General features: G+C 36.6%; 59 protein-coding genes. 18 read left to right on the plus strand and 41 right to left on the minus strand.

The genetic code is table 11. The features are described 5' to 3' along the window. Nucleotides 1-52: 52 nt before the first annotated feature. Nucleotides 53-2,062: a DUF3857 domain-containing protein gene (locus EK417_RS16645; protein WP_438830169.1), complete on the minus strand. Its 2,010-nt coding sequence runs from the start codon at nt 2,060-2,062 to the stop codon at nt 53-55. 157 nt (nt 2,063-2,219) lie between these two features. On the opposite strand from EK417_RS16645, the gene EK417_RS21445 reads away from it, so the two are divergent. Next, a complete protein-coding gene (locus EK417_RS21445; protein ID WP_228407997.1) occupies nt 2,220-2,834 on the plus strand; it encodes a DUF4377 domain-containing protein in 615 nt (204 codons plus the stop codon). A gap of 128 nt (nt 2,835-2,962) precedes the next feature. On the opposite strand, the gene EK417_RS16660 is transcribed toward EK417_RS21445, so the two are convergent. The 3 genes from EK417_RS16660 to EK417_RS16670 form a co-directional block, all read right to left on the minus strand. Beyond that, complete coding sequence (locus EK417_RS16660) at nt 2,963-3,901, minus strand: SPFH domain-containing protein (protein ID WP_136522801.1); 939 nt, start codon at nt 3,899-3,901, stop codon at nt 2,963-2,965. A gap of 316 nt (nt 3,902-4,217) precedes the next feature. Further along, nucleotides 4,218-5,045, minus strand: coding sequence for a carboxypeptidase-like regulatory domain-containing protein (locus tag EK417_RS16665; protein WP_136522802.1), 828 nt, complete (start codon nt 5,043-5,045; stop codon nt 4,218-4,220). Nucleotides 5,046-5,106: 61 nt separating this feature from the next. Then, a complete protein-coding gene (locus EK417_RS16670) occupies nt 5,107-6,462 on the minus strand; it encodes a deoxyguanosinetriphosphate triphosphohydrolase (protein WP_076597931.1) in 1,356 nt (451 codons plus the stop codon). Between the two features lie 204 nt (nt 6,463-6,666). Between EK417_RS16670 and EK417_RS16675 the strand changes: the two genes are divergently transcribed. Continuing rightward, nucleotides 6,667-7,296, plus strand: a complete 630-nt coding sequence (locus EK417_RS16675) for a class I SAM-dependent methyltransferase (protein ID WP_136522803.1) — start codon at nt 6,667-6,669, stop codon at nt 7,294-7,296. Nucleotides 7,297-7,459: 163 nt separating this feature from the next. On the opposite strand, the gene EK417_RS16680 is transcribed toward EK417_RS16675, so the two are convergent. Next, nucleotides 7,460-8,182: a LytR/AlgR family response regulator transcription factor gene (locus EK417_RS16680; protein ID WP_136522804.1), complete on the minus strand. Its 723-nt coding sequence runs from the start codon at nt 8,180-8,182 to the stop codon at nt 7,460-7,462. Then, the gene (locus EK417_RS16685; protein WP_136522805.1) at nt 8,182-9,258 is read right to left on the minus strand and encodes a sensor histidine kinase; all 1,077 of its coding nucleotides are present in this window, start codon (nt 9,256-9,258) and stop codon (nt 8,182-8,184) included. The genes EK417_RS16680 and EK417_RS16685 overlap by 1 nt, the downstream gene beginning before the upstream one ends. Nucleotides 9,259-9,449: 191 nt before the next feature. Between EK417_RS16685 and EK417_RS16690 the strand changes: the two genes are divergently transcribed. Next, the gene (locus tag EK417_RS16690) at nt 9,450-9,878 is read left to right on the plus strand and encodes a hypothetical protein (protein ID WP_136522806.1); all 429 of its coding nucleotides are present in this window, start codon (nt 9,450-9,452) and stop codon (nt 9,876-9,878) included. 310 nt (nt 9,879-10,188) lie between these two features. Here the strand turns inward: EK417_RS16690 and EK417_RS16700 are convergent, their stop codons facing one another. Further along, nucleotides 10,189-10,524, minus strand: coding sequence for a DMT family transporter (locus tag EK417_RS16700; RefSeq protein WP_047433528.1), 336 nt, complete (start codon nt 10,522-10,524; stop codon nt 10,189-10,191). 1,124 nt (nt 10,525-11,648) lie between these two features. Here EK417_RS16700 and EK417_RS16705 point away from each other — a divergent pair. The 3 genes from EK417_RS16705 (at nt 11,649) to EK417_RS21190 (ending at nt 13,841) form a co-directional block, all read left to right on the plus strand. Beyond that, nucleotides 11,649-12,368 (plus strand): AAA family ATPase, encoded by a 720-nt coding sequence (locus EK417_RS16705; RefSeq protein ID WP_136522807.1) that lies wholly within the window; start codon nt 11,649-11,651, stop codon nt 12,366-12,368. After that, on the plus strand, nt 12,365-13,111 hold the full coding sequence (locus tag EK417_RS16710; protein WP_136522808.1) for a YggS family pyridoxal phosphate-dependent enzyme: 747 nt from the start codon (nt 12,365-12,367) through the stop codon (nt 13,109-13,111). Before EK417_RS16705 ends, EK417_RS16710 begins: the two co-directional genes overlap by 4 nt. Before the next feature lie 556 nt (nt 13,112-13,667). Further along, nucleotides 13,668-13,841 carry a hypothetical protein gene (locus EK417_RS21190; RefSeq protein WP_168802023.1) on the plus strand — a complete coding sequence of 58 codons (174 nt, stop codon included), beginning with the start codon at nt 13,668-13,670 and terminating at the stop codon, nt 13,839-13,841. A 105-nt stretch (nt 13,842-13,946) separates the two neighbouring features. Here the strand turns inward: EK417_RS21190 and EK417_RS16720 are convergent, their stop codons facing one another. Together EK417_RS16720 and EK417_RS16725 are read right to left on the minus strand one after the other, a co-directional pair. After that, entirely contained in the window at nt 13,947-14,474 is a 528-nt protein-coding gene (locus EK417_RS16720; protein WP_136522809.1) for an IS630 family transposase, read from the minus strand. Then, nucleotides 14,452-14,775: an IS630 transposase-related protein gene (locus EK417_RS16725; RefSeq protein WP_136522810.1), complete on the minus strand. Its 324-nt coding sequence runs from the start codon at nt 14,773-14,775 to the stop codon at nt 14,452-14,454. The genes EK417_RS16720 and EK417_RS16725 overlap by 23 nt, the downstream gene beginning before the upstream one ends. 200 nt (nt 14,776-14,975) lie before the next feature. Between EK417_RS16725 and EK417_RS16730 the strand changes: the two genes are divergently transcribed. Further along, entirely contained in the window at nt 14,976-15,374 is a 399-nt protein-coding gene (locus EK417_RS16730) for a helix-turn-helix domain-containing protein (RefSeq protein ID WP_136522811.1), read from the plus strand. A gap of 256 nt (nt 15,375-15,630) precedes the next feature. Here the strand turns inward: EK417_RS16730 and gcvP are convergent, their stop codons facing one another. The 22 genes from gcvP to tpx (EK417_RS16835) all read right to left on the minus strand — a co-directional run bounded on the left by gcvP (nt 15,631) and on the right by tpx (EK417_RS16835) (nt 33,470). Then, nucleotides 15,631-18,489, minus strand: coding sequence for an aminomethyl-transferring glycine dehydrogenase (gene gcvP, locus EK417_RS16735; protein WP_136522812.1), 2,859 nt, complete (start codon nt 18,487-18,489; stop codon nt 15,631-15,633). A gap of 642 nt (nt 18,490-19,131) precedes the next feature. Beyond that, nucleotides 19,132-19,779 (minus strand): J domain-containing protein, encoded by a 648-nt coding sequence (locus tag EK417_RS16740; RefSeq protein WP_136522813.1) that lies wholly within the window; start codon nt 19,777-19,779, stop codon nt 19,132-19,134. A gap of 441 nt (nt 19,780-20,220) precedes the next feature. Beyond that, nucleotides 20,221-20,478, minus strand: a complete 258-nt coding sequence (locus EK417_RS16745; RefSeq protein WP_136522814.1) for a hypothetical protein — start codon at nt 20,476-20,478, stop codon at nt 20,221-20,223. A 92-nt stretch (nt 20,479-20,570) separates the two neighbouring features. Further along, complete coding sequence (locus EK417_RS16750; RefSeq protein ID WP_047433535.1) at nt 20,571-20,903, minus strand: hypothetical protein; 333 nt, start codon at nt 20,901-20,903, stop codon at nt 20,571-20,573. Nucleotides 20,904-20,914: 11 nt separating this feature from the next. Further along, nucleotides 20,915-21,493: an RNA polymerase sigma factor gene (locus tag EK417_RS16755; protein ID WP_034697053.1), complete on the minus strand. Its 579-nt coding sequence runs from the start codon at nt 21,491-21,493 to the stop codon at nt 20,915-20,917. A 323-nt stretch (nt 21,494-21,816) separates the two neighbouring features. Next, entirely contained in the window at nt 21,817-23,820 is a 2,004-nt protein-coding gene (locus EK417_RS16760) for a S9 family peptidase (RefSeq protein WP_136522815.1), read from the minus strand. 172 nt (nt 23,821-23,992) lie between these two features. Continuing rightward, nucleotides 23,993-24,451 carry a DoxX family protein gene (locus EK417_RS16765; RefSeq protein ID WP_076597940.1) on the minus strand — a complete coding sequence of 153 codons (459 nt, stop codon included), beginning with the start codon at nt 24,449-24,451 and terminating at the stop codon, nt 23,993-23,995. Between the two features lie 104 nt (nt 24,452-24,555). Further along, a complete protein-coding gene (locus tag EK417_RS16770) occupies nt 24,556-25,014 on the minus strand; it encodes an SRPBCC family protein (RefSeq protein ID WP_136522816.1) in 459 nt (152 codons plus the stop codon). Between the two features lie 95 nt (nt 25,015-25,109). Continuing rightward, nucleotides 25,110-25,538, minus strand: a complete 429-nt coding sequence (locus tag EK417_RS16775) for an SRPBCC domain-containing protein (protein WP_110366845.1) — start codon at nt 25,536-25,538, stop codon at nt 25,110-25,112. Between the two features lie 77 nt (nt 25,539-25,615). Continuing rightward, nucleotides 25,616-26,482: a VOC family protein gene (locus EK417_RS16780; protein ID WP_136522817.1), complete on the minus strand. Its 867-nt coding sequence runs from the start codon at nt 26,480-26,482 to the stop codon at nt 25,616-25,618. 131 nt (nt 26,483-26,613) lie between these two features. Beyond that, entirely contained in the window at nt 26,614-26,853 is a 240-nt protein-coding gene (locus EK417_RS16785) for a helix-hairpin-helix domain-containing protein (RefSeq protein ID WP_228402671.1), read from the minus strand. Nucleotides 26,854-26,889: 36 nt separating this feature from the next. After that, on the minus strand, nt 26,890-27,303 hold the full coding sequence (locus EK417_RS16790) for an SRPBCC family protein (protein ID WP_076597945.1): 414 nt from the start codon (nt 27,301-27,303) through the stop codon (nt 26,890-26,892). 76 nt (nt 27,304-27,379) lie between these two features. After that, complete coding sequence (locus tag EK417_RS16795; RefSeq protein ID WP_076597946.1) at nt 27,380-27,811, minus strand: VOC family protein; 432 nt, start codon at nt 27,809-27,811, stop codon at nt 27,380-27,382. An 88-nt stretch (nt 27,812-27,899) separates the two neighbouring features. Beyond that, nucleotides 27,900-28,361 carry an alpha/beta fold hydrolase gene (locus EK417_RS21450; RefSeq protein WP_228457956.1) on the minus strand — a complete coding sequence of 154 codons (462 nt, stop codon included), beginning with the start codon at nt 28,359-28,361 and terminating at the stop codon, nt 27,900-27,902. A gap of 86 nt (nt 28,362-28,447) precedes the next feature. Next, on the minus strand, nt 28,448-28,675 hold the full coding sequence (locus tag EK417_RS21455; RefSeq protein WP_228457957.1) for an alpha/beta fold hydrolase: 228 nt from the start codon (nt 28,673-28,675) through the stop codon (nt 28,448-28,450). A gap of 2 nt (nt 28,676-28,677) precedes the next feature. Then, entirely contained in the window at nt 28,678-29,202 is a 525-nt protein-coding gene (locus EK417_RS16805; protein WP_136522818.1) for a DinB family protein, read from the minus strand. Between the two features lie 179 nt (nt 29,203-29,381). Beyond that, a complete protein-coding gene (locus tag EK417_RS16810) occupies nt 29,382-29,843 on the minus strand; it encodes a DinB family protein (protein WP_076597949.1) in 462 nt (153 codons plus the stop codon). 25 nt (nt 29,844-29,868) lie between these two features. Continuing rightward, nucleotides 29,869-30,276 carry a VOC family protein gene (locus tag EK417_RS16815; protein WP_136522819.1) on the minus strand — a complete coding sequence of 136 codons (408 nt, stop codon included), beginning with the start codon at nt 30,274-30,276 and terminating at the stop codon, nt 29,869-29,871. A 77-nt stretch (nt 30,277-30,353) separates the two neighbouring features. Then, nucleotides 30,354-30,944 (minus strand): Crp/Fnr family transcriptional regulator, encoded by a 591-nt coding sequence (locus tag EK417_RS16820; protein ID WP_110366849.1) that lies wholly within the window; start codon nt 30,942-30,944, stop codon nt 30,354-30,356. Nucleotides 30,945-31,210: 266 nt separating this feature from the next. Then, entirely contained in the window at nt 31,211-32,422 is a 1,212-nt protein-coding gene (locus tag EK417_RS16825) for a DUF763 domain-containing protein (RefSeq protein ID WP_110366850.1), read from the minus strand. Between the two features lie 124 nt (nt 32,423-32,546). After that, a complete protein-coding gene (locus EK417_RS16830) occupies nt 32,547-32,894 on the minus strand; it encodes a VOC family protein (protein WP_110366851.1) in 348 nt (115 codons plus the stop codon). A 75-nt stretch (nt 32,895-32,969) separates the two neighbouring features. Next, nucleotides 32,970-33,470 (minus strand): thiol peroxidase, encoded by a 501-nt coding sequence (tpx, locus tag EK417_RS16835; RefSeq protein ID WP_136522820.1) that lies wholly within the window; start codon nt 33,468-33,470, stop codon nt 32,970-32,972. 159 nt (nt 33,471-33,629) lie between these two features. Here tpx (EK417_RS16835) and EK417_RS16840 point away from each other — a divergent pair, with 159 nt between their 5' ends. The 6 genes from EK417_RS16840 (at nt 33,630) to EK417_RS16865 (ending at nt 43,299) form a co-directional block, all read left to right on the plus strand. Continuing rightward, nucleotides 33,630-34,082, plus strand: coding sequence for a T9SS type A sorting domain-containing protein (locus EK417_RS16840; protein WP_136522821.1), 453 nt, complete (start codon nt 33,630-33,632; stop codon nt 34,080-34,082). Between the two features lie 13 nt (nt 34,083-34,095). Further along, complete coding sequence (locus tag EK417_RS16845; protein ID WP_136522822.1) at nt 34,096-35,202, plus strand: DUF8740 domain-containing protein; 1,107 nt, start codon at nt 34,096-34,098, stop codon at nt 35,200-35,202. 107 nt (nt 35,203-35,309) lie between these two features. Continuing rightward, on the plus strand, nt 35,310-37,529 hold the full coding sequence (locus tag EK417_RS16850) for an NADP-dependent isocitrate dehydrogenase (RefSeq protein WP_136522823.1): 2,220 nt from the start codon (nt 35,310-35,312) through the stop codon (nt 37,527-37,529). Nucleotides 37,530-37,689: 160 nt separating this feature from the next. After that, complete coding sequence (locus EK417_RS16855; RefSeq protein WP_136522824.1) at nt 37,690-38,136, plus strand: hypothetical protein; 447 nt, start codon at nt 37,690-37,692, stop codon at nt 38,134-38,136. 71 nt (nt 38,137-38,207) lie between these two features. Beyond that, nucleotides 38,208-41,024, plus strand: coding sequence for a T9SS type A sorting domain-containing protein (locus EK417_RS16860; protein WP_136522825.1), 2,817 nt, complete (start codon nt 38,208-38,210; stop codon nt 41,022-41,024). 82 nt (nt 41,025-41,106) lie between these two features. Continuing rightward, nucleotides 41,107-43,299, plus strand: coding sequence for a TonB-dependent receptor (locus EK417_RS16865; RefSeq protein WP_136522826.1), 2,193 nt, complete (start codon nt 41,107-41,109; stop codon nt 43,297-43,299). A gap of 104 nt (nt 43,300-43,403) precedes the next feature. Here EK417_RS16865 and EK417_RS16870 read toward each other — a convergent pair whose 3' ends face one another. The 3 genes from EK417_RS16870 to EK417_RS16880 form a co-directional block, all read right to left on the minus strand. Then, entirely contained in the window at nt 43,404-44,405 is a 1,002-nt protein-coding gene (locus EK417_RS16870) for an aldo/keto reductase (protein ID WP_136522827.1), read from the minus strand. An 86-nt stretch (nt 44,406-44,491) separates the two neighbouring features. Then, the gene (locus EK417_RS16875) at nt 44,492-45,397 is read right to left on the minus strand and encodes a helix-turn-helix domain-containing protein (RefSeq protein WP_136522828.1); all 906 of its coding nucleotides are present in this window, start codon (nt 45,395-45,397) and stop codon (nt 44,492-44,494) included. 104 nt (nt 45,398-45,501) lie between these two features. Beyond that, nucleotides 45,502-45,960, minus strand: coding sequence for a hypothetical protein (locus EK417_RS16880; RefSeq protein ID WP_076597297.1), 459 nt, complete (start codon nt 45,958-45,960; stop codon nt 45,502-45,504). 382 nt (nt 45,961-46,342) lie between these two features. Here EK417_RS16880 and EK417_RS16885 point away from each other — a divergent pair, with 382 nt between their 5' ends. Continuing rightward, nucleotides 46,343-46,630, plus strand: a complete 288-nt coding sequence (locus EK417_RS16885; protein ID WP_047433564.1) for a GNAT family N-acetyltransferase — start codon at nt 46,343-46,345, stop codon at nt 46,628-46,630. On the opposite strand, the gene EK417_RS16890 is transcribed toward EK417_RS16885, so the two are convergent. Beyond that, on the minus strand, nt 46,631-47,728 hold the full coding sequence (locus EK417_RS16890; RefSeq protein WP_136522829.1) for an MBL fold metallo-hydrolase: 1,098 nt from the start codon (nt 47,726-47,728) through the stop codon (nt 46,631-46,633). A 170-nt stretch (nt 47,729-47,898) separates the two neighbouring features. Here EK417_RS16890 and EK417_RS16895 point away from each other — a divergent pair, with 170 nt between their 5' ends. Beyond that, nucleotides 47,899-49,437: a S41 family peptidase gene (locus EK417_RS16895; RefSeq protein ID WP_136522830.1), complete on the plus strand. Its 1,539-nt coding sequence runs from the start codon at nt 47,899-47,901 to the stop codon at nt 49,435-49,437. Between the two features lie 41 nt (nt 49,438-49,478). Here EK417_RS16895 and EK417_RS16900 read toward each other — a convergent pair whose 3' ends face one another. The 4 genes from EK417_RS16900 to EK417_RS16915 all read right to left on the minus strand — a co-directional run bounded on the left by EK417_RS16900 (nt 49,479) and on the right by EK417_RS16915 (nt 52,871). Further along, entirely contained in the window at nt 49,479-50,069 is a 591-nt protein-coding gene (locus EK417_RS16900) for a hypothetical protein (protein ID WP_076597294.1), read from the minus strand. Nucleotides 50,070-50,082: 13 nt separating this feature from the next. After that, nucleotides 50,083-50,592, minus strand: coding sequence for an RNA polymerase sigma factor (locus tag EK417_RS16905; RefSeq protein WP_136522831.1), 510 nt, complete (start codon nt 50,590-50,592; stop codon nt 50,083-50,085). A 124-nt stretch (nt 50,593-50,716) separates the two neighbouring features. Further along, the gene (locus tag EK417_RS16910) at nt 50,717-51,076 is read right to left on the minus strand and encodes a DUF7716 domain-containing protein (RefSeq protein WP_136522832.1); all 360 of its coding nucleotides are present in this window, start codon (nt 51,074-51,076) and stop codon (nt 50,717-50,719) included. Nucleotides 51,077-51,242: 166 nt separating this feature from the next. Continuing rightward, nucleotides 51,243-52,871, minus strand: a complete 1,629-nt coding sequence (locus EK417_RS16915) for an NADP-dependent glyceraldehyde-3-phosphate dehydrogenase (protein WP_136522833.1) — start codon at nt 52,869-52,871, stop codon at nt 51,243-51,245. Between the two features lie 308 nt (nt 52,872-53,179). On the opposite strand from EK417_RS16915, the gene tpx (EK417_RS16920) reads away from it, so the two are divergent. After that, nucleotides 53,180-53,749, plus strand: a complete 570-nt coding sequence (tpx, locus tag EK417_RS16920) for a thiol peroxidase (RefSeq protein WP_083688905.1) — start codon at nt 53,180-53,182, stop codon at nt 53,747-53,749. A gap of 226 nt (nt 53,750-53,975) precedes the next feature. On the opposite strand, the gene hutU is transcribed toward tpx (EK417_RS16920), so the two are convergent. Further along, nucleotides 53,976-55,961: a urocanate hydratase gene (hutU, locus tag EK417_RS16925; protein WP_136522834.1), complete on the minus strand. Its 1,986-nt coding sequence runs from the start codon at nt 55,959-55,961 to the stop codon at nt 53,976-53,978. A 245-nt stretch (nt 55,962-56,206) separates the two neighbouring features. Between hutU and EK417_RS21460 the strand changes: the two genes are divergently transcribed. Continuing rightward, the gene (locus EK417_RS21460) at nt 56,207-56,380 is read left to right on the plus strand and encodes a hypothetical protein (RefSeq protein ID WP_228457958.1); all 174 of its coding nucleotides are present in this window, start codon (nt 56,207-56,209) and stop codon (nt 56,378-56,380) included. Then, nucleotides 56,355-56,645, plus strand: coding sequence for an endonuclease domain-containing protein (locus tag EK417_RS16930; RefSeq protein ID WP_228457959.1), 291 nt, complete (start codon nt 56,355-56,357; stop codon nt 56,643-56,645). Before EK417_RS21460 ends, EK417_RS16930 begins: the two co-directional genes overlap by 26 nt. 114 nt (nt 56,646-56,759) lie before the next feature. On the opposite strand, the gene EK417_RS16935 is transcribed toward EK417_RS16930, so the two are convergent. Continuing rightward, nucleotides 56,760-57,053: a hypothetical protein gene (locus tag EK417_RS16935; protein ID WP_076597284.1), complete on the minus strand. Its 294-nt coding sequence runs from the start codon at nt 57,051-57,053 to the stop codon at nt 56,760-56,762. Nucleotides 57,054-57,671: the final 618 nt, after the last annotated feature.

Below are 57,671 nucleotides of genomic sequence, written 5' to 3' on the forward strand. Positions count from 1 at the left end.
GGCTTCGCCGCCCGCCAAAACCCGAAACCTTAAACTTTGAACTTAAGATATTCTATTTAAATTTCTTCTTAAAGCTGAATTTAAGCATATTCATAAGTCCCGGCTCAATAATATCAATTCCCAGTCCGAAATTACTGTCGGCAATGGTATGATGATCTGTTCTGAACTGTTCAAACTCACTTTGCGGAATTTCAATATTGATCAGAGGATTGTACTCAATAGACACACTTGCTCCATTTTTGTGTACTTTTTTCCGGCTTTTATAGTCAAAATAGGGATTGGATATAGTACTTTCCTGTACTGTATATTTTTCTTCAGTATCAATTTTCTGATCCGTCTGCAAATTGATTTCATATTTCTCACTGTCGAAATTATGCCAGAAAGGTAAATCTTTATGAATAAAATCTCTTGCTCCCGCCTTCACCACATTTCGGTCAAAATACATCAGAAAACGGTTTTTCTGTGGATCTGCAAAATAAGGATTCTCAATGGTTGCGGTATATTGGATCTTTACTTCATTCAGTCTTTTATCATCACTTACTACATCAATAGCGGCATCTTTGAATACGTTTCGGACATCTGTACCATTACGGTCACCCGAATAATTAAGCGCATAGAAAAGGAAGCTGTTCCAGCTGTCTATGATTTCTCTTTTATTGGTACTCTTAAAATACCTTCTCATAGCATTGGCTCTGTTTCCTTTGTAAGTAGTTGACAGATTAAGTTTTCCGGTATTGCCCTGTGCATTTAAATCCACCTTTTCATTAATGCAGAAATAAGGAAATTTATAAGATTTTCTTACCTGAAGTACCTGATCTTTTTTCACTTCCAGATAATGCATAAAATAAATAAACCCTCTGTTTTCAATCAGTCCGAATTCATCACGGATGGTAGCATCAACGAAATATTCTTCACCTTTATAATTCACTTTTAGGACAACATGATTGAAACTTAAAAATGATGGCAGATAGTATTTAATATAATAATCCGTATTAAAATTTACCAGCACTACAGATGCATCTACTCCTATGTAATCAAGGATCACTTTCAATAAAACCGACTTTGCCTTACAGTCTCCCTGTTTGTTTTCATAGGTTACTGATGGTTCCTGTGGCTTATGACCATTCATTTCATCGGCATTGAAGATGTAATAGATATGATTCTGTACATATTCTATGGCAAACTGCAGCTTTTCATCCTGATCAGCAATGGCATCCAGTTTTTCAACAAGGTTTGGTGCGAAATCCTGTAAAGAAGATTTGTTAAAAATCTCCTCATAGAACGGTACAATATAGTTGGAAAGATCTTTCCAACTGTTTTCTGTAGCAAAGTCTATATAAGGAAAAATTTCACGTCCGGAATCCACAGGATTGATATAATTTTCTTCTTCAATGACAAATCTTTCTCCTTTTTTCAGATGATTGATTTCCGGTTCCAGAACATTTCCCTGTTCATCTCTGAAAAATGTTTTTTTATAGGCAATAGTCTGTTCGCGATTGTTGATAAAAGTGAATTTAAAACTTCCATAAGCCCAATATTTATCGGGACTTACCCAGACGTATTTTGAAAATTCCTTTCTCAGAAAATCACGGTCTGTAAATTCTTTAATCCTTGAATCTTCTAAGATCAGAACATCATACAGCCTCAGATCTTTGATGGTAATATTGATTTTTTTATTACTGCTCAGCACTCCTCCACTGCTTTGGTTTTCACTGTCAAGAACTTTAATTTTTGTGTCCGGAATCTTATCGATCAGTACACCATCTCTCAACACACTGATTCTGTGAATCTGATAGACTTCATTTTCCTCTACAATGACATCAGAAACAGAAGCTCTTTCAAGGTTTCCAGGCTCGTTCAGCGTATAGGCCATACAGACATACTCACTGTTTTCCGTATTGCTTGTATAGTGTTTTTTGTCTAAAAAATAGCAGTAATCACGCCCTTCATCAATTTGTCTTCTGGCAAATTCGGAATCTTTGATTCGGCTTTTTATTTCCTCATCCCCGATATTTCCTGCCCATATTTCAGGTTTTTGAATCCTGTAATTTTCAACTTGCATTTGATTATCCATATTTATTATAAGAATTATATTGTGGTTAGTGTTTAAGAAATTCAAATTAAATGATTAAAAAAGTAAAAAACAATAGCAGAAGTACTACAAATTCGGGATTTTTTTTCGGCATGGTAATTGCGAGGTATGGGGAAAAATCAAGTTTATGAAAAGTATAGCAACAATTCTAAAAGGAGCAGCACCCGCATTAGCGTTATTTGCCATGACACAATGTACAACCACAGCCAATGCATCCGCAGGTGATGAAAAAACATTCATCGTAGGACCACAGACAGCAGATTGTACAGGAGTAGCTCCTATGAAATGTCTGCAGGTAAAAGAAAATGTTTCCGGGAACTGGACGAATTTCTACAGCAATATCGAAGGATTTACTTATGAACCGGGGTATGAATATGTTTTAAAAGTAAAAACAGAAAAAATTGAAAATCCGCCCGCTGATGGATCTTCCATAAAATACACTTTGGTAAAACAGGTTTCCAAAACGAAAAAAACAGCAATGGCAGCCAATGCAAAAACACTTATTGTAGGACCACAAACCGTAGATTGTTCTGCCGGAGCAGGCCGTATGAAATGTATGCAGGTAAAAGAAAATGCGTCTGAAAGCTGGACGAATTTCTATAGCAATATTGAAGGTTTCACCTATGAGCCGGGATATGAATATGTTTTAAAAGTAAAAACAGAAAAAATTGAAAATCCGCCCGCTGATGCTTCTTCAATCAAATACACATTGATAGAACAGGTTTCTAAAACGAAGAAATAATAAATAAAACCGCTTCTGAAAATTCAGAAGCGGTTTTATTTTGCGGAAAGCTGGAAGAATGAAGCATGAAGTTATTTTTGACAATCATTTTTTTTCCATTGATTCATCTTTTTCTTTTTCCTTTTATCTTAAAATCCGGTTTCTTTCTGAGGAGAATCAGGATATTTTCCTTTGGTAGCTTCTCCAACTGTATTTGCCGTTGTCATGGCCACTACAAGGTCATTCAGCATTCCGCTTGCTGCAGTGGGTGAATTGGGAAGAAGCACAAGATTACTTCTGTTGCTTGCTCCTACAGAATGTAAGGTATCATAATGCTGTGTTACTACAATAAGCGCTGATGCTTCATGAGAATTGATATCCACATTATTCAGCATTCTTACAGACTCTTCAAGACCTTTTGCAATTTCTCTTCTTTGGTCTGCAATCCCCTGCCCTTGTAGTTTTTTAGATTCAGCTTCTGCTTTTGCAACCGCTACAATACGGATTCTTTGTGCTTCAGATTCATATTCTGCCGCTGTTTTTTCTCTTTCAGCAGCATTGATCCTGTTCATGGCATGTTTCACCTGCTCATCCGGATCAATATCTGTTACTAAAGCTTTGATAATATCATACCCGTAACTGTTCATGGCTTCCTGAAGCTCACTCTTTACCGCCACCGCAATATCATCTTTTCTTACAAAGACATCATCCAGCTTCAATTTAGGAACCTCAGCACGTACAACGTCGAATACAAAAGATGTAATTTGATTTTCAGGATTTTCCAGGCGGTAGTAAGCATCTCCTACCTGGTTTCTGATCACCTGATACTGAACGGAAATTTTCATTTTGATGAAAACATTGTCCAGGGTTTTGGTGTCAATCATCACATCCAGTTGTTGAATTCTAAGATTCAGTCTTTTAGCGATCTGATCTATAATTGGAAGTTTAAGATGAAGCCCTGAATGTTTTACTCCCTGGAATTTCCCGAAACGTTCGATAATAGCTGCTGTTTCCTGCTTAACTACAAAAAACGAAGCAAACAAAATGATAAGCCCGAAGAAAATAACGGGTGCTAGATATATACCCATAGTTGTTAATTTTTTTAATATGTCGCTAAAAATCCTGTTTTGTTAAAAACACTTCTATATGTGTTATTTAAATATAAGAAAAATAAGTGAAAACTTTATAATATAATCTCCTGGAAATCAAGCACAGGAATTATTGATTATTCTAGAATGGCTTACTTTTAAAGCATAAAAAAGCCTCTACTTTAATGCAGTCATTAATAGAAGAGGCTTCTGAATGATTATAACAAATAGAATCTAGACAGTCATCCCAATGTCTATTCCTTTAATTTTTCTATACAAATCGGTAGCGTAATTTAAACATATAAAAAATTACTATTTATTTTTCAACTTTTACATCAATATTAATCGCTGGAGAAGCCATTGATGTTTTTTCCCAATTGCCATAATATTTTCTTTTAAAAACTGTTTTAAACAATGCCCCACTAAGAAATATATGTCCTTTAAAAAAATTCATAAATTGTATACTGACAAAAAAATCCTGATCTACATAAATATCCTGATCGCTAACATCAAATGTAAATGTATTATCTATAATAGCATCCTTTGTCACAACTGCTGTAATATCCTTATATAAAACAGACTGATTTGGTACACCATTTTTCTCATCATATACATTGATTCTTAATTGAACAGGTATATCTGTATCAAAATCAGCAATATTCAGGTTTATTTTTTGAATCTTTACCTTTTTTCTATTTGAAAACTTAATTGCCAGTTCACGAGATTGCTCTTCTTTTTCCTTTTTTCTTTCCGGATATGTTGCAAATAAGACTTTCTTCGATTTAGAATCCACTCCCCAATGCTTATCTTTAAACCGTTTAGGAGTAATAATAACTTCTGGAATATCTTTCACTTTCTCTTTTAGAAAAATATTGTGTACACCATTTTGTAAGAAAATCTGAATGGGTATTGCAAATTCATCAAACCCACCAACATCTACTATTAAATTCACTTCATTATTTACACCATTTAAATTAAGTGTGTAATTACCATTTTCATCAGCGATAGTACCATTTTCTTCGCTCCCAATACCAATTTTTGCATAAGGAACAGGACGGCTGTCTTTTTGAGATAAGACTTTACCTGTTATTGTTTGCCCACTTAAAAAAGCTCCTAAAAAAAAACAAAAAAATAAAATTCTCATACAATGATTATATATCCAAAAAGTATTTTCTTAGCTTACCATAAGTTTTTAAAGAACCTGCTTAAACAGTCATTCCAATATCTATTCCTTTAATTTTTCTATATAAATCGGTAGCGTAATTGTCCGTCATTCCTGAAACAAAATCAATAACCCCAAGAACTTTCTGATAATCGGTTCCGTCATTGTAAATAAATTGCTTTGGAATCAGTTTCAACGCTTTTTCATCATAAGATTTTCTGCTGTCTTTAGGTTTCAGAATGGAAGGAATAAAATGATCAAGCAGCTCATACATTACGTTATACCCGGCATTTTCAATTTCAACAACTGCTTTATGGTTGTAAATTTTTTCTACCGAGAAACTCTCAATATCCTGCAACGCTTTATTTTCTTTTTTATAAATATCAAGTAAGCCATTACTAAGATTTCCTTCAAGGATCGTCTCAAAGTTGGATTTATACATCTCAATCGATTTATTGATGAGTGCATTAATCACTTTTGCTCTTAAATAAGAAATCTGTTCGTTTTCATTGGAGATTGAACTAAGTTTTGTTTCAATTCTCTGAACATCATCTGTTTCAGATTTTACCAGCTCAAAAAATAAGTTTTTACAGTCTGCTGTTGAAACAATTCCCAGCCTGTGGGCATCTTCCATATCAATGATGTTGTAGCAGATGTCGTCGGCTGCTTCTACAAGCCATACAAAAGGGTGTCTTTTGAAAATATACGGTTCTTCACTTTCAGAAATAAGCTGGGTTCCTTTGGCAATTTCCAGGAATATATCTTTTTCATTCTGGAAAAACCCGAATTTCTTTCTGTGAATGATCCCTTTTTTCTTTGCAACCGCTTCACACGGATATTTTGCAATACTTGCCAGTGTAGAGAACGTCAGCTGAATTCCTCCGGCATCTTTTCCCTGTTGCTGCTGTGCCAGCACTCTGATGGCGTTAGCATTTCCTTCAAAATTAACCAGATCCGCCCATTCTTTTTCATTGAACTTTGATTTCAGATCTTTTTCATTTCTTTCAAAATAACTCGCAATGGCATCTTCCCCGGAATGTCCGAAAGCGGGGTTTCCTACATCATGGCATAAGCATGCAGCGGCAATTACATTTCCTAAATTATAGAGATAGAAATTCTTTGAATCTTCAGTCAGTTCATTTTTAAAATCTTCAGCAATAAATTCACCGATAATACTTCCCAAACTTCTTCCTACGGATGATACTTCCAAAGAATGCGTAAGTCTGTTATGTACAAAAACACTTCCCGGAAGAGGAAAAACCTGCGTTTTGTTCTGCAGTCTTCTGAAGGCAGAAGAGAAGATAATTCTGTCGAAATCTCTTTGAAAATCAGTTCGTGAAGCTTTGGTCTGTGGATTGTTTCCTGTACGTTGATTGGTGAAAATCTGGTTTAAATTCATCATTTTTCAAAATTACTCCAAATTTTAATTGTATGGAATAGTATTTAGATTTTTATTAAACAGATCTGTCATTCAAAAAATCTATGATAGTAAACTTTTTTTTGAGGTCAGAAAGCTTGAGGAAATATTCTACATTTGATGCAACTAATACAACGGAAGAATATGAATGATTTTTCTTTATGCCAATTTTAAATTCTTTTTACAATGACAGATAACACATGGCTCAACAGATGGGATGAAAGGTACAGCAGCGAAGAGTTTGCCTACGGAACAGAACCCAACAATTACCTGAGAGAACAGCTCAGCAAATTAAAACCTGGAAAAATACTTTTTCCGGCAGAAGGTGAAGGCAGAAATGCCGTTTTTGCAGCGACACAAGGATGGCAGGTTTCTGCTTTCGATATCAGTGCCAATGGCAGAAATAAAGCATTACAGCTTGCAGAGAAACAACAAATTGCTATTGATTATCAGGTGGGAGAACTTTCTACTTTAAATTATCAGAAAGGACAGTTTGATGCCATTGCTCTTATTTACGCTCATTTCCCGGGAGATATTAAATCTTCTATCCACCAAATGCTGAATCAATACCTGCGTGAAGGTGGTTTTATTATTTTCGAAGCTTTCAGTAAAAATCATCTTGAATATATTGCAAAGAATGAAAAAGTGGGAGGTCCGAAAGATGTCGAATCCCTGTTCTCTATTGAAGAAATCAAGACAGATTTTCCAAATTATGATATTATTGAATTAGCAGAAACAGAAATTGAGCTTAGCGAAGGATTGTTTCACAACGGGACAGGTTCTGTGATTCGTTTTGTGGGACAAAAGCTGGCATAATTTTTAAGTTTGGGCTAAAGCTGTTGAAAGGGAAATTGTTTTCTCTGAACAGTTTTAGCCCGTAGTTATTTTGTTTTTCTTTAACTACAGATTACACAGATTTTTTTAAATGGTTTGAGCCTATTAATTATTACTCATTATTCATTGCTCATTACTTATTTTTTTAATCTGAGTTCAGAAGTCCTCCGGTAAATTTTGTGAAAAATTCGGCTCTGTATACTTCACCAAGAGGAATCTCGGAATCTTCGAGGTATATATTATGATTGTCAAATGAATCAATATAATTCATATTGACAACATAGGATTTACTTACTCTGATGAAGCTCTCACCGGAGATTTTCTGATGGATGGTTTTTAAATTCATTGCAGTGATCAGTTTCTGCTGCTTTGTATGAATGACTACATAGTCTTTCAGCCCTTCTATAAACTTAATATCTGAAAAACTGATTTTATAGAATCTTCGCTCTGCTTTAATGAAAAGGAAGTCCGCTGTATTGGATTCTACCGTATTCTTTACCGTATCTTTAGACAAAAGTCCAGTATAAAGTATGGCTTTTTCAATGGCTTTTTCCAGTCTTTGGGGATCAATAGGTTTCAAAAGATAATCAACAGCTTCCAGTTCGTAGCTTTTCAGTGCATATTGGGAATAAGCGGTTGTAAAAATAATCAGGGATTTTTTCGGAAGCATTTCTGCAAACTCAAGACCTGTTACCAAAGGCATTTCTATATCAAGGAAAATAAGATCTATATCATTGTCTTTAAGAAATTCGAGAGCAGACAGCGCATTGGAAAATTCCCCAAGGATTTCAATTTTGGAAATTTCAGTGATCAGGGATCTCATCTCGGATCTTGCCAGAGGTTCATCATCAACAATTATACAATTCATCAAACGGGAATTTTTAAATTTACACTATATTCTACCTCTCCTGATTCTATCTGAAGATCAAAAGTATCACCATAGAGAAGCTCAAGCCTTCTGGTAATATTGGCGAGCCCAAGTCCACTGTTTTTTTTGTCTGAAACGATATAGCCAGTCCTTATGGAATTCACACACCTGAAATAAAGCTGTCTGCTATCGGTATTGATTTCTATTTTCACGTAGGATTCTGCTCCACTGATATCTACACTGTGTTTCACGGCATTTTCTACAAAAGTGGTAAACAGATTGGGAGGAACAAAAATACTGTTCACAATTCTTTTATCCGTATTGATCCGAATATCAAAAGAGAAATTGTCACGCCTTATTTTTTCAAGGTTTAAAAAATTGGACAGGAAATCAATCTCTGAAGTGAGCAGCGTTTTCTCTTCACTGTTTTCATACAGCTGATATCTGAGAAACTCAGAAAGTTTTACAATCACCACAGAGGCTTTGGCAGGGTCTGTTCTGATCAACGCTTTTACATTATTCAGCATATTAAAAAGAAAATGCGGATTGATCTGATTTCTTAACTCATTCAGTTCCATGCTCATGGTGAGTCTGCTCAGCTCGTTGATTCTTTTATTATCACTGATCCATTTCTGTAGAAGTTTAATTGTCGTTGTCGTCATGATAATCGGAATACACATCAGAACTCCTTCATAAATTCCTCCTTTCTCATTTTCCCTAAGAATATTTTTCACTCTGAATTCATCAAAGAACAGCCTGAAACCATATCCTATAAAATTAAGACCCACTACTCCCATCAGAACCAGCAGAACAAGATAAGTAACATATTTTGTTTTAAAGAAAAAACGGGGAACCAATACATATATATTAATGTACACCATTGTGATAAGAATTGTATATACAAAGAATAAAACATAATACTGATATATTCCCGAGTACCAATGCCAGAACCTGGCACTATAAATTAAAACGAAAAAGAAGATCAAAAACAGCAGATGCCTACGGAGTCCATACTTCGCTTCCACCAAAAAATCCATTACAAAGGTTTCTTCAAATTTCCACGGACTGTATTTCATAGGATAGGCTCATTTTATCATTAGCAAAAATAGACAATAACAGAAATTACAACTATTTTATTATACAAAACCTCTATTTTATTATACCAACGATCATGCTTCCGGATTTTGTATAAAATACCTGCCATTTTGTATAAAAACCAATTTACGTTCTTCTTTTCTTTATTTCTTTGTACTGTAAATGAACACATATGGAATTAACAACTTTTCACGAACTGACACAGGAAATATCACTGGAATGTTTTTTTATGACAGAATCTCAACAGGAAGAAAAAGTAATACAGCTTATTGATCTGCACCATTTTATAGAATGTTTTGATGCGAAAATAAAAATTATCAGCTACCTGCACCATTCCATTAATATTGTAGATCATGAAGGAGAGAAAAAAGGAATTCTTTTTTGTGACCTGAAACATTCTGCTGTGCCTGACAGCAATGGTTCTGAAGAGTTTAGAAGAAAATACGGACTCTCGGAGCTCTGGTTTGTTTTTGTAGAGGAAACATTTGTTCCGGATCCGGCCTGTTATACGGATGCCATTATTGAAAACAGTCTGGATATCTTCTATGAAAGGATTTTTACATTTAATTTTTTCCAATCTATTATTCAGCCCTTAAGATAAACTACCATGGAATGAGAACCTATATTAATTCCAGAGCATTTAATTTCTTATGATCCTTTTATCAGAATTGATGATTGATAATATAAACACTCACCGCTATCCGAATAATATACATGCTACTACAGGTCCTACCGTATTCAGTAAAGGAATAAGGGAATCATTAAAGGAAAATCCAACAATTCCTTTTACATTATTTAACGGCATTGAGTTCCACGGATATTTAAAGTTCAAATATAAACTGGAAAGTTCTTTTTATACAAAACGAAGGTCCAACATTGGAAACAGATGCAAAAACATCAGTAATTTATTTTTAATGAGTTCCCATTTTTGAGAATACATTAATAATAATCACTCCAATCACAATCAGTGCAATACCAATAATGGCGGGCAGGTCCGGGATCTGTTTAAATGCTATCACTCCAATCATCGTTATAAAAATAATTCCTACGCCGGACCATATAGCGTAGGTGATCCCTACAGGAATCTGACGAAGGGTAAGGCTTAAAAAATAAAATGCACAGGCATATCCAATGACTGTCACTACCGATGGCCATAGTTTGGAGAATTCCTCAGATTTCTTCAGAAAAGTAGTGGCAATAATCTCAAATATAATAGCCAAGGCGAGAAAAATATAACTGCGTCCCATAAATTCATTCTTTATACAAAAGTAGTAAATGCGCCCGGGTAATTCAAAAAGGATATTCTTAGGCTTTCTCTGTTCCCAAAATAACAGGTACTTATTATCCCTATGAAAGATCAGTTCTTTTGAAGGTACAATAATTCAGTCATTGTTTTTATAGGGTTCAAACAGCATTCAGTATCTTATTTTCAACCTCTTTCTTTGGATAGACATTACTGATCCTGAAAAAAATCACTCAGCAGGCAACTTTGTGTTTATTTTTGGCACAAAAAAAATTTCTCTTTAATATGAAATATGACAGCTGACAAAATTTCCATCATAAAAATCACGGTTAAAATAAATTTTATTAACATAAAAACCTATTTGAAGTGAAAAATTAATGTTCGGAAAATACATTTTAAAACAATATTATGCCAGGCATTGCTTATTATTTGTTTTATCAACTCCAATATAGAAGTCGATAAACGATTAACACATTCACATAATTTTACAAATAGAACAATAAAAGTATTAATAAATTCTCAATAATATATTAATTTAATATAAACAAAAGTCACCATTAAATGAACAGGAATCACTGTAATACACTGATAAACATCATGGTGTTTTACTTTGGCACATGATTTGAAAGTAGTAATATTGCAATTAAAAGATTGATAAAAAAAAGTCAAATAATTAAAAATAATACAAAATGGTAACTTATATCGGTATCGTAACAGGTTTAATAGTAATTACTTCATATTTCATGACCGTAAGAAGAGAAAGAAACTAATCTTAAAACAAAACAAGCCTATAGAATATCTATACTAATTATATTGTTTTATGTTTTTAGTCTGAGAGATCGGATCGCTCTTTTACCCCATCGGGTAAAAGGGTTCAAAAACATAAGCAGAAAGATCTTAGTTTCATAACAAATTTTAATATCCAAATGAGAAAAGCCGGTCGCAAGTCTGGCTTTTCTTTTTTTATAGTCTTTTTCCCACCAGATTGTTGCTGATACCAGCATCCATTCATCATTTATCATTTATCATTCAGTATCCGTTGGACCATGTGTTTATTATTATTCAGGATTCTTTTGGCATTCAATAAAGCTTTATCTTTGTTTATTCAATAATCTTTTAATTGTCATTATGAATCTGTACAACCTTATTATTCAGGATAAAGAGCAGGTAAATCTTAACGAGGTATTTCTCAATGCTAACAACAAGGAACAGCTTACACAACTTATCAAGGAGCACACTTACGTTAAAGAACTTCAGGAGTACGGTCTGCCGGTTAACCATAAGATTTTACTTGAAGGAAGTTCCGGATGTGGAAAAACAATGACAGCAAAGGCTATTGCCAATGCTCTGGGAAAAAATATTATTATCTTAAATCTTAGTAATATTGTTTCGTCCCGTATCGGAGAAACATCCCAGAATATTAAAATGATTTTTGATAAGGCAGCCAGAGAAAGATCCGTACTTTTTCTTGACGAACTGGATCAGATCGGAAAGGCAAGAGGCAGTGATGACAAAGATGTGGGTGAAATGAGAAGATTGGTTAATACTTTGATTCAGCTGATTGATTATTATCCTGAAAATGCGCTTTTAATCTGTGCCACCAATCATCCTGAGATTATTGACACGGCTCTTTTAAGACGCTTCCAGCTAAAAATTAATTATGAAATGCCTTCTGCTGAGATTCTGGATACATACTACGATCAATTACTCGCTCAGTTTCCTAAAGAGATGAGAACTGTTGAAAGAAAATACTCTATTTCTTTTGCTGAAGCTAAGGATTACGCTTTAACAGCCGTTAAAGCTGCTTTAATTAAAAAACTGGAAGCCAAAGAAACCCTCGCATCATGAAAGAAGATATTCTCCACAACCTCACCGTTATCAATGAAAGAATAAAAAAGGCCTGTGAGCAATCCGGAAGGAATATTGATGATGTCAGGTTATTACTCGCTACAAAAACTGTTTCTGCCGAGCGTATCAAAATTGCTTTGGAAAACGGACAGGAATTAATCGCAGAGAACAAAGTACAGGAATTGAAGGAGAAATATGAAGACCTGAAAGACATTCCTCATGAAAATCATTTTATAGGCCATCTTCAGACCAATAAAATAAAAGACATTCTGAAATACGATGTTACCTGCGTTCAGTCTCTTGACCGCCTGGAACTGGCCGAAAAACTTCATCAGAAACTTTTGGCTGAACACAGAACGATGGAGGTTTTAATTCAGGTCAATACCTCCAATGAAGAAAGCAAATTTGGCATTGATCCCGGTGAAGCCATTGAACTTACCCGAAAGATCTCCAACTACTCTACTTTAAAAATAAAGGGACTGATGACGATTGGTTTATTCAGTGCTGAAACCGATAAAGTAAGAGCATGTTTTAAAATCCTGAAAAATCTTCAGCAGGAGATTATTACCGAAAATATTCCCAACGTAGAAATGAAAGAACTATCCATGGGCATGAGCGGAGATCTGGAAACTGCTATTGAAGAAGGAGCAACCATTGTACGGGTGGGCACTGCTGTTTTTGGAACGAGAATCTACCCGGACAGCTATTATTGGAACGAGGGTAAAACGAATAAAAAAACATAAAATTATATGTTTCCATTTACTTATACTTTTGAAAGAGAAATATTAGTTTTCTCACCTTGCAAAGAATACTTCTGCTACAACGAAAATACAAGAATTCTTATTTACAAAACAAACGCATTTTATTCTATACTATTTTCCCTGATCTATTCCGCTGTACTTTTCCTGATCCTGCATTTTATCCTAAATCACCTGACTACTGAGATAATAATAGCTTCTCTACTTTTCACTGCCGGTATCATTATTCATTATTCTCATTATATTTCGGTAATAAATAAAGTCTCCAAAAATTTAAATGGAAATTAAAAAGTAAAATAATCTCATTACCTTATCCTTTTAGTAATAATAGCTTCGACAGGCTCAGCCTGACAGCGCTTAAAAATTCCGGTTAGTATTCGGGTTGTCACCCTGAGCCTGTCGAAGGACTATCAATAAGAAAGCCTTTGTTACTCATTATCCCAGGTATTAACTAAAAGGACAAGTCAATAAACCTACTCCATAGTCTACAAATTCGGTATACTTTTTGATGTAAATGTTTCGTAACCAAACAAATACATTTATGGATAAAAAATTACTATCGGTATGTCTTTTCATGACATTATTATTCTTTTCTTCATGTGAAAAAGAAAACACACAGATAAAAAGCGGAATTTCACTTGAAACTATTTCAATGATAACCGTACTTACTATGGGCATCGCCATTCTGATTGCGTATAGCTTTAAAAGAAGATAGAAAAACCGGAACTTAAACACTATGACACCTCTCAATTTTTGGGAGGTGATTTTGTTTGGATAAAAAAAGAGCTTCCGTTTACTATAGCTAACTCAATATATTTCGTCAAGTGATAAATTTTTGAAAAAGTTCATATGGATCACACCTTAACTTTCTTCTCATACTTTTAGCTTGTGCCCACTTTTTTTCAATAGGATTTAAATCGGGGCTGTAGGGAGGCAGAAACAGAATAGAATGTCCACTTTTTTCTATTGCATCAATACTATCGGATCTTTTATGGAACGTTGCATTGTCCATTACCAGGACTGAATTTGCAGGAATCGAATAAAGGAGTTCCTGAGTTACCCAAGCATGGAAAACATCTGCATTAATATTTCCGTCAAACAATCCTACATTGAGGATATTAAAATTCAAAATAGCTCCAATGGCGTTCACTCTTCCCTTATTATGCCAGTCTTTAACCCCGTAAGACCTTGTTCCTTTTAAGCTATAGCTGTAATCCCTTGGTGCATCGGTAGCAAAACCACTCTCATCAATATAGATAATGTTTCTTTGTTCCAGCTGTTGATAATGAAACAATTGATTTTGAAATTCAGCTCTTTTAACAGGATCAGACTTGGGATGAGTCAGCATTTTTTTTAACACTTATATTTAAACGTCTAAGGGCATAGAGAATACAGTTGGGACTGACCCCAAAGAAAGCAGCTCTTTCATACTGGTAAGCATCAGGAAATTCTTCTACATGTTTCTTTAAAGCTTCCATATCGATCTTCGTAGCTGGTTTATTTCTTTTCCCAACAGGAATAAGGTTTTGTTTCCAGCGGGAAAAGGTTCGAGTACTTATTACAAAACGTTTACAAACATCCTGATCAGTAAGCTTTTCTTGTTCTTTTATTTTAAATACTTGTTTACGAAAATCTAAGCCATAACTCATATAGCTAATATAAGACTTTTTATATTGAGTTAGCTATATCTGCACAACTTGCTGGAAATTCACCTGACTTTGGCGTAACCAAAATATCAGATTAAACAAATATTTAACCCCTAAAAAATAACTTTGACATATCCTATTTTTCCACCACAATTTTCTATCTTTACTCATCATAAAACTTTAATTAAGCTTATAAACCACAAATGGAACAAAAGATACATCAGGGAAGAAATGTAAAAAGATTCAGAGAAATGCTGGGGATCAAACAGGAAGCTTTAGCACTGGATTTAGGTGATGACTGGAGCCAGAAGAAAATTTCTTTATTGGAACAGAAAGAAACTATTGAGGATCCGCTTCTTCAAAAGATTTCTGAGGTTTTGAAAATCCCTGTGGAAGCATTCCAGAATTTTGATGAAGAACAGGCTGTAAATATTATTGCAAGTAATTTTCATGATAATGCGACAGGTGTAATTGTTAATAACTACAATCCTATTGATAAAATCATCCAGCTTCACGAGGAAAAAATTGCGCTTTACGAAAGAATGCTGAAGGAAAAAGATGATATGATGACCAGGCTTGAAGAACTGATTAAAAGCAAGTAAAAAATCATTCGTGCTTTGAGATTGCTTCGCTACGCTCGCAATGACAATGGTCGTACAAGGCTCATAATTTGTCGGAAAAACACATCGTTTAAGCTTTGCTGAGTGGAACGCCTTTGCGGACATTGAAGCAGTTAGTTGTCAAAAAATTCTCGCGACAATTGCGTTAAATAGATTGCTTCGCTATGCTCGCAATGACTATAAAAACATAAATCCCTCTCATTGCTGAAAGGGATTTTTTATAGTTAAGAAACTGAGATTACATATAAGCTTCAATCGGCTCACACGTACATACTAAGTTTCTGTCTCCGTAAGCTTCGTCTACTCTTGATACAGAAGCGAAGAATTTGTGGTCTCTTACCCACTCCAGCGGATAAGCAGCCTTTTCTCTGCTGTATGGTTTATCCCAAGAATCAGAGATCACCAATTGTTCTGTATGAGGAGCGTTTTTCAATACGTTGTTGGTAGCATCTGCTTCACCGTTGGCAATTTCATCGATTTCTTTTTTGATAGAGATCAACGCTTCTGCAAAACGATCGATTTCAGCCTTGCTTTCAGATTCTGTAGGCTCAATCATTAGTGTGCCTGCAACCGGGAAAGAAACGGTAGGAGCATGGAAACCATAATCCATCAATCTCTTCGCCACATCAGCCACTTCAATTCCTAAAGATTTGAACTGACGGAAGTCTACGATACATTCGTGAGCTACTCTTCCGTTTTCGTTAGAATATAAGATTGGAAAATGCTCTGCTAAAATTTCTTTCAGGTAGTTAGCATTCATGATGGCATGTCCTGTAGCCTTTTTAAGACCTTCTGTTCCTAACATCTTGATGTAAGCGTAAGAAATATTAAGGATTAATCCTGAACCGTAAGGTGCAGCAGAAATACCTTCAATAGCTTCTTTGGAACCGATTCTGATATTCGCGTTAGAAGGAAGGAAAGGTACTAAGTGTTTAGCAACACAGATTGGACCTACTCCAGGACCTCCGCCTCCGTGAGGAATGGCGAAAGTTTTGTGAAGGTTAAGGTGGCAAACGTCTGCTCCGATGTTTCCAGGACTTGTAAATCCTACCTGAGCGTTCATATTCGCACCATCCATATATACTTGTCCTCCGTGCTCGTGGATAAGGTTGGTAATTTCCTTAATGTTAGCATCAAAGAATCCATAAGTAGAAGGGTAAGTGATCATTACAGCTGATAAGTTGGCTGAATGAAGTTCTGTTTTAGCTTTAAGATCTTCGAAGTCGATTTCCCCGTTTTCAAGGTTTTTCACCACTACGATTTTCATTCCTGCCATTGCAGCAGAAGCCGGGTTGGTACCGTGTGCAGACTGAGGGATCAATACTACATTTCTGTGGTGGTCTCCTCTTGAAATATGGTATTCTCTGATCACCATTAATCCTGCATATTCTCCCTGCGCTCCGGAGTTTGGCTGAAGAGAAGTTCCTGCGAAACCTGTAATTTCTGCTAAATCTTTCTCCAGTTCACGGATCATTTCCTGATATCCTTCAGCCTGGTTTACAGGTACAAATGGGTGAACTGCACCCCAGTTTTCCCATGAAAGCGGTAACATCTGAGTGGCTGCGTTCAGTTTCATGGTACAAGATCCTAAAGAAATCATTGAATGAGTCAATGATAAGTCTTTTCTCTCAAGACGCTTGATGTAACGCATCAATTCTGTTTCCGTGTGGTATTTGTTGAATACTGCTTCTGTAAGAATTTCGTCTTTTCTTAAATTCTCTTCCGGAATGCTGTATCCTTCTTTAATTTCTAATTTGAAAGTCTGCTTGTCTTTAAACTGAGCGAAAGAAGCCATCAGATAGTTTAATTTCTCTAATGTTGTGCTTTCGTTGATCGCAATGCTTACTACTCCTTCTGTAAAGTAGTTTAAGTTTAGTCTGTGATCAAGCATCAGTCTTACCAATCTTGCTTTCTCTTCTTCTGCCATTGTGATTTTCACAGTATCGAAGATTGGCTCTTCTACTACCTGATATCCTAATGCTTTAAGACCGTGTTTCAAAGCGTTTGCTTTAAAGTGGATCTGATCAGCAATATAATTTAATCCTTTAGGCCCATGGTAAACAGCATACATACCAGCCATTACCGCCAAAAGAACCTGAGCTGTACAAATGTTTGAAGTAGCTTTCTCTCTTTTGATGTGCTGCTCTCTTGTCTGCAATGCCATTCTTAATGCACGTCTTCCGTACATATCCTGAGAAACCCCGATGATTCTTCCGGGAATATCTCTTTTATAATCTTCTCTACAAGCGAAGAAAGCGGCGTGAGGACCTCCGTATCCTAATGGAATACCAAACCTCTGTGTAGTTCCTACTGCGCAGTCTGCCCCCATTTCTGCAGGAGATTTCAGCTTAACCAAAGCCATCGGATCACAGGCAACAGCTACCTGAAGATCAAGTTTTTTATATTCTACGATATCCTCGGTATAATCTAAAACGATTCCGTTTTTACCTGGATATTGTAATAAAACTCCATAATAAGAACCATCAAACTGGTGCGTTTTATGATTTCCAACTACGATTTCTATTTCCAGTCCTTCAGCTTTTGTTTTTAATACAGAAACTGTTTGAGGAAGTACCAGATCAGAAATGAAGAACTTATTCGCTCCTGCTTTTTTCTGGTCCTTAGATCTATTGTTGAAGAACATGTGCATTGCTTCAGCAGCAGCAGTAGATTCATCCAATAAAGATGCATTAGCTAATGCAAAACCGGTAAGGTCACATACTACAGTCTGGAAATTAAGAAGAGCTTCAAGTCTTCCCTGTGCAATTTCTGCCTGATATGGAGTATACGCCGTGTACCAGCTAGGATTTTCGAAAATATTTCTCTGGATTGCTGAAGGCAAAAGTGTATTGTGGTATCCGAATCCGATATAACTCGTATAATCTGTATTTTTAGATGCCAATTCTTTTGAGTGGTTCAACATTTCGTATTCAGAAAGTGGTTCCGAGATCTCAAGATCTTTCTCTAAACGGATAGAAGAAGGGATGGTTTGAGAAATTAACTCTTCAATACTAGAAACGCCAAGTTTCTCCAACATCGCCTGTTTATCGGCTTCATTAAGGGAAATGTGACGGCTCACAAACTGTTCTGTATTCATTTTTATTTATTAGATTTTGTTTGTAAAAAGATGGGTAAAATTACAATTTTCTGAACGATTGTACAAGAGTATATCAGGGCTGATAATTCACAAAAATATTTGTGATTCTTTATCACACTTTGTTTTTCATAAGCTTCAGACGAGTTCACATTAGTTTCAATAACAATATTCATTATTCTATACATAATATATAATAAAAACATCAATTTCAACATAATTAAACACCTTTACATTTATTAAAACACCTAAAAATTTTTCAACAACTCTACTGTATGAATTAAATATAAGCTTAAAAAAAGATATAATACAGAATTTTATTCAAAACACAAACTTCAACTTTATTCATGATGAATTAAGAAGTTATCATGTTTGAAATCTCAGTTCTCCAATTCCGGACAGAGCAGTTTCATACTGCTATACATCAGGTTTTAAGAATTTTATGAAATTTTATTAATTATATTTATTCTAAATTAATATATTTGCAGCATGAATATGATTGTCCCATTTAAAGTTCCGCCATTGGCACCTTACTCATTCAATAACGAAGAGATGTTCTGTGAAAAAAAATCGTGCTGTAAAAAATTCAAGAAAGGGAAAAGATGTAAAAAATGCCCTGGAAGAAAGAAAATGGCATAAAGTCAATTAGCTGAAGTTTTTAATCAGCAGATAGATAGCAATCGCCAGGATGATAATTCCCCAGATCAGCATCATTATCTTAGGCTGACCCGACTTGTTAATTCTTGTTACGGGCTGCGGCTTAAACATTTCTTCCACCGAATTTTTGAACTTTTCAGAATCGTTTTCAAAAACTTCTGTGATGGTAATTCCCTGAACAACCGTTTTGTGCAAAAGAGAATTGGTTGCATGAAGCAAAAGCTGGAATTTTCCGTCCTTAAATTCTGTGATCTTAAAGATCCTCTCTCCATACGGTTTTTCCAGTCCGAAAGGCAATACCTTCACCACATCAGCATTACTCGTCTGCCAGTTGATGATAATCTCCTCTCCTTTTTTCGCATGAATTTTATTCGCTGTAAAAGTTTTGACAGCTGGCGGAATATTATATCTGAAACTTCGCTGATGATTTTCTAAATTCTGATCATAAGTACGTCTGAGCGCGCGGTCACTTAAGGTCTCATATGCCTCCTGAATCTCACGGAAACGGTCTGCAAAAAAATCGTCATTGTCATTTTTGTCAGGATGATATTTTAAAGACAGTTTTCGATAGGCTTTTTTGACGTCTTCTTCCGAAGCATCCTGTGATATACCGAGAAAATAGTAGTAATCTTTCATTGAGCAATACAAAAATAAGGATTTATTTTTCTTCGTGTTTGATCTTTACCGTAAAATTTTGTCAGAAGAACAGATCTAAAAGTCATTGCGAATCAAAGATGAAGCAATTGTATAAGTTTCTTGTAGGAATACGCGAAAGCGCTAAAGATTTCTCTCTACTATATATTTTAAGGCGCAATGATTTTATCTCCGATAAAATTCATTCTGCTAAAAATAATAAGAATTGGATTATTTCTACAGCTGTTTTTCTCATTGCGAGCAAAGTGGAGAATCTTACTTTATGCTGACAATAATTCTCCTACAGACCAAGCTCCATGCTGCAGATCTATAATGTGCAACCACCTGTATTATCTTCACATTTCTTTTAAATAAAAATTCCGGCTCGGGAAGCTTCGCTTCCCGAGCCGGAATGTAACAATTTCAATTTAGTTTTTACTTTTCTTATGCTTCACACATATTATCCTTTTTACAGCATCTTGAATGAAATTCTTTTTTGAATATCCCTTTCAGTTCCTGATAGTCTTCATCACTCATTTCCCTGATCTTATCTGCCAGTCCGAAAGGTGACTTTTCTTTGATTCCGTACTCATCAAAAATACCTTTGATAAATCTTTTTCTTTGTATTGCTTTTTTAGCGATTAAGGCTACACCTGCAACGGCTAATGCTCCAAGAGCCCCTTTTAATGCTGAATTTTTCATTTTTTTAAAATTTTAAATTTTACTACTTCTTGTTTTTTATAGAGACGAATGAATGCTGATTTTTACTTTACTACCTCTTTAAAAATTTCAGATTATTCGTTATTTCTGTTGAAGAATCCACCGGAGCATTTATTTCTCCAGACTTCTTTAAATTTCTCTCTTTCCTCAGGAGATAAACCTGCCATTTTTTCTCTCATCTTTCTTTCCTTGAAATCTCTCACCCCTTTACCAAAATGGAAACCTCCGAAAAGAATTTTGCTTAAGATCAGTATTCCCATGGCCTGCCAGAAAGTAATTGTTTTTGCTCCTAAAATCTCCGGAAGAAGGCAGTTCCAAAGCATCATGACAATCCATGTAACGGCAGCTAAAATTAATGGCGGGCACAGCAATAAAAAGATCCAACCCTTTTTGTGTTTATGATTCATAATTTCTTTTTCTAACTTTTTAAATCTTCGTATAATTTTCTCAATCTGTTTCTTAAATGCTTCACAGCATAGTTTTTTCTACTGATGATAGTTTTGATGTTTTCTCCCTGTTCATCGGCGATCTCCTGGAGGGTTTTGTCGTTCAGTTCATTTTCTACGTAGACCAGCCTTTGTTTTTCAGGAAGTTCATCAAGCGCTTCAAACAGTTTTTTCCAGATCTCATCCTGAAACATCTTCACTTCAGGACCGGCACTTTCATCCATCAATAGAATATCCTTGATAGAAAAACTGCCGTCTTCATCTTCATATACAAAATCTTCAAGATTTTCTGTTTTCTTTTTCCGGTAACGGTCTGTGATCTTATTCGCCGTCACCCTGTACAGCCAGCCTCCAACGTTTACGATCTCAGAAAGATTCGTAAGGCTACTGAACTGATACCACACCTCCTGCAGAATATCTTCCGCATCCTCCGTATTTTTCACTTTCGGACGAATATAAGACATCAGCTTCCCTCCGTAGTTGGAAACGGTCTGTGAGATGATGCTTTCTTTCTCCTTCTGTGGCATTGTTATTTTTTCGACAACCTCCATATTGCTATGACGGTTAGCCTTTTGGTTTTACTTTAATAAATTTAAAATATTTTTCTTACAATTCAGTTTTTCTTTTATTCATCGGTATTTTATCATCTCAATTATTCCTGATTACTCATTACTTATGTTTAAGAATGGTAAAGACCTTTTTATCCATTCTCAATTTCTAACATCATTTGAGATTCCTGCGGAATGACACAATTGTAATGATAGTTTATCCATACAGCTTGTCATTCCGTAGGAATCTAAACACTCACCTAATCATAAAAACAAAAAAAACGGAAGACCTGAGCCTTCCGTTCAATATTATTAAAATTAATAATTTACTTATTAAAATTTTCAGCAAAGAATCCCAGCATCGATTTGTAGAGTTCTATTCTGTTCGGTTCTTTTCCAAATCCGTGTCCTTCATCGTATTTTACCAGATAAGGAACTTCAAATCCTTTGGCGCGCATTGCTTTTACAATCTGATCAGATTCATTGATGTTTACCCTTGGGTCATTGGCTCCCTGTACTACAAATAAAGGTTTCTTAATCTTATCAATCTGGAACACCGGAGAAACTTCTTTAGCAATCTTAGCTTCTTCGGGGTTATCAAGATCATACCAGATCTGTTTTACCATTTCTTTATAAGGCTTCCAGTATTCCGGGAAAGAATCAAAGAAAGTAAAGATATTGGATACGCCTACATAATCCACCCCGCATGCATATAAATCCGGAGTTTTGATCAATCCCATCAATGTTGCATATCCACCGTGGCTTCCTCCGTAAATGGCAACTTTATCTTTATCTACCCATCCTTGCTCAATGGCATATTTTACCCCGTCTTCCACATCATCCATTGCTTTTCTTCCAATCTGCTTGTAACCTGCTTTCTGGAATGATTTTCCATATCCTCCGGAGATTCTGAAATTAACCTGCAGCGTGGCATATCCTCTGCTTGCAAACAATTGTGTTTCAGGATTGAATCCCCACCTGTCTCTGATTCCCTGAGGACCGCCGTGAGGATTTACAATCAGAGGAACTTTTTTACCCTCCAGTGCAGCTTTAGGCAGGGTAATATATCCATGGATTGTTAACCCGTCTCTGCTTTTAAATTCGATAGGTCTCATTTCGGCCATATCTTCTTCCTTCAGCTGTGGCATCAGGTTATAAAGAAGTTTGGTCTGTTTGGTTTTGGTGTCGTACTCATAATAGGTTCCGTAGAGCTTATCACTTCCTACAACAACCAGAAGTTTATCATTATTATCATCAGAGGAAGCAATTCCAAATTCCTTGTCTCCAAACTGAGATTTTAATTTGTCATGTATTTCCTTATAAAATTTACTTACCGGTACTGTTTCTCCCTTAGTGCCTTCATAGCTGATGTAGTCAAGCTCATAGTTTCTGTTCTTACCTGCTGTGCTTATTGAACTTACATCATATACCGGATTAGAATAAATTTCTTTAATTACTGCATTTTTTTTCAGATCATACAGCACAATTCTTGCTTTATCACTATCCAGATTGGTTACTACATACGCTTCATCTTTATTTTTAGAATTTTCATTAAACTCGATAATACTGAAGGTATCAGACCAGTCTGCAGATTTAATCAGATTAAATTTTCCGGTCTGCAGATCTTTATAATAGGTTTTTGTAGTTAATCCGTTTTCAAGGACGCTGTATCCTCTCAGGTTTCCATCTTTATCAAAAAGGTAATCGTCTATAGGGCTGTTTACATCTTTATTTTCATACAGCTGGGTCATTTCCCCGGTAACGAAATTGATTTTAAAAGGTTCAAAGATCTGTTTGTTGTTTTTATTCATTGTAACCACAACAAAATCTGTGTCTTTTACAGGAATAATAGACTGCACTTTTACACCGTCAAAAGGTGTTAAATCCTTTTGGTTGCTTCCATCTGTATCTGTAGCATAAAGGTGGATATTTTCATTCCCTCCTCTATCCTGAGTATAGAAAAGACGTTTTTTATTCAGCCAGCCATAGTTTCTTATCAGGTCATCTTTTTCTACAATGGCTTTGGTAATTTTTCCTGTGCTCAAATCTTTTACATAGACGTGATTTTTTTTCTCCTGATCTTTTTCTTTATAGGAAAGATATTTTCCATCAGGAGAGATTTTAAAGGCTGAGGCTTTTGGTCTTGCAAAGTAGTCTTCAACTTTATATTTAAAGTCTCCTTTATCATAGGAGATAAGCTTTTCAAGATGAGTCTTGGAAGATGGCAAAGTAGGATCTCCCGGCAGTTTGGCAGTAGAACTCTGTGCGTTGGTCATAATAGTGGATAGTACGATGAGGGCTGTACCGAAAATGTTGTGATTTAGATTCATAACTTCTGTTTTAAAGGTTAAGTTATATAGGCATTTCATTTTTAGAATAATAAAAACAAATGCATTTCCTTAATAAGACAACTTATACCTATAAAATGTTACATTTTTTATCTCATTTAGTTAAAAAAAATCTCAATTATATAAAAAGACAGCGCTTTACAGACTGTCTTTTTTAGTGTAAATAAATTCCAAAATACCATGTCCAGACAATTAAAATAATCTGCATGGGAATCCTTTGACTGTAAAGGTATTTCATTCCCGGACCGGTATAATCGGCTTTAAAAATATTAATGTTCTTTCTGGAAGAATTAATATTGGCTATGAAAACCAATACATAAAAAATAATGAGTAAAACAGCTGTTATTTCACGAATTGTCGGAATCATCAAGCCAATTCCTGCTGCAATTTCCAGAACGCCTGTACAATATACCCAAAACATTCTGGCAGGGATAAAATCCGGGATCATCATCGCCATCCCTTTCTGAAATTTAAAATGGGAAAAGCCTGTAAATATAACAAAGACAGCCATTCCCAAGTTCCCTGAAAATATAAAATCCGGTTTTCCCTGAAACAAAAAAGTGCCCAGCAAAGCCAGAATAAACGTTGCGAAAAGTATTACGAGTAGTTTCATTCTTTATAGGTTATTGATAATAGTTGTTAGGTGGCAGAGATTAGGAATCAGTACTCAAATCAAGGCAACAACTTTAAGCCTTGAACATTGAATTTTGAGTTTCATCACACTGAGCCAGGGCTTACTCCTTCTGCAAGACTTTTCACAAGCATCAGTCCTTTAGTAAAGCCAGTATTCATGTGATCCTGCCATTGTTTTTCCACCTGAACTTCGGTGTGAAGTTTCGTTTTCCCTCCAAAGTCTATCAGAAAATATTTTTCAAAACAGCCGCTCCACTCCATGACTTCTTTACTCTGAGTGTCTTCATTACCATCTTTATCTACCATTCCCAGATGTTTGAATATGATCTGATTAGGTTCGTCCATGCTGTCTATAGTAGAGACCATCCCTTCTCCCTCTGCATTAAGAAAATAGGTTTTCCCTCCTATTTTCCAGTCGGATTTCATGACACATCCTGCTCCGAAATACTTGGTCCATTCACTATATGTTTCAGGATTCCATAGGATGTCCCACACTTTCTGCACAGGAGCATCAATTACTGTTTCATATGATAAGGTTTCCATTTGTTTCAATTTTTTAGCGTGGTCATTGCGAGCCAGGCGAAGTAATCTCAAAGCCCGAATGATTTTTTCTTTAATTCCAATTCCAGCTGATTTATTTACAGCTGATTTTCTGAAAGATGTTTTACGAGAGACATTGCCTTTGGAAATTTCTCTTCAAAAAATTCTTTAAATTCTGCCGGAGTCTGAACCTCTGTTTTCAGTAAAGTTCCTTCTTCGTTCTCCTCAAGAAAGTAAGCTTCTGTAGCTTCACCCCAATCCTGAGGGACTTCAATACCTTCATAAATTTCTCCAAGGTGCAAAAATTTTATTTCCTCGTTGGGAATCACTTTCTCTACCCTGCTGTACATCCCGTTGTTTTTGGGATCAAGAAATTTAACAATATTATTTTCTTCAAGCGTTCCTTCATAAAAAGAGCCGTCTGTAAATGCGGTTGTCCATTGTCTGTAGGTAATATCGCCCCAAAGGACAGTCCATACTTTTTCAGGTTCGGCATTGATTTCTATTTCGTATGATAATTTTTCCATATCTTTTTAATTATTAGGTGTTTTTAGAGTGTGTAAATCTTTTCTCTAAAATACATCAAACAATACGCCGAAAATATTTAAGAATTATAAGCATCTTCCAGATCACGGATGATAATTTTCTGCATTTTCATCATAGCCTGAACAACTTTATAGGCTTTTTCCTGGTTGGAATCATTCATCAGCTGAATAAGTCTTTTAGGAACTATCTGCCAGCTCAATCCGTATTTATCTTTCAGCCAGCCACACATACTTTCTCTTCCTCCATCGGCTGTAAAGGCATTCCAGTATCTGTCGGTTTGTTCCTGGTCATCAGTCATCACTACTAAAGATATTCCTTCATTAAAATCAAAAGGGTGATCATAGGAATTGTCCATGCAGAAAAAGCTGTAATTGTCAATCACAAAATGGGCGTGCTGTACATTTTCTGCCGGTTCCGGGATGTCATGTCCTTCACTTCCTGCTCCATAGGTCAATATATTTCCTATGTTTGAGTTGGGAAAAGTCTTGGTATAAAGCTCCATTGCTTCTTTTGCTTTTCCATTGTTTGCATGGATAAACATCAAAGTAGGAATTATTTTCTGGTCGCTTGCTTTTTCTCCCAGAAACAGCTGCCATGTTACGCCGTATTTATCCTGAACCCATCCATATTTCTGGCTCCATGAGTAAGATCCCAGTTCCATCAAAGCCATTCCGCCATGCAGTAAATGATCCCAGTATCTTTGGACTTCGTCTTCTGTTTCACAGATCACCATAAAAGAGATAGAAGCATTTTTTTTGAACTGCGGGCCTCCGTTCAGAAGCATAATCCTTTGTCCAAACAAATCAATATTCATTACGACAGGAGTATCTGCTGTGATTTCGCCTCCGAACACTTTACAATAAAATTCTGCAGACTGTTTGGCGTCTCCATCATACCACAGACATGGGAAAATATCGTTATTCATAATGTTAAATTTTAATAGAGTGATGTAATTTACTTTTCTATACAACAAAACAGATCTTATGCCCTTGCATTTAAACGGTACACTTTCGTTTCAACGCAATGACACTGTAAAATTTTCCGGTTGTATATGTATTATGCTTCTCTAAAGCAGACCTGATTTTCTTTCATATAATTCTTCAGTTTCATCATTGCATTTTTACCGAAACCATGCAGCTGCATGATTTCTTTTTCGGAATAATCTGAAAGTTTTTCCAAAGAATTTATTTTTTCTTTTTCTAAGGCTCTTCTTGCCGGTATTGCAATAACTCCGTGAAGGAATTCCGCATCAGAGTCATAATTAAAAGCATAAATAGAGTTTAAACTCTTTGACATGATAACTAAATTGATCATGGCTACAAAAAAATATAGTTAATGATTCTCAACATACTTATGGAAGTTGTTCAGAATAGCATACCAGCCATCCCGCTGCATTTCCACAGAATTTTGTTTTTCCGGATCGAAAATCTCAATCACTTTCGTTGTACTTTCGTCTATCTTATCGAATACTACTTCTACTTTCCGCCCGTCCTCCATATGATATTTAATGATCTCATACGGAATAATCTCATCATATACCCCTTCAAAATCAAATCCGAAACTTTTGTCTTTCGCTTCCATTCTGTTTTTGAATTTGCCTCCTTCTACAAGGTTATTTTCAGAACCAGGACAGTGCCAGCTTTCGTGGGCGAAATTCCATTTCATAATGTGTTTAGGTTCATTGAAATAATTCCAGACCTTTTCCACCGGCGCTAAGATTGTGATGTCTATTTTAATTGGATCCATAGTTCTATTTTTTTAGTTTAAATAAAGAGCTGCCCAAAAATGAGCATCTCTTTATTATAATTAGTTAAATATAAGATTATTTTGCATATTCTTCATTATAGTTCACCATCCAATGAACACCATACTTATCCTGAAAACATCCGAAATAGTCTCCCCAAAACTGATCTTCAATTGGCATTTCCACGTTTCCGCCATCAGAAAGTTCTTTAAAGATCCTGTCTGCTTCGCTTCTCGAATCGGGGAAAATGGATACATAATTATTATTTCCTACCGTAAGAGTCTGCCCAAATCCGGGTACGATATCGGATGCCATTAAAAGATCACCTCCCACAGGCAAAGCAATGTGCATTACCCTGTTTTTTTCTTCTTCTGACAGGTTTTCTGTCCCGGGAGCATTTCCCATCTTATGAATTCCACCAACGAATTCACCACCGAAAACAGTCTTGTAAAAATTGAACGCTTCTTCAGCTGTTCCATCGAAATTTAGGTATGGATTTAATTTAGCCATGATTTTTAATTTAAAGTTATTATTATAAAATATTGTTTCTACTGTTAATCCATTAAGGATTAATTAATTTATTATGAATATAAAACGCTTAATGGTTTAAAAATTTCTCTACTTCTCTGACTGTAAAGTCTATTAAGCCGGCATCAATACTTCCATCAAAATCAGGCATCATATAAGTGCCATGAGTAGCGGGAAGTATCATCAAACGGGAGTTTTTCACCAACCGCCACATTTCGGCAGTATGTTCCGGCTTCATCACATCCTGATCTCCACTGATGAATAATACAGGAGATTTAATGGAAATCAATACCTCATCATTCCAGTCTTCAAACATCTGCATCCTTTTGCAGTCTTTCTCAAAAAGGTTTTCCAGTTTTGAAAAATCAGGATTGAGGCTTAAAAAATTAATTTTAAAAGGTTCCGGCATTGATTCGAAAGTGGCTTCCTGCATTCCTTCAAAAAAGCCGTCTATCATACCGCTTCTTTTATAAAAAGCTGACGCAACAACCAGTTTTTCAGCAATCTCAGGATGACGATGGCCAATCTGCATACGGTACTTCCTCCGTTGCTGAATCCCCAGAATGAAGCTTTCCCGATATTCAGTTCTGTTAAAAGCCCGGCAACATCATCTGCATCCTATTCAAATGTTTCCGGAATATCACGGTGCTCACTGCGGCCGTGATTTTGGAGATCAATTCCTATAAGCTGGAATTTTCCTTCCAGTCTCGCTATCACTTCTTTAAAATCGAAAAGGAAAGAAGAACCGCCTCCATGAATCAGAACCAAAGGCTTTCCTGATCCGTAGATCTCGTAATACAAATGGATTCCGTTGACTTTTTTATAGCCTTTTTCTACTGGATTCATTATTAGTATTTAAGATTTTCGTCTACATCATATTTCATTCCCGGATAATCTAAGATTCTTCTCATCAAGCCTATCTGTCCGCACAAATAGTCTTCACGGCCGATACACATTCCGACAAAATTGAGTTTTGTTTCTTTGATGAAAGGGATATTCATTCCTATTTCAAATATTTCATCCAGCTCTTCATCGGTTACTTCATGAAGTTTTTGAAAGACTTTGGCTGAAATTCTATGAAAGTTTTCTTTCAGTTCAGCCAGAGTGGGATATTTAAAACTTTCATCCAGTGCTTTTCCCTGGAAAAACAAATCGCTGTAAGGGTCTTCTTCCCGAAGTCCAAGCACCCAGCCCAAACCATAGCGCATGTTGATAAGGTTTCCGGCCATCCATACAATATGATTGGTTTTATTTTCAATTCTTTTCAAGGCGTCATCTTCCGAAATGCCATCCAAAACATTCATAAAGCTTTGGGAATGCATTCTGTAAGCCGGAATAATGACTTCCATTTTTTTTGATTCTGGTGTATTCATTGTAATTAGAGATTAGAGTTTTGAGAAACGCTCAGACGCTAAAAATCTTACAAACTATGCGTTTTTAAGTTGCAAGAATTTTATCTGCGATAAAATTGTACTCATCTAAAAAGATAATACTAATATTTCAGCGATGTACCTGTCATTCCGAGCAATACAAGGAATCTAAAAATAGCATGCTATTTTATAGCACCCGGTTTTCCTAAAATTCTACGGAGATAACCTAACTGCCCGCTGTGGTAAATTTCATGAAGACTGAGGGTTGATATATCTTTAATCATTTCAGATTTGAAACTTTGAAGAGTATTGAGTTTGGCTTCCAGTGTGTCCTGGGATTGTTTTAAATAGGATTTTAAATCTTCAAAACTGATCAATTTGTCTTTGTGATCTAAAGCAATTTCTCCTCTGTTGTAAAAGGAAAACTTTTCGCTGTCCCAGACAGATTCTTCCCCCAAAATGTTCAGTAAAGGATTTCTGATATAAATTAAATGCCCAAGAATCCAGTTCATACAATTGGCTTCACCATTGGGAAAAATCATAGATTCTTCATGGGTGATACCATCGATATTCATAGTAATCACAAAATAGGTACTGGCTACCTGATTTTTTATGATTTCTATATCGTTTGATTGTGTTTCCATATAGGATGTGTTTGTGTGATGAGGCTTATTCTGCCTGCATTTGAGACATATCGGCAAAAGTAATATTCCAGCCATGTCCGTCCGGATCCCAGAAAGAGTTCTGGTACATCCATCCGTAATCCTCCGGTTCTTCATGCTGCCATGCTCCGTTTTCTACTGCAGTGTTTACTACTTTATCCACTTCTTCACGACTGTTTAAACCTACTGCAACAATTACCTGACTGGTATTTTCTTTAGCAATGGGTTTACTGGTGAAGGTCATAAAATAATCTTCCTGCAAAAACATGATATAGATGGTATCATTTAAAACAACACAGACTGCTCTATCATCGGAGAATTTTTCATTGATGGTAAAACCTATCTTCGTCCAGAATTCTCTGGTTTTCTGAACATCTTTTACCGGAAGGTTCACATAAATCTGACTGACTTTCATTTTTTGTAATTTTAGTGTTAAACTGTTATCCAAAATTACCAAGGTGCAATGAAAATCAACTTGTCATAGGGCAAGATTTAATTTTTCTTAGGATGTGAAACGATTTCTTTACGGATGCGGCTCAGGGATGTGTCTGTAACTCCCAGGTAGGAGGCAATCTGTTTTAAAGGTGCAAATTGTATGACTTTAGATTTCTGCTCCAGCAGATTCAGATATCTTCTGGTTGCTGAAAGCGTGAACATTTCCACAGATCTCTGTTTGTAGGCAAAAAGTTCCTGAGACATCCATGATCTTCCCCATTCTCTGAGATTAGGGATTTTATGGAACAGCTCCTGGAAGGTATCATAATCCAGTCTCCAGCATTCGCAGTCTGTAATACAAACAATATTTTCCTGAGAGGGAACTCTTTGAAACATCGACAAAACCTCAATAATGACTTCATTTTCTATGAAAAAGTGTGTGGTTACTTCATTTCCATTGAAATCATAAACGTAAGAACGCGCCAATCCGCTTTCAAGAATATAATATTCATTAGCTGTTTTTCCTTCTTCAAGAATAAAATCGCCTTTTTGGAATGATCTCTTTTCATGTGCCTGAAATATTTCTGCAAGTTCTTCAGGGAAAAAGAAGGGAAAATCATAGCAGATTTCTAAAGCTTTGCTGGTCATTGGTGTCAATTTTTTAAGTCCTTAAAAGTAAAATTTTTAATTGAATTAAAGGTAAAAAACATTAAACGAAGTCATTTAAGTATTCATAGAAGGTTATCTATGATACTGAAATAATAGATACTTGAAAGCGGATAAAATTTAAACAGTTATTTGAACATATTGACCACCCCGTCAAAATTTTTTTGAATTTTTGCCACCCCTCCAGAGGATAGGAATAACTATTTCCCGATAATAGTAATCGCCAACTTTTAAAAGAAACAGGGAACTTAGAAGAGTGAAAGCTGTATAGATTTTGGAGAATTGGGTTTCCGGGCATCACCGAATACAGTTTTGCCACCGAAACGCCAGGAGTTTTGTCTTTCTTCTTCAATCACCTGCCGGATATCAAAATCCGGGGTAAAATCTTTTTCTGCTTCAGTAACGATCTGGTGAAGTTTATTTAAAGAATTCAGCTTATCAGAATTTCCCAGTTTAGACTTTTCAATCCCTTTTCTGAGGATGCTGATACTTTCATCATACGTATTGATCGGCACGGGGAAAGGATGTCCGTCTTTACCTCCATGGGCAAATGAAAACCTCGCCGGATCAGCAAATCTTGACGGCGCACCGTGAATCACTTCACTTACCAAAGCCAATGACTGCATGGTTCTTGGCCCTACCCCTTCCAGCATCAGCAAATCTTCAAAATTCTGAGGCTGCTGTTCTCTGGTAACATACAGAAGTGCTCCCAGCCTTTTCAAATCAACATCAGAGGCCTGAACATCATGATGGGCAGGAAGAATCAGTCTGGCGAAATCCTTCATCACTTCTGCGGAATCAGTATGAGAAATATCCAGAATTCCTTTTCTGTTTTCCGAAGCTTCAGTATCGGTAAGGTTAAGAATTTTCCCTCTGGAAATTCCGTTGATTCCTGTGTGCGGCTGTTCTACAAATGAGGTAATGTTTTCGGAATGCCAGTGGTAACGTCTTGCGGTTCCGTCGGATTCATGCATTCCCTGCTGAATAACACTCCAGTTCCCATTGTCTGAAAGAATAAAATTGTGCAAATACAGCTGATAGCCATCCTGAATAGCTGTATTATCTACTTTTGCCGAAAGCTTGCTGGCTCTTACCAGATCTGTTCCGTTCAGGCCTGTTTTATCTGCAATTTTAATTAACTCTGATGGAGTCTCACGGGAAAACTTCCCTTTTCCGCCACAGATATAAAGTCCCAAAGATTGCGAATTAGGATTAACAGAGCGTTTTAAAGCGCCCATAACGGAAGTGGTAATTCCTGAAGAATGCCAGTCCATTCCCATCACCGCTCCAAAACTCTGAAACCAGAAGGGATCTGCCAGACGGCGCAAAACCTCATCTTTACCATAATCCATCAGAATGACTTCAATAATGGAAAGTCCCAGAACAGACATACGTTCATACAGCCATGGCGGTACTTTACCATAGTGAAGGGGTAAATCTGCTGTTCCTGAACGTTTCATTTTACAAAAATAGCTTTAATATTCCGTTTTTTTTATGATTGGGTTCAAATTAATCTGGCCATTAAAAAGAAATAGTCTTTCTGCAGAATGATGTTTTTCAGATCTTGGGTAGTTGTATTTCTATTTACTGGTGAGACAGTATATTGATCAGCTTCTCAAAAGGATCTTTCACAAAAAATCTGCGGACTCCCCAGTCTTCATTAGTGAGTTCATAAGTGATTTCAAAACCCGTATTTTTCATCTTATCATAGACTTCATCTACGTTATCCACTTCAATGGAAAGGTCCGGAACTTCCGTATCGTTTCCTCCCTGTGTGGCAAAACTTACCTGAATTTGGGCTTCTTCATCATTACCAAGCGTTTTGATCCAGCCATGATCCATCAAAACATCCAGCTCCAGAATATCCTGATAAAACTGACGGGCTCTGGAAAGATCATCGGTTTTAATATTGGCTACGATTCTTTTTACCATTTTACATTCGTTTTTATTAAAAAAAAGCCTTGCAAAAATTACATTCACAAGGCTTTTTACAAAAAATTATTTCTACTATTTCAATGCAGCAAGAGCAGCATCATAATTAGGTTCATCAGCAATTTCCGGAACCTGCTCAGTATAAACTATTTTATTGTTTTCGTCTGTAACAATCACGGCACGGCTCAACAGACCTTTCAAAGGTGAATCTGTGATAGTCACTTCATAATCATCTCCAAAACTGCCTCTGAAATCTGAAAGCGTTTCTACATTATTCAATCCTTCAGCGGCACAGAATCTTCCCAATGCGAATGGAAGGTCTTTAGAAACATTGATGATAACCGTATTATCAAGTTTTGAAGCTTCTTCATTGAATTTTCTGGAAGAAGCAGCACAGGTAGGCGTATCAATACTAGGGAAAATATTGAATACTTTTTTCTTTCCGGCAAAAGTTTCCAGCGTTTTTACCGCTAATCCTGAGTCTACCAGTGTAAAATCTTTTACTGTGCTTCCTACGGATGGCAATGTTCCTATTGTGTGTACTTCGTTTCCTTTTAAAGTGATTGTCGTTGACATAATATTTATTTTTTTAGTTCTCCAAATTTAATCAAAAAAGAAAATTTTCACAGTCTTATTATGGTTAAATTAATCTTAAAGTGAAAATAAAAAAACTTAAATTTCTCACTTTTTTTTGCAAAAAAATCTATATTTACCCTCCTTAAAAAATGATGAAAAATGAGAAAAAAAATTGCTCTTCTGCTATTTGGAGTTCCTTTTTTGGGTTTTTCCCAGTCTGTGATTGGAAATATCAATTCCGGTGCAGTTTCAGAAGATAGCTTTACGCATTCGGTAGGAGAAATTTATGTTATCCCAACCGATCCTGATCAGGCAAATTCAGGCACTATGGGAATGCTTTATCAATCTGTTTTACAAGTTTTAGGAGTTTCTGAACTTGAAAAAGACAATGTAAAAATCTATCCCAATCCTACCGCTGATTTTATTTACGTGAAATTAAATTCAAAATCAAAAATTGAAAGCGCAGAAATTTATGACCTTTCCGGAAAGCTTTTCTTTACAAAAAAATTAGAATCAGAACGATTGGATCTAAGACAGCTTCAACAAGGTGTTTATATGATCGTTTTCAAAAATTCTGATATTAAACCCATTAAAATTATTAAAAAACCTTAAAAACTATCTGAACATGAAAAAATTATATTCTACTATAGGGTTATTCCTTGCTACGTTATTAAGTGCACAGGTTCCACAAGCTTTCAGCTACCAGACAATTGCTTTTAACGCAGCCGGGACTCCGATTGCCAATGGGAATGTTTCTTTGAAGGTAAGCATTTTAGAAAACTCAGCTACAGGAACGGTTTTATATTCCGAAACTCATACTAAAACTACGAACGCTAAAGGTCTTGTTAACCTGAATATCGGGCAGGGAACAGCCAACACCGGAAACTTCGGAGCGATCAACTGGGGAACAAACACCAAATTTGTAAAAGTGGAAATGGATCCCAATGGCGGTTCTAATTATACCAACGTTGGGGTAAATCAATTGATGAGTGTTCCTTATGCTCAGGTTGCCAAAACAGTGGTAACAGGTGCCGGACAGGGAATTATACTGGTTTCTCCGAATGGAACAAACTATACCTTGAGTGTTGATAATTCCGGTAACTTGAATCTACCTGTAAGCCAATCTTCAAACAGTACATTTCCTGCTGACCTATACATGTACGGTTCTCATAATTCCTTCAATCCTTCTGCGGCAGACTTTATGAGAAACAAGGGAAATTCTAAAATAGGATACAAATATCTTCCAGCCAATACCCAAATAAAATTCATTGCATCTCCTTCTTCTTCCGCACAGGTATATGGAGCAGACAACTCTGGATTTCTTGTACCTAACGGAACAAATTTTACGGCTCTCTCCAACGGGTTCTACAGTATTGGAATGACAAATTACAGCAGCTATACAACCGTAGTAATAAAAAATTTGGTTCCTGAAATTATTCTGAATAATTCTAGTTCTCAGGTATCAGTTTCTCCTTTATCTTATAATCCTTCCACTCAGAAATTTTCTGTTATCTTTAATGGGGTAACTTCTTCTAACTTTTATGGATTTAAGATCAAAATTAACGATGCCCTATATGGTGAATATTTCGGTGATAATTTAAATGACGGAAGTTTAGATATCGACGGCGCTTCAATTACAATCCCCAATCTTACTGCAACGCCAAAAAATGTTAAAATGGAATTTGGTATTAACTTTAACGGTAGCGGAGCATATACAATTACACAAATATAAAATTAAAGAGGTCTCAGACCTCTTTTTTTATGGAAATATCTTAAATAAAACAATGATATTTACTAAATTTGCGGGACTTAAAATTTCAAATAAAAAATAACAGTATAATGTCAGAAAAATCAAAAATCTATTACACGCTTACTGATGAAGCTCCAATGCTGGCTACTCATTCGTTTTTACCTATTGTAAAAGCTTTTACAAAATCAGCAGATATCGAAATTGCGGTTCCGGATATTTCTTTGGCAGGAAGAATTTTAGCCAACTTCCCTGAGTTTTTAAAAGATGACCAGAAAATCAGTGATGCTTTGGCTCAATTAGGAGAACTGGCGACTCAACCTGACGCTAATATCATTAAGTTACCTAACATTTCTGCTTCTGTACCTCAATTGGATGCAGCGATTGCTGAACTACAAGGTAAAGGTTTCGCAGTTCCAGACTATCCTGCAGAGCCTAAAAATGACGAAGAAAAGGCCATCAAAGCTAAATATGCGAAAGTATTGGGAAGTGCTGTAAACCCTGTATTAAGAGAAGGAAACTCTGACAGACGTGCGCCAAAAGCTGTTAAAAACTATGCCAAAGCAAATCCTCACAGAATGGGCGACTGGGCATCTGACAGCAAAACTGATGTAGCTCACATGAACAACGGTGATTTCTATGGTACAGAAAACTCTACTACATTAGAAAATGCTACAAAATACAGAATCGTATTCAAAGGAAATGATGGTTCTGAGTCTGTATTAAAAGATTTCGCAGGTCTTCAGGCTGGTGAAGTCATTGATTCTTCTGTAATGAACTTAAATGCGTTAAAAGCATTCGTTCAGGAAGCAATCGAGGAAGCGAAGAAAAGAAATGTACTTCTTTCTGCTCACCTTAAAGCAACGATGATGAAAATCTCTGACCCAATCATTTTCGGGGCTATTGTTGAGACTTTCTTCAAAGAAGTATTTACTAAATATGCTGAGACTTTCAAGTCTTTAGACATCAATCCAAATAACGGTCTTGCAGATCTTTTCGATAAAATAAAAGGAAATGCTCAGGAAGCTGACATCAAAGCTGATATTGAAGCTGCTTTGGCAAACGGACCTAGAGTGGCAATGGTAAACTCTGATAAAGGAATTACCAACTTCCACGTACCTTCTGATATCATCGTTGACGCATCTATGGCTGCTCTTGTAAGAGGCGGAGGTAAAATGTGGAACAAAGACGGAAACGAAGAAGATACTGTTTGCATTATTCCGGACCGTTCTTATGCAGGTTTCTATCAGTCTGTAATAGACGATATGAAAGCGCACGGAAAACTGGACCCTACTACAATGGGATCTGTTCCAAACGTAGGTTTAATGGCTCAAAAAGCTGAAGAATACGGTTCACACGATAAAACGTTCCAAGTAGCTGCTGACGGAACTGTAGAAGTTCAGGACGAAGCTGGAAACGTTCTTCTTTCTCAGAAGGTAGAAAAAGATGATATTTTCAGAATGTGCCAGACTAAAGATGCACCTATTCAGGACTGGGTAAAATTAGCGGTAAACAGATCCAGATTATCTGATACTCCAGCTATCTTCTGGCTAGACAAAGGAAGAGCTCACGACAGAGAAATCATCAAAAAAGTAGAGAAATATCTTGCTGATCACGATACAACAGGTCTTGACATCAGAATCCTTGATGTAAAAGATGCAATGACTGAAACGCTGAAAAGAGCAAGAGAAGGTAAAGATACAATCTCTGTTTCAGGAAACGTATTGAGAGATTATTTAACAGACCTTTTCCCGATCCTTGAGCTGGGTACTTCTGCAAAAATGCTTTCTATTGTTCCATTAATGAACGGTGGCGGTTTATTTGAGACAGGTGCCGGAGGTTCTGCTCCAAAACACGTAGAACAATTCCTGGAAGAAGGATACTTAAGATGGGATTCTCTAGGTGAATTCCTTGCCCTTCAGGCTTCTTTAGAACATTTGGCACAAACTCAGGGGAATACAAAATCTCAGGTTTTAGCTGATACACTGGATGAAGCAAATGCCAAATTCTTAGCTACCGACAAATCTCCTGCAAGAAAAGTAGGACAGATTGACAACAGAGGCTCTCACTTCTATTTGGCAATGTACTGGGCTGAAGCGTTAGCAAACCAGACTGGTGATGCGGAACTGGCTGCTCAGTTTGCTCCGGTGGCTGCTGCTATGAAGGAAAACGAAGAAGTAATCAATGCAGAATTAATTGGTGCTCAGGGTAAACCTCAGAATATTGAAGGATACTACAAAACTGATACATATAAAACGTATGCAGCAATGAGACCTAGCACTGTTTTAAATGAAATTATTGACGGAATTTAATTTTAGAAACTTAATTATACAAAAACCTCGCAAATTGTGAGGTTTTTATTTTTGTGATTACTATCTGTACAAAACACGATTCTCCCTTCTTTAAAAACTTATTCTCAGTACTTTGAATATGTTTTTGTATATTCCTTTTTTATAATTTACAACTACAGATATGAAAGCCATTCATTATATTTTACTCTTGCTCCTATTCAGCAGCTGTTCTTCCGCTCAGTACTTTAAAGTAATCGAAGCAACTCATACCCGTAATATGGGAGGATTACAAGGAGCAAGATCAGAAAGGTTCAATATCATTATCAAAGACAATCTCCGCCTTGAGATAAAATATCTGTTGGTGGGAGAAGTTGAAATCTTACTAAAAAAAGAAAATAACAATGGGGCTGCCTATCTGGAGGGAATATACTTTCCCGAGAACCAGGAATACCCTACCATAAACGAAAAAAACGGAGTTGTAGATCATATTCCAGAAAAAAAATTTGATCTGAATAATATCTATCTCGTCTATGAAAATGTAAAAACCAAGAAAATCATTAAGCAAAAAATGAAAATCCGCAATAAAAATACCAAAAAACCAATAAAAGAAAGTGAATCACCCCAATAAATTAAAAACTATTTTATACAATAGCTTTTATAAAACAAAAATTCATATTTTTATTGTTTTAAAAAAACAATATGAAAATAAAATCAATTTTCGGAATTGGCTTTACTATAGCCTCTTTATATTTGAATGCACAACAACCTTCTCAAGGTAAAGAAAACCCTAACTCGAAAGTCAATAAAAAATACCTGAAACACATTCAGGATATTACAAATACTTTTCAGAAAAACCTAAAGTTTGCAAAAGAGCACAATCAAAAACCACCTGATGAGTACTATGTACAGGACTTTATTGCTACAATGGATCCTGAAACAGGAACCATCAATAACCAAAACTACGTTGACCTCGAAAGAAAAGTAGAGAATGGAAAATTCCAGGCTCAGCAAAATCTTAAAATTTTCAATGGTTCCAGAGGAGGTACAGCCAACAAAAGCATTACCAATTTGTGGATAGAGAGAGGTCCTTATTCTGTAGGAGGAAGAGTAAGAGGTATTATGTTTGATCCAAATGACTCTACCGGTAAAAAAGTTTGGGCAGGAGGAGTTTCCGGCGGCCTTTGGTACAATAATGATATCACCGATGCCAACTCTGAATGGACGCTGGTAGATGCTTTCTGGTCCAACACTACCGTATCCTGTATTACTTCCGATCCTAATAACCCGCAGATTTTTTATGTGGGAACAGGTGAAGTGGAAACCGGAGACTTCAGCGGACTGGGAATCTGGAAAACAACCAACGGCGGAGCTACCTGGCAGCAGGTGTTTAATCTCGAAAACGGATATGCCTCCAATGGGGTAAAAAAAGGAATATATAACGTTCCGGCTATAAAAGTAGTGAACAACAATGGGGTTTCAGAAGTATACGCCGGGGTTTCAGGAACATATTTCGCAGAGACAGCTACATTTGTCGGTTTAAATGAAGCCGGTTTGTACAAATCTACTGATGGTACCAATTTTACGTTGGTCAACAGCTTACTTTCCACGGCTACCCGTGGCTATGACATACAGGATATAGAAGTAGGTACGGACAATTCAATCTGGGTGGCCACAAGACGAAGCAGCTTCAGCGGATCTGCTTCCGGAGGAAGAATTTTCAAATCTACCGATCATGGGGCTACATTTACGAATGTTTATAATGTAGGGAACAACAATTCAAGGGTTATGGTAGAGGTTTCCAACACCAATCCTTTGAAAGCTTACGCCCTGATGCAGGGAGCATCAAGTTCAGAACCTGTAAGAATTGCAAAAACTACAGACGGCGGTACTACATGGATATCAACCAATGTAGCCGGATCAGGAATTACGCTGCCTAATCCTGTAGATACATCGCAACCTGACAATGATTTTACCCGAAACCAGTCGTTTTATGATCTGGTTATTGAAACCGATCCTGATAACGATGAGCATGTGTACGTAGGGGGTGTAGACTCCTATAAAAGTACAGACGGAGGTGCTACATGGACACAGTATACCAAATGGTCAAATAATAATGTGATGGGAAGTACCAATATTTCCCTGGTGCATGCCGATCAGCACGCTCTGGTTTTCAATCCAAGAAATACAAGCCAGTTTATAATGGGGAATGACGGAGGTATTTTCTTGGCTTCGAATAAAAACAATCTGGCTAATACTACGGCTATTGGTATGAGAAATAAAAGATTTAATGTGACTCAATTCTATCATGGAACATTAAACCCGTCTTCTACGTTTGCTAATGAGAACATGATTTTAGGGGCTCAGGATAACGGAACACAAAGACTTTCCGGAGCTGCTTTAGCCAATAACTTCTACAACACTTCGCAGGTGTATGGTGGGGATGGAGCCTATACGGCCTTTGATGATCAGAACAAATACTATATCGCATCTTATATTTACAACTACCATATTATTTTCAATCCACAGGGATCCTATTATCTTATGTCTAATGCTGCTCAAAGGGAGACGGGTTTATTTATAAACCCTCTTGCTGTAGACAGAAATCTTGACATATCTTATAGCAATGCCAACGCGTCCAGTTCAACCTCAATTGTACTGAACAGGGTAAGCGGGCTTGCAAGTGTACCCTTAAGTCTTACAGAAGCCCAGATTACCATTGCCAGTGTAACGGCTGGTGAATTTGTTACGGATATTCTTGTATCTCCTTACACTACAGCAAGTACTACTCTATTTATCGGGCTTTCCTCCGGAAAATTGTTCAAAGTAACCAATGCCAATGCTACTCACAGCACTTCACAGATCAACTATAACTTTGGCGGTTATATTTCAGATGTAAAATTGGGTGCTTCTGAAAATGAGATCATGGTAACTGTATCCAACTTTAATAAGACCAGCGTATTCTACAGTACTGACGGTGGAACTACCTGGGCATCCAAAGAAGGAAATCTACCAGATATCCCTGTTAAAGCTATATTTATGAATCCTGAAGACAATAATGAAGTGATTCTGGGAACTTATTACGGGGTATGGGGAACCGCCAACTTCCAGTCTTCATCTCCTACATGGGCTTTATATTCCGATGGTTTAGGGAAATTTAAGGTGAATCACTTTGATTACCGTCCATCTGATAAAACAATCCTTGCAGTAACGTATGGAAGAGGAGCTTTTACTACCAGAATCAGCAATACAACTTTATCTACTTCCGAATCGAATCACAACCTTCTTAATAATAGTGTGTATCCGAATCCTACCAGAGGTCCTATTCATGTAAAACTTGAAAACGGCAAGCCGATGGACATTGAGATTTATGATGCTTCAGGAAGACTGGTCATGACAAAGAAAAATATTAAATCTGATGAAGAATTTAATATTGAAAGCTTAGGCAAAGGGGATTATGTACTGAAAGCTTCGCAAAATGGCAGCATGATATATACTTCAGTAATTATCAAAAAATAATTCTTGAAATTTCCATAAAAAGCAGAAAAGTAAGCACATGCTTACTTTTTTTGCTTTATTTCTAATATAAAAACAAAAATTAATGAAAAAAAAATACATTATCGCTCTTTCATTGTCATTAATGGGATTTGCTAACGCACAGGAAAATGCAAAAAGCATTGATGAAATAGAGATTGATGCAAGAGCAAAAGTAGCAAAAGAACGAGAGGAATTTAAAAGGCACGCACAGTCTACAGAGGTTATTTCCGATTATGAAATAAACCGCAATAATCCGGCATTTATGGAACAAAGCCTGGGTACAATGGCCGGTGTTCAGGTAGAAAAAAGAACCCAGCTGGGCGGGCAGAGAATTGTAGTGAGAGGCTATGGGAACGATCAGAAGTTTAACAATTGGGGGATTAAGATGTACCTCAACAATATACCTCTTACCGGAGCAGACGGAGTTACTGTTTTAGATGATGTTGATTTCGGGCTCGTTAATCGTATAGAAGTTATAAAAGGTCCGGCAGCCACATTATATGGTGGAGGCTCCGGAGGAGCAATAAGGCTTTATATACAGCCTGAAACCAGAAAAGGGACTTCTATCTCTGAGCAGTTCAACACAGGTTCTTTCGGGTTGTTTCAAAGTGCTACTTCTGTCACCAGTGTAGGAGACAATCATTCCATCACAGCCAACTACGGACATATCGGAAGCGACGGATATCGTCCTCATGGTAAAAGCATCAAAAACTTTTACAACATCAATGGAGAGTTTAAACTGAACTCCAGACAAAAGATCACTTTACTCGCTACCCATGGAAATTCCCTGGAACAGGTATCCGGCCAGATTTCCTATGCTGATTATTATAATGGGATCGACAACGGAAACTTTGCCTACATCAGAAGAGGTGCCAAAACAAAATTCGTTACTTCCAGAGTTGGAGTGGGTCATATCTGGCAAATCACTCCTGATTTCAAAAATAATACAACTGTATTTTATACAGGAACCACAGGGGATAGAATTGCTGCTGGAGCTTATGAAACCTCTTCTTTTTCCAATTACGGAGTACGTTCTGTCTTTAACTTAAATAAAGACTGGTATGATTTCAACAGTCAGACAGAATTTGGTGTTGAAATACAGCAATCACAGTCTACCATCACCAATTACCGGTATAAAAGCGTAAAGAGTACCGAGCCACCTATTTTGAGACCCCTTTCTGACGGATCTTATTTTAAAAATATGAATCATCAGAACAACTATTTTGCGGTTGAAAAGTTCACTTATAAACCATGGGATTTAATGTTCCTTGCAGGGGTAAGCATCAATCAGATAGGTTATAACAGGAAAGATCTGCTGGCTCTGCCCGGTTTATTTGCACCGACTATCAATAAAAAAGATCTGTCTTTTGATAAAAAATTCAAAGCAGTAGCCACTCCTCATTTTGCACTTCAGAAAGTATGGAAAAACCAGATATTCAACCTTAGCTACAGTGAAGGATATAACGCTCCTACTTCTGCCACTGCTTTTATAGCCGGGCTGAATGTAACCAATGACAACTTAATTGCGGAGAAAGCAAAAATGTGGGACTTCAGTGTACACGGGTTAATCAAAAACACTTCCATAGATTATCAGATCTCGCTGTTCAGCATCAACATCAAAGATAAACTTACGCAATTAGGAGCCACAATGTCCAATGCAGAAAAGACACCTTATACTTATTGGACTAACACCGGAGATCAAAAAAACAGAGGATTGGAAATGAGCATAGGATATTCTTACAAACCTACCCGCTCCTTTGTTTCCAAAATTCAGCCTTTTGTCAATTATACTTATAATGATTTCAAGTATTCCGATTTCAGTACGTATTTAAAGGAAGACGGGCAGCCTGCAGGAGTGAATGTTTATGATAACAAAAATGTAGTAGGCGTACCCAAAGCTAAATTATCTGCCGGATTGGATTTTGAAACCCACTTTGGGCTATACTGGCAAAATACCTATAATTTTATGGGAGGAGTCTACACTGACTTTGCTAACACCAATAAAGTAAAGAGTTTTGGCCTTTTAAACTCTAAAATAGGCTATAAACACAGCTTCAACCAATGGCTTCTGGATGTATTTGTTATAGGAAATAACCTGACCAATCAGATCAATTACACGTTCTTATTTTACGGAAACAGTATCAACGATACGGATGCAGATAACCAGTACAATAATTCTTCGGTGTATACCGATGTGAATCCCGGTCCGAGTAAAGCGTATTTCTTTACAGGATTTAATATAAAGTATAATTTTTAATGTTGACTGAATTTATTTGTGGCTTACAGAAACAAATGATCACAGCAAAAAAAAACAGAGTTCCTTTCATTACGGGAACTCTGTTTTTTGCTATTTAAGAAGCTCTAGTTGTTAACAAGTTTCATTGAACCTTCAGTATACCTTTCTCCTACGTTCGGGTATTTTTTCAGAATGGCATCAATGGTATCCAGATCGGATTGGGAAAGTTCGATATTGACTGCTGCAATATTTTCTTCCAGGTATTTGATTCGCTTTGTACCGGGAATCGGGATAATATCATCTCCCTGATTCAACACCCATGCTAATGCCAGCTGAGTTCCTTTTACTCCTTTGGAAGCGGCAAACTCATTGATCTCATCTGCCAGTTTGGTATTGTTTTCAAGATATTCCTGCTGATAACGCGGTAATGATTTTCTAAAGTCATCGTCACCCAGTTTATGTACATCGTAAATATTGGTAAAAAGTCCTCTTGCCAACGGTGAATATGGCACTAAAGAAATCCCAAGCTCTCTGATGGTTGGTAGAATTTCCTTTTCAACATCTTTCGTAAGGATAGAATATTCTGACTGTAATGCTGCAATAGGATGAATTTTGTTAGCTTTTCTGACAGATTCCGCTGAAGCTTCAGACAATCCGATATATTTCACTTTACCGGCTTTTACCAGTTCTGCCATCGCTCCCACGGTTTCTTCTACAGGAACATTTGGATCTACTCTGTGAGCATAATACAAGTCAATGGTATCAATCTTTAATCTTTGAAGACTTAAATCTACGGCCTGTCTTATCCATTCCGGAGAACCGTCAAAATAAGTTCCGGGAGCGCCACTGTGGCTAGCTTTACCATCTTTGAACCTGAATCCGAATTTAGTTGCAATGAAAATTTTATCTCTATTGGGTACTAACACTTTAGAGATCAGTTTTTCGTTTTCTCCATTGGCATACATATCTGCAGTGTCCCAAAAGTTTACTCCTAAATCTAATGCTCTATGCAGAGTATTGATACTTTCCTGCTCATGTGTGGGACCATAAGCAAAGCTCATTCCCATACAACCTAAACCGATTGCTGATAGCTGTTCTTCCGTGTTTCCTAATTTTTTAAATTTCATGATAGGTATGATTTAATTTTACATGACAAAATTAGAACATCCGGAAGCCAACGCCGATATAGATTTCAAACTAAGAATTATAAAAATCAAACAACATTCATTCTTAAGGCATTCGGAGTAATTCCGGTTTGTTTTTTAAAGTAATTGGTAAAATAAGCAGGTTCTTCAAAACCTAATCCGTAGGCAATCTCGGCAATATTCCAATCTGTATGTTTCAGTAAGGCATTGGCCTCCTGAATAATCCTTGCGGTGATCTGCTGGCTGGTTGTTTTTCCCGTAATTTCTTTTACCGAACGGTTTAAAGAATTCACATGAATGGAGAGACTCTGCGCATAATCATTCGGCGTTTTTAATTTCAGAAAAGCCTCAGGACTGTCGATTGGAAATTGTCTTTCCAACAATTCCATAAATAAAGAGGCTACCCTTTGTGAAGCATTCTGATAAGGTTCAAAACTTTCTGCCGGCTGCATTTTCATCGTTTCATGAATCATCAGATGAAGATACGCTCTCAGCATATCATATTTATGAATATACTCCGACTGAATCTCTGTCATCATTTTGGTATAGATCTCAGCAAGTATTTTCTGCTGCTCTTCATCTATAAAGAAAACCGGAGTTCCTCCAATCTTGAAAAGCGGAGAATCCTGCAGGTTTCCCATACGGGTTCCATTGTGCAGAAACTGATCTGTAAACAGGCAGAACCAGCCTTTCTGATCTTCATCATCCGCCTCCCAGGAATATGGAATAATGGGATTGGAAAACAATAATGCCGGACGGTCCACTTTGATCCATTTATCGGCATAATGAAGTTTTCCTTTTCCTATGATGAGTGAAATTTTATAGTAATCTCTTCTACTGTAAGGCGTGAGTGGAGAACAGTATTCCCGTGAAAATACATTGAAATGCCCCATTGTATTGACACCAATACACTGTGATGCCAGATTGGGAGCATTTCTTTCATAAAAACCTTTGAGTGACTCGTGTGATTCCATAGATCAAAGTTATAAAAATCAAACAAATTAAATAACAATACTACCGGATTGTCAAAAATAAAATGACTGACAAAAAATGTCAGCCATTTAGGTTGATCATAGGGCTAATCCCAATCATCATGATGTCCGTGACCATGATGTTTATTTTGTTTTTTGTAGTATTTCTCCTGGTTTTTGTAATATTTTTCCTGTTGTTTACGGTATTTTTTATAATCGTTTTTATTTCTTCCATAGACGATTACCGGATTTTGGCCTCTGTAATATTTCTTTTTAAAGATGATATACTTTTCTCTACCCAAAATTCTTTCCAGCTCTGAATAACGGTCATTCCTCCATCTTCCCGGCTCTACTACATAGACTCTGCTCCAGGTATCATAATCACGATATCTGTCATTCAACACGTAAATCTGATTCGCCTGTGCTGTTGAAAGCACAAGATCAGTAATTACTCTTTGCCAGTTGATATCCGAGATACTCCTTCTATAATCATTATAGTCATCAGATTGGGCATAGCTCAAACTAAATGTCCCGACCAATAATGCTGTTAATATTAATTTTTTCATTTCACGCCACTTTAAAATTAAACATGAAGGGTTAGTCAATTAAAGTGCCAATTATTAATTATAAATACTAATATTTGTTAATAAAAATTACAAATGATCTATTATGTTTGAAATATTTCCTTTTTCTTTATCAAATTATTGAATAATTTATTGTTAGATAGGCTAAAGCTCAGCGTATAGAATCTTATCAACAATATCTTTTATCTTTTATCTTTTATCTTTTATCTTTTATCTTTTATCTTTTCCTCATTTACGTTATAAAATCCGTTAAGATTCCTGAAAAATATTACTTCATATGATTTAATTTCGTAATTTTAATGGAGAGAATATTTTTAAAGTAATTTTCTCAAATTAGTTTTAATCAACCAAATCTTACATTGTTATGGAAAATATAAAGTTTCAGGTATCTCAATATCAGGATGAATTGCAGTTACTTATCGATGGGAAAAAGGCAGGTTATATGTCCATAGAGGTTGACGGAAGGCTGCTTATTGTATTTTATACGAAACTTGATGAAGAGCGTGAAGGAAAAGGATATGCTAAACTATTACTGGACGAGCTGGTACGCTATGCAGAAGAAAAAGATTTGCTTGTAGACCCGGAATGTGATTTTGTAAGACAGCAGTTTGAAAATCACCCTGCAAGGTATAAAGAAATATGGCATGCCTGATCAGTTTTCCCACCAGGTTCTAAATTCCTGTCCCGGATGATTCAGATCTACTACCTCACCGATCATGGGAGTGAGGACATTAAGCTGTTTTTCTTTTCCAAGAGCCGTTATCTTTTGTAAGGGTTCATTCCATGGGTGAAGTGCCAATGCAAATTTGGCAGCATGAACAGGAATAATACACCGTGTTTTAAGATCAATAGCAGCCTGAATTACATCTTCCGGTAATTTGTGAATATACCTCCATGCTTCTCCATACTGTCCGTTTTCAAGAACAACATAATCGAAAGGTCCATAATGCTCACCGATTGTTTTAAAATGGGAATCATAGCCACTGTCTCCTCCTAAGAAAATTTTCCTCGTAGGCGTTATCAAAACATATGAGCTCCAAAGCGTATCATTCTGCTTTACTCTTCTGCCGGAAAAATGTCTGGCAGGAGTAAAAACAATTTTTATATCATTCTTTAGAATAACTTCTGTTCCCCATTCTTCTTCAATAAGCTTGTTTTCAGCATATCCCCATCTTTCAAGGTGTGCTCCTACTCCCAAAGGGATAATGGCCGTTTTCGTCCTTTCCTCAATAGATTTTACGGTGGGATAATCCAGGTGATCAAAATGATCGTGTGTGATAACCAGATAGTCTATGCCGGGAATGTCTTCAGGTTTAAAAATATCTGAGCCTTTGAAAGCCTTATTAAAGTATTTAAAGGGTGAACCATACAGACTCAGGACAGGATCTATTAAAAACGAAACTCCATCTGTCTGCAGATAATAAGAGGAATGCCCCAGCCAGATGAATACATCTTCATTTTTATCAATATTTTTCAGATTGGTATGAAGGGATGGAATTGCTTTCAGAGGTTTCAACAGCGGATCTTTCTTTCCTAAGAAGAAATCATAGGTTACTTTCCACATTTTGTAGCCTTCTGTAATGGAAGGAGTATGGCTGATATTCCGGAACTGTCTCTTTTTATAGAGTTTCGACTGCTTTATGCGTTTCAGTCTCTTCCCTTTTGGAACTCCGCCAAACGCTTTCATATTGATCACGATAAAAAAGGTAATCGTCAAAACAACCACACAGGTAATAATCCAGTAAATCATCTGTACAAAATAATATCAAATGTATTGACTTTTGTTTTTAAATGAAAATTTATTCCATTTCACTCTATTTTTTAACTAAATTTACCATGTATTTTTAAAAATTTATCAGGTGTTTAGGTCAGGATTAATTTTAAACTTTCTATTTTAGCACCCTAAAAAACTCAGATACATTGAAAAATTATTCGGTAATATTTCTTCTCGCTATTTTTTCGTCTTGTGCTTCTGTACAAAAACACAACGAACAGCGGGCCTCATGTATTCCACCGGAGCAACTTAAAGAGGATGTGGACTTTGCGTATTCAAAATTACAGCAAATGCACCCTCAGTTATACTGGTATATTTCCAGGAAGGAACTGGAGCGTAAATTTGACAGTCTTAAGCAGACCATCAACGAGCCTCTTACTCCTCTTCAGTTTTATTTTAAACTTCAGCCTGTCATTGCCGGAATTCGTGAAGGACATCTTTCCTTGAGAATTCCCAGAAAGAAATTTACAAAAGAGGAAATTAAAAGGCTTGAACACCAAAAAGGAATGTTCAGCCGTTTTGAATATTATATATCTGGAGACCGCATGTATATCATTCAAAACAAAGATTCTATCGAACACATAAAACCTGGAACTGAAATTCTATCAATCGATAATGTTCCTATATCTGATTACATCAGGAAGTACAGAAGCCTGATCAGCAGTGATGGTGATAATACCACTTTCCATCCGTACTTTTTAAAAGATCTGTTCTTTAATTTTTATACTGCGGAAAATGGTTTTGGCAGCAAAGCCACTCTTGAAACCCTTTATAATGGTGAAAAAAGAACGTATACCTTAACCAGAGAAGCAAAATCTGATTCAGACCTTGAAAAGGATAAGGAAATGCAGAAAAAGACTCCCGAAAAGAAGCTGAACGATTATGTAGCTTCGAGTAATTCTTATAACAGAAGCTTCAAGTTTCTGGACAAAGACAGCACTATTGCTTATATTAAGGTGAAAAGCTTTTCAAGGGATTATTCGGATGAGTTTTATAAAAAGACTTTTGCCAGGATCCACCATGCAAAATCTCCCTACCTCATCATAGATGTCCGAAATAATTATGGCGGCTCTTTGTATGAAATCAATAACCTGTATTCCTATTTAGCTGATGAACCGTTTACTCTGATAAAACCCTCTCAGCTAACTTCCAGAAATGCTCCTTTACGCACCAATTATTTCAGAAAAAGTACGCCTTTGGAATATGCTCTTAAAAGTATTGCCTATCCGAGTTACTTTTTTGCACAGACTTTCAGTACTTATAAAAAGGATGGAAAGGTATTCTACAAAATGAAGGCTGACAAACCTACAAAACCTAAAAAGGAAGCCTTTCACGGAAAAGTTTTTGTACTCATCAACGGAGGAAGCTTTTCTGCATCTTCTATTATTACAGCCAAACTTAAAAATGATAAAAGAGCAACACTGGTGGGAGAAGAAACAGGAGGCGCCAATGACGGAACTGTTGCCGGTTTTTATTCCTATCAGAAGCTTCCCAATTCTGAAATAAGATTTCCCATAGGTCTGCTTCTGGTTCAGCCTAATATCAATTTTTCAGACTCACGGAAAGGGGTTGTTCCGGATGTGACCGTTACTGAAAACATGCAGGATATTATTGATCAAAAAGATCCACAGCTGGATTGGATAAAGAACGAAATTGCCAAAGAAAAAGAAAATAAAGGACAGTAATGAATATGGGTTCGGCGGGCTTTCAGCCCGCCGAACTCTTTTTATCTTTTTAATTCTTCCAAAAGATCTTCAATATATTGGATATACCTTCCATAATAGCGTTGATACCAGAACCTTCCAACAAAATAAAGCAAAAATAATCCTGCGGTTACTGTACTAATTAAGATCACTGCAATCTTCAATTCACTCAAAGGCTTTGGCCACGGAATAAACTCCAGGACAATAAGGATCTCACACACAAGAAACGGGGCAAAACTGATGTAATAGGAAAGATAATATTGTTTATTAAGATTGAGCTGCATCACGAGATCTTTCAAAGAATCATAAGTCTTAGGTGCAGGATTACTGATTTCATTATATAGCTTAAAGAACTTACTGAAAAAGAAAACAGTGACAATAAGCATGGAGGCAATCAATACCGTGATGTACAGTTGAAGTTTAAATGGTCTGCATACTGAGCACACCAGAAAAGCAAAGACAAAGATTCCTATCATCCACCAGAATTCCACACGCATATTTTTGCGTATCTTTTCAAGAGGAAGATTCAGTTTATTGCTTTGTTCTATACTTATTTCGGGAGTTTCCTCCACAATATCTTCGTTCCAGGTATTTTTCAATTCATCGATATTCATGGGATTACTGATTTTAATGTTGGTTGGTTTTTATTTGGCTTAAGATCTCTTTAAGTTTATTTTTTGCCCGGTTCATTTTCACTCTTGCATTGCCTTCAGAAATTCCCATCTGTTCTGCAATCTGCTTTCCTGAAAAATCTTCCAGATAATAGAAGATAAAAGCCTTGTCAATAGAATTAAGCTGATGTATTGCCTGATACATTTCAGCCAGGCGTTCTTCTTTACGATCATCATAATCTTCCTGGATAATGATTTGATTAGAAAGATCTTCATGGGCAATAAAGCTTCTTCTCTTTTCTGATTTCAGGAAAATAATAGCGGTATTCAAAGCAATTCTGTATAGCCATGTAGAAAATTCACTTTCACCTCTGAAGCCGGGAAATGCTTTCCATAGCTGATAGGTAATCTCCTGAAAAAGATCATCACGATCATCCTTTTCAGTCATGTACATTTTAGAAATCTTAAACATAATTCCTTTATGCTGTTCAATTTTACGTATAAACTCTTGTTCTAATGAGGTCATAGCTTGTTACTCTATAGAGTTAGTTTTCGTTTAAAAAAATTGTTACAGATTTTTACAAAAGAAATAAAAATAACCTGACATTTTTTATATCAGGTTTATTTATTTTAAGTATGTAATTCTTTTATTATTTAAAATCTAAGAAATCATCTTTTTTCAGATAATGGTTCAGGGCATTAATAAGCTGCGAAGAGGTAACATCAGCACGCTGTCTGAAAGCAAGATCCACCACATCCTGAATATTTTCATCAGAACACATATAGTGAAGCTTGTTATGAAAAACGAAATCAGGTAAGATTTCATGATCATTCCCTCCGATATCCAAAGGATCTCCGATAAAAACTTTCATTTCAGGTTTAAACTCGTCCGTAGAAGAGTAAACCGCATAATTATATTCCGGGTCAAAGGATGCTTTCCTATCCTGTTTATTCTTTACAAGCTCCAGGAATTCTTCTATAGAATACACCTGATTTTTAAAATCATCCATGTGATATTTTTTTACAACTCAATGTTCTAAAGATAGAAATTTTATAGAATACCATCCTATTATAACACAAAACTCTATTTTCCGGCATTAAGTTAAAAAAGTCCTCAACAAACACCTTGGTTTGTTGAGGACTTTTATTTTATGTTAAATACAATACCCGTCAGAATCAGAAAATATAATCAGTGCTTAAAAAGTTGGAATCATGTTCTCTGACGATGGTGTTCAGTAACTCTTTGTTGGAATCTGTAAGCTTTGCAGCCACCAGAGACCGGATAGAGAATGAGCGCAGCGCATCAAATACGGAAAGTGTTCCTTCTGCACTGTCTTTTCTTCCGGTAAAAGGAAAGACATCAGGACCTCTCTGCGCCTGGCAATTGATATTGACACGGCTTACAAGGTTTACAAACGGATCAATGAGTCTCGCTACCTCATGCGGATCTTCACTGAAAATACTTACCTGCATCCCATGGGAAGCATTCACCTGATATTCTATAGGTTCTTCTATATCTTCGAACGGAACAACAGGAATTACAGGACCAAACTGCTCTTCATGGTACAGCTTCATATCACTGTTTACAGGATATACTACTGCAGGAAAAACAAAAGACTCATCTGTATAGCCGCCATTTTTATTCAGCACTGCAGCCCCTTTCTGTAAGGCATCATCAATACATTCTTTCAGATAAGCAGGTTTGTTGACTTCCGGAAGTGGTGTTACCTTCACCTCTTTTTCCCATGGCAGCCCGGCCTTCAGCGCAGAGACCGCAGTACTTAATTTCTCTGTAAATGCCAGCGCCACTTCTTTCTGAACGAATATCAGTTTCAATGCTGTACAACGCTGTCCGTTGAAAGAAAGCGCTCCTAAAATACACTCGCTCACCGCTACATCCAGATCTGCATTTTTAGTAACAATGGCTGCATTTTTAGCATCCAGACTCAGAATAGCTCTTAAACGGTTCACTTTCGGGTGCAGTTTTTTCAGTCCGTTAGCCACTTTACTTGATCCTATAAAAGCCAGCACATTCACCTTTCCGCTTTCCATAACCGGAGTGATAATTTCTGATCCTTTTCCATATAATGTATTCACAGTTCCTTTCGGGAATGCTTCTCTGAAAGCGTTTAATAAAGGATAATGAGCCAGGACACCATGTTTGGGAAGTTTAAACAAAATAGTATTTCCCATGATCAGAGCAGGAATCAGTGTGGTAAAAATTTCATTCAGAGGATAATTGAATGGTCCCATGCTTAAAACCACACCCAGCGGTGCTCTCCTGATCTGTGCAATGGTTCCCTCAGCCTGTTGAAAGCGGGAAGATTCACGATCCAGATCCTTAAGAGCATCAATGGTCTGATTGATATAATCTACAGTACGGTCAAATTCTTTGGTAGAATCGGCCAATGTTTTGCCAATTTCCCACATCAGCAGTCTGATAACCAGATCCCTCTGTTGGATCATCAGATAGACAAATTTCTGCATGCATTTGATTCTTCCTTCCACAGACATGGCAGGCCATTCGCCAAGTCCGTTATCATAGGCTTTTACGCAGGCTTCAAGAACTTCCATAGCCTCGTTCGGACCAATATTCGGGATACTTCCCAGAAGCTTTCTTTCCAATCCGTTTTCTGTGGGGATGCACACCGGAGAATAAATTTCCGTCACATCGCCGTTCCATTCTACCAGTTCCCCATTCAAAAGATAAGTTCTCTGATGGATAACCGGAACTTTATATTCTTCCGGAATTTCGTTTTCTCCTTTAAAAATGTGATGGAATGATGCCATATTTTCTGAAGTCATAAATCTTTCTATTTTTTTATGTGATAAATTTGAAATTGTCTCAAAATTTAAATTATTTGACTTTTGTCATTGACTACGTCGAATCTTCGATTTCTGACGAAGGAAGAATCTTTATTGATTTTTATATGAGATTCTTCATTACATTTTATTTCATTCAGAATCACACCTTTGAAACAACTATATTTTGTAAGATAAAGGTAAAAGTAAATTGTGTGGAAAAAAATAATCTGACCATAGATTCGATCTATTTGAATTAAAATTAATCTTAGCTCCTAAAAAAAGGATAATTTAGCTTAAAAATAAATTTCATGTTTTCAAAATTAGTTTGCGGCACACTGCTATTCTTCTCTGCAGTGGGCTTTGCTCAAAAATCTAAAGCAACCAATACTGTTTTAATGGGCGGGAAAGAAGTTCATACTTATGCCAAATTACCGGCACTGAATAAGCCGGCTCCCCAATTTACCCTTACAGATGTGAATATGAATGATCAGACGCTGGATTCCTTCAAAGGAAGATATGTTATTCTGAATATCTTCCCGAGTGTAGACACTGGTGTTTGTTCAGCTTCTGTGCATCATTTCAATGAAGAGGCTGGAAATCTTCCCAATACTGTAGTCCTTTGTATTTCAAAAGATCTGCCTTTTGCCCAGAAAAGATTCTGCGGTGCTGAAGGAATCAAAAATGTGGTAATGCTTTCAGATTTCCGTTCTGATTTTGGTTGGAACTATGGTGTGGAGCTGGTAGATTCTCCAATGAAAGGGCTTCTGAGCAGAGCCGTTGTGGTGATAGATCCTTCAGGCAAGATCATTTATGAAGAACAGGTACCGGATATTTCTCAGGAACCGAACTATGAAGCAGCCATTGCGGCGGTGAAATAATAAATTACATTAAAATTTAAATAGTTAAGAATATGAAGAAGAAGACCGATGTTCTTAATGGTTCAAAATAAAAAGAGGCAGTCTCAAAAGTGTCATTCTGAACGAAATGAAATGTAGTGAAGAATCTCATATGTTTGGTTATCAATAAGTTTCTTCCTTCGTCAGAATGACACAAGCCAGATTGTTTGACTTTTGAGACAGCCTCTTCTTTGTATCTAAAATGTTTTTACAGTAAATTTTCATCTACCAAATTCGGAAGTGTTACTTTCAGATTGGGTTCTGCTTCCATCGCTCTTTTAATGGCGAAAACAGCGCCTTCGTTTCTTGCCCAGCTTCTTCTTGAGATTCCGTTGTTCACATCCCAGAAAAGCATAGACTTCAGTCTTCTGTCGGCATCATCGCTTCCATCCAGCAGCATTCCGAAACCTCCGTTAATCACTTCTCCCCAGCCTACTCCACCTCCATTGTGGATAGAAACCCATGTAGCTCCGCGGAAACTGTCTCCAATCACATTGTGAATGGCCATATCCGCCGTAAATCTTGATCCGTCATAGATATTGGAAGTTTCTCTGTAAGGAGAATCTGTTCCTGAAACGTCGTGGTGATCTCTACCCAATACCACAGGTCCTATTTCTCCGTTTTTAATAGCTTTGTTGAAGGCCTCCGCAATTTTCATTCTTCCTTCCGCATCTGCATACAGGATTCTTGCCTGCGAACCTACCACCAGTTTATTTTCCTGTGCTCCTTTGATCCACTGGATGTTGTCTTTCATCTGCTGCCGGATCTCTTCAGGAGAGTTTTTAACCATTTCTTCCAACACTGCACAGGCAATATCATCCGTTTTCTGAAGATCTTCCGGATTTCCGCTGGAACATACCCAACGGAACGGCCCGAAACCATAATCGAAACACATAGGTCCCATAATATCCTGTACATAACTCGGATATTTGAATTCTCTTCCCAATGTTGGATTTTCTGTCATTACATCAGCTCCGGCTCTGGAAGCTTCCAGTAAAAAGGCATTTCCGTAATCGAAGAAATACGTTCCTTTTGCTGTATGTTTGTTGATGGCTGCAGCATGTCTTCTCAATGTTTCCTGAACTTTTTCTTTGAATAGTTCAGGGTTTTCAGCCATCATGGTATTGGATTCTTCAAAACTTTGTCCTGCAGGATAGTAGCCTCCCGCCCAAGGATTGTGAAGTGAAGTCTGGTCTGAGCCAATGTCTATTCTTAAATCTGCCTGATCAAATTTCTCCCAAACTTCAACAATATTTCCAAGGTAAGCCAAAGACACGGTTTCTTTGTTCGCCTGTGCTTCTCTTACTCTTTTTACCAATGCATCAAGATCTTCATGGATTTCATTCACCCATTTCTGGTCATGGCGGATTTTTGTGATCTTAGGATTCACTTCTGCACATACGGTTACACAGCCCGCAATATTTCCTGCTTTTGGCTGAGCTCCACTCATTCCTCCTAATCCTGAAGTAACGAAAAGGCCTCCTTTCGGTTCTTTTTTGATTTTTCTGAAGGCATTTAATACCGTAATCGTTGTTCCGTGAACAATCCCCTGAGGACCGATATACATATAACTTCCCGCTGTCATCTGTCCGTATTGGGTAACGCCTAATGCATTGAATTTCTCCCAGTCATCCGGTTTTGAATAGTTCGGGATCATCATACCATTCGTTACAACCACTCTTGGCGCGTCTTTATGAGACGGGAACAATCCCATAGGATGTCCTGAATACATCACCAATGTCTGGTCATTATTCATTTCCGACAGATACTTCATGGTCAGCAGATACTGTGCCCAGTTTGAGAAAACAGCTCCGTTTCCACCATAAGTAATCAGTTCATGAGGGTGCTGTGCTACGGCATAATCCAGGTTATTCTGAATCATCAGCATAATGGCTTTGGCCTGCTCAGACTTTCCGGGATAATCTGTGATAGGTCTTGCCTTCATTTCATAATCCGGACGGAAACGGTACATATAAATCCTACCGTAATCTTCAAGTTCCTGCTTAAATTCAGGAATCAGTTCTGCATGAAACTTGGGATCGAAATAACGTAAAGCATTCTTCAATGCCAGCTTTTTCTCTTCTTCTCCTAAAATTTCTTTACGCTTCGGAGCATGGTTGATATTGGTCTCGTACGGTTTCGGTTGTGGCAGCTGATCAGGAATCCCCTGCTGTATCTGTTCTTGAAATGTCATATTACTATTTAAAGGTCTATGTTTTAAACAATGTTTGAAGTTTTAAAGATATTCAAAATAGGAAATATAGGCAAGTGGTGAAAGGAAGAATGGTTTAAGGTTTAAGCAAAATTACAAAATCTATAAATCAACCAATATTTGATATTAAATACTATATTTGAATAAATGTGCCTCAATTCCCCTCTCTCGGAGGGGTGGATTTTAAAGTGTAAGCTTTAAAAGACAGGGTGGTTAAAAACACAATAATGAAAGAAACCCTCACCTCCATCAACGGAATTCCCATCCGTAGGAATTTCGTTGAGAATCTTCCCTACAATCCCTATTTAAAAGTATTATTAAAAGAAAAGCGTAAAGCCCGGATCTTAGGTGAAGTGATCTTCTGGAAGAAAGTCCGTGCAAAAAAAATTTCATACCATTGATTTTGACAGACAAAGGATTATCGGAAATTATATCGTTGATTTTTATGTAAAAACGCTTGGGCTCATTATAGAAATAGATGGATCAAGCCATGATGAAAAGCAGATTTATGATGGGATAAGAGAGGAATATCTTGAATCTTTGGGACTTTTGGTTTTCAGAATCAGTGATTTTGGTGTAAGAAATAATCTGAGTCTGGTGATGAAGGAATTGGAGGATTTTATTGTGCTTCACTATGGAACCACCCCGTCTTCAAAAATTCTTTAATTTTTGAATCCATCCCTCCTAGAGAGGGGAATTGCCGTTACCCATATGAGTCGTTATTCAACATAAAAAAACCTTACTGAAATTCAATAAGGCTTGTTTTCGTATCGTCAAAATTTAGGTTAAAACATCATCGTTTTCTTCTTCGTGGTCATCTTCATTATCGCTGAGACTCCAGTAATTGTTTTCTTCATCTTCTGCTCCTATTTCTTCCATTTCATCATCGTCCTCAGCTCCGGGGATATCTAAGCCTTTATCTATTTTATCGTCATCAAAATCTTCATTCAGAATAGGATTTCCGTCTCCATCAAGCGGAATATGTTTTTCTTTCTGGAAAATATCTTCATCAGGATTATAATCCATCTGTTCCAGCTTTCTGTTTTGTTCATTAATATTGTCTTCCGGTATCATGATAGTGTTATTTAAGGGTTTACATACTTAAAACAAAAATAATTCCAAGTTATGCTGAATAATCAGAATATACTTCAGGATTTGCACAATGCGGCATTTTCTTATTTTCTTTCAATAGCGATAATACTTCCTTCGGTCATCCCCGCCATCCTGTTTCGGGCTTCAGCAGCAGAAAATCCAAAAAATAAGATTCTCCTCAGATATGCGTTCCGGGTGGGCAACATCCAGACCTGTTTCTTTCAGCATTTCAATTCCTGTTTCCGGAATTCTTTTATTGATAAAAACTTTTATTGTTCTGTTATTTAATGATTTTAAATAAAAAAACCTCACTCGCAAAAAGTAAGGTTATTGAACTTTAATATTAAAAAAATTATCTCTTTTCATCTGAATGTTTGATTCAAGATCTATTTATTTTTTGTGATGGTGATTTATACAGAGGGCTTTAATTCCATCAATTTTCATTCCGAAATGGATTAAAAGATTTTAAATTTTGATTAAAACAGATGAATTTTATATTTGAAAACAGGTTCTCTAAAAGTCAAATTATCTGGCTTTTGCCGTTCTGACTGAGAAAGAATCTTATTGACTAAGCAGTATGAGATTCTTCATTACATTGCA

Origin of the sequence: Chryseobacterium candidae (assembly GCF_004916905.1) — a bacterium.
Lineage (GTDB): Bacteria > Bacteroidota > Bacteroidia > Flavobacteriales > Weeksellaceae > Chryseobacterium > Chryseobacterium candidae.

Bases quoted from the DNA above. Each gene is read 5' to 3' on its own strand.
- EK417_RS16645 (WP_438830169.1), bottom strand. From the start codon at position 2,062: ATGCAAGTTGAAAATTACAGGATTCAAAAACCTGAAATATGGGCAGGA.
- EK417_RS21445 (WP_228407997.1), top strand. From the start codon at position 2,220: ATGAAAAGTATAGCAACAATTCTAAAAGGAGCAGCACCCGCATTAGCG.
- EK417_RS16660 (WP_136522801.1), bottom strand. From the start codon at position 3,901: ATGGGTATATATCTAGCACCCGTTATTTTCTTCGGGCTTATCATTTTG.
- EK417_RS16665 (WP_136522802.1), bottom strand. From the start codon at position 5,045: ATGAGAATTTTATTTTTTTGTTTTTTTTTAGGAGCTTTTTTAAGTGGG.
- EK417_RS16670 (WP_076597931.1), bottom strand. From the start codon at position 6,462: ATGAATTTAAACCAGATTTTCACCAATCAACGTACAGGAAACAATCCA.
- EK417_RS16675 (WP_136522803.1), top strand. From the start codon at position 6,667: ATGACAGATAACACATGGCTCAACAGATGGGATGAAAGGTACAGCAGC.
- EK417_RS16680 (WP_136522804.1), bottom strand. From the start codon at position 8,182: ATGAATTGTATAATTGTTGATGATGAACCTCTGGCAAGATCCGAGATG.
- EK417_RS16685 (WP_136522805.1), bottom strand. From the start codon at position 9,258: ATGAAATACAGTCCGTGGAAATTTGAAGAAACCTTTGTAATGGATTTT.
- EK417_RS16690 (WP_136522806.1), top strand. From the start codon at position 9,450: ATGGAATTAACAACTTTTCACGAACTGACACAGGAAATATCACTGGAA.
- EK417_RS16700 (WP_047433528.1), bottom strand. From the start codon at position 10,524: ATGGGACGCAGTTATATTTTTCTCGCCTTGGCTATTATATTTGAGATT.
- EK417_RS16705 (WP_136522807.1), top strand. From the start codon at position 11,649: ATGAATCTGTACAACCTTATTATTCAGGATAAAGAGCAGGTAAATCTT.
- EK417_RS16710 (WP_136522808.1), top strand. From the start codon at position 12,365: ATGAAAGAAGATATTCTCCACAACCTCACCGTTATCAATGAAAGAATA.
- EK417_RS21190 (WP_168802023.1), top strand. From the start codon at position 13,668: ATGGATAAAAAATTACTATCGGTATGTCTTTTCATGACATTATTATTC.
- EK417_RS16720 (WP_136522809.1), bottom strand. From the start codon at position 14,474: ATGCTGACTCATCCCAAGTCTGATCCTGTTAAAAGAGCTGAATTTCAA.
- EK417_RS16725 (WP_136522810.1), bottom strand. From the start codon at position 14,775: ATGAGTTATGGCTTAGATTTTCGTAAACAAGTATTTAAAATAAAAGAA.
- EK417_RS16730 (WP_136522811.1), top strand. From the start codon at position 14,976: ATGGAACAAAAGATACATCAGGGAAGAAATGTAAAAAGATTCAGAGAA.
- gcvP (WP_136522812.1), bottom strand. From the start codon at position 18,489: ATGAATACAGAACAGTTTGTGAGCCGTCACATTTCCCTTAATGAAGCC.
- EK417_RS16740 (WP_136522813.1), bottom strand. From the start codon at position 19,779: ATGAAAGATTACTACTATTTTCTCGGTATATCACAGGATGCTTCGGAA.
- EK417_RS16745 (WP_136522814.1), bottom strand. From the start codon at position 20,478: ATGAAAAATTCAGCATTAAAAGGGGCTCTTGGAGCATTAGCCGTTGCA.
- EK417_RS16750 (WP_047433535.1), bottom strand. From the start codon at position 20,903: ATGAATCATAAACACAAAAAGGGTTGGATCTTTTTATTGCTGTGCCCG.
- EK417_RS16755 (WP_034697053.1), bottom strand. From the start codon at position 21,493: ATGGAGGTTGTCGAAAAAATAACAATGCCACAGAAGGAGAAAGAAAGC.
- EK417_RS16760 (WP_136522815.1), bottom strand. From the start codon at position 23,820: ATGAATCTAAATCACAACATTTTCGGTACAGCCCTCATCGTACTATCC.
- EK417_RS16765 (WP_076597940.1), bottom strand. From the start codon at position 24,451: ATGAAACTACTCGTAATACTTTTCGCAACGTTTATTCTGGCTTTGCTG.
- EK417_RS16770 (WP_136522816.1), bottom strand. From the start codon at position 25,014: ATGGAAACCTTATCATATGAAACAGTAATTGATGCTCCTGTGCAGAAA.
- EK417_RS16775 (WP_110366845.1), bottom strand. From the start codon at position 25,538: ATGGAAAAATTATCATACGAAATAGAAATCAATGCCGAACCTGAAAAA.
- EK417_RS16780 (WP_136522817.1), bottom strand. From the start codon at position 26,482: ATGAATAACGATATTTTCCCATGTCTGTGGTATGATGGAGACGCCAAA.
- EK417_RS16785 (WP_228402671.1), bottom strand. From the start codon at position 26,853: ATGTCAAAGAGTTTAAACTCTATTTATGCTTTTAATTATGACTCTGAT.
- EK417_RS16790 (WP_076597945.1), bottom strand. From the start codon at position 27,303: ATGGATCCAATTAAAATAGACATCACAATCTTAGCGCCGGTGGAAAAG.
- EK417_RS16795 (WP_076597946.1), bottom strand. From the start codon at position 27,811: ATGGCTAAATTAAATCCATACCTAAATTTCGATGGAACAGCTGAAGAA.
- EK417_RS21450 (WP_228457956.1), bottom strand. From the start codon at position 28,361: ATGCAGATTGGCCATCGTCATCCTGAGATTGCTGAAAAACTGGTTGTT.
- EK417_RS21455 (WP_228457957.1), bottom strand. From the start codon at position 28,675: ATGAATCCAGTAGAAAAAGGCTATAAAAAAGTCAACGGAATCCATTTG.
- EK417_RS16805 (WP_136522818.1), bottom strand. From the start codon at position 29,202: ATGAATACACCAGAATCAAAAAAAATGGAAGTCATTATTCCGGCTTAC.
- EK417_RS16810 (WP_076597949.1), bottom strand. From the start codon at position 29,843: ATGGAAACACAATCAAACGATATAGAAATCATAAAAAATCAGGTAGCC.
- EK417_RS16815 (WP_136522819.1), bottom strand. From the start codon at position 30,276: ATGAAAGTCAGTCAGATTTATGTGAACCTTCCGGTAAAAGATGTTCAG.
- EK417_RS16820 (WP_110366849.1), bottom strand. From the start codon at position 30,944: ATGACCAGCAAAGCTTTAGAAATCTGCTATGATTTTCCCTTCTTTTTC.
- EK417_RS16825 (WP_110366850.1), bottom strand. From the start codon at position 32,422: ATGAAACGTTCAGGAACAGCAGATTTACCCCTTCACTATGGTAAAGTA.
- EK417_RS16830 (WP_110366851.1), bottom strand. From the start codon at position 32,894: ATGGTAAAAAGAATCGTAGCCAATATTAAAACCGATGATCTTTCCAGA.
- tpx (WP_136522820.1), bottom strand. From the start codon at position 33,470: ATGTCAACGACAATCACTTTAAAAGGAAACGAAGTACACACAATAGGA.
- EK417_RS16840 (WP_136522821.1), top strand. From the start codon at position 33,630: ATGAGAAAAAAAATTGCTCTTCTGCTATTTGGAGTTCCTTTTTTGGGT.
- EK417_RS16845 (WP_136522822.1), top strand. From the start codon at position 34,096: ATGAAAAAATTATATTCTACTATAGGGTTATTCCTTGCTACGTTATTA.
- EK417_RS16850 (WP_136522823.1), top strand. From the start codon at position 35,310: ATGTCAGAAAAATCAAAAATCTATTACACGCTTACTGATGAAGCTCCA.
- EK417_RS16855 (WP_136522824.1), top strand. From the start codon at position 37,690: ATGAAAGCCATTCATTATATTTTACTCTTGCTCCTATTCAGCAGCTGT.
- EK417_RS16860 (WP_136522825.1), top strand. From the start codon at position 38,208: ATGAAAATAAAATCAATTTTCGGAATTGGCTTTACTATAGCCTCTTTA.
- EK417_RS16865 (WP_136522826.1), top strand. From the start codon at position 41,107: ATGAAAAAAAAATACATTATCGCTCTTTCATTGTCATTAATGGGATTT.
- EK417_RS16870 (WP_136522827.1), bottom strand. From the start codon at position 44,405: ATGAAATTTAAAAAATTAGGAAACACGGAAGAACAGCTATCAGCAATC.
- EK417_RS16875 (WP_136522828.1), bottom strand. From the start codon at position 45,397: ATGGAATCACACGAGTCACTCAAAGGTTTTTATGAAAGAAATGCTCCC.
- EK417_RS16880 (WP_076597297.1), bottom strand. From the start codon at position 45,960: ATGAAAAAATTAATATTAACAGCATTATTGGTCGGGACATTTAGTTTG.
- EK417_RS16885 (WP_047433564.1), top strand. From the start codon at position 46,343: ATGGAAAATATAAAGTTTCAGGTATCTCAATATCAGGATGAATTGCAG.
- EK417_RS16890 (WP_136522829.1), bottom strand. From the start codon at position 47,728: ATGATTTACTGGATTATTACCTGTGTGGTTGTTTTGACGATTACCTTT.
- EK417_RS16900 (WP_076597294.1), bottom strand. From the start codon at position 50,069: ATGAATATCGATGAATTGAAAAATACCTGGAACGAAGATATTGTGGAG.
- EK417_RS16905 (WP_136522831.1), bottom strand. From the start codon at position 50,592: ATGACCTCATTAGAACAAGAGTTTATACGTAAAATTGAACAGCATAAA.
- EK417_RS16910 (WP_136522832.1), bottom strand. From the start codon at position 51,076: ATGGATGATTTTAAAAATCAGGTGTATTCTATAGAAGAATTCCTGGAG.
- EK417_RS16915 (WP_136522833.1), bottom strand. From the start codon at position 52,871: ATGACTTCAGAAAATATGGCATCATTCCATCACATTTTTAAAGGAGAA.
- tpx (WP_083688905.1), top strand. From the start codon at position 53,180: ATGTTTTCAAAATTAGTTTGCGGCACACTGCTATTCTTCTCTGCAGTG.
- hutU (WP_136522834.1), bottom strand. From the start codon at position 55,961: ATGACATTTCAAGAACAGATACAGCAGGGGATTCCTGATCAGCTGCCA.
- EK417_RS21460 (WP_228457958.1), top strand. From the start codon at position 56,207: ATGAAAGAAACCCTCACCTCCATCAACGGAATTCCCATCCGTAGGAAT.
- EK417_RS16935 (WP_076597284.1), bottom strand. From the start codon at position 57,053: ATGATACCGGAAGACAATATTAATGAACAAAACAGAAAGCTGGAACAG.